The 57,671-nt window shown below is 34.2% G+C and carries 56 protein-coding genes and 1 tRNA gene (1 of these 57 running past the window's edge); 14 read left to right on the top strand and 43 right to left on the bottom strand.

The window, feature by feature from the left end; genetic code table 11:
* The 30 genes from ACFS3A_RS26295 to ACFS3A_RS26150 form a co-directional block, all read right to left on the bottom strand.
* Positions 1-465 carry the start of a 1-acyl-sn-glycerol-3-phosphate acyltransferase gene (locus ACFS3A_RS26295; protein ID WP_379828643.1) on the bottom strand. 3,210 nt of this gene lie to the left of the window's left edge, so 465 of the gene's 3,675 nt are visible here — the first part of the coding sequence; its start codon is at positions 463-465; its stop codon lies off the left edge, out of view.
* 168 nt (positions 466-633) lie between these two features.
* A complete protein-coding gene (locus ACFS3A_RS26290) occupies positions 634-1,809 on the bottom strand; it encodes a DUF2062 domain-containing protein (protein WP_379828641.1) in 1,176 nt (391 codons plus the stop codon).
* 16 nt (positions 1,810-1,825) lie between these two features.
* The gene (locus tag ACFS3A_RS26285; protein WP_379828639.1) at positions 1,826-2,311 is read right to left on the bottom strand and encodes a hypothetical protein; all 486 of its coding nucleotides are present in this window, start codon (positions 2,309-2,311) and stop codon (positions 1,826-1,828) included.
* Positions 2,312-2,313: 2 nt separating this feature from the next.
* The gene (locus ACFS3A_RS26280) at positions 2,314-2,685 is read right to left on the bottom strand and encodes a 3-hydroxyacyl-ACP dehydratase (protein ID WP_379828637.1); all 372 of its coding nucleotides are present in this window, start codon (positions 2,683-2,685) and stop codon (positions 2,314-2,316) included.
* A 6-nt stretch (positions 2,686-2,691) separates the two neighbouring features.
* Positions 2,692-3,303, bottom strand: coding sequence for an outer membrane beta-barrel protein (locus ACFS3A_RS26275; protein ID WP_379828635.1), 612 nt, complete (start codon positions 3,301-3,303; stop codon positions 2,692-2,694).
* A 5-nt stretch (positions 3,304-3,308) separates the two neighbouring features.
* A complete protein-coding gene (locus ACFS3A_RS26270) occupies positions 3,309-3,899 on the bottom strand; it encodes a porin family protein (RefSeq protein ID WP_379828633.1) in 591 nt (196 codons plus the stop codon).
* A gap of 37 nt (positions 3,900-3,936) precedes the next feature.
* Positions 3,937-4,572, bottom strand: coding sequence for a hypothetical protein (locus ACFS3A_RS26265; RefSeq protein ID WP_379828631.1), 636 nt, complete (start codon positions 4,570-4,572; stop codon positions 3,937-3,939).
* On the bottom strand, positions 4,538-5,164 hold the full coding sequence (locus tag ACFS3A_RS26260; protein ID WP_379828629.1) for an outer membrane lipoprotein carrier protein LolA: 627 nt from the start codon (positions 5,162-5,164) through the stop codon (positions 4,538-4,540). The genes ACFS3A_RS26265 and ACFS3A_RS26260 overlap by 35 nt, the downstream gene beginning before the upstream one ends.
* A 120-nt stretch (positions 5,165-5,284) precedes the next feature.
* A complete protein-coding gene (locus tag ACFS3A_RS26255; protein ID WP_379828628.1) occupies positions 5,285-5,989 on the bottom strand; it encodes a polysaccharide deacetylase family protein in 705 nt (234 codons plus the stop codon).
* Positions 5,990-6,057: 68 nt separating this feature from the next.
* Positions 6,058-7,122 carry a beta-ketoacyl synthase N-terminal-like domain-containing protein gene (locus ACFS3A_RS26250; RefSeq protein WP_379828626.1) on the bottom strand — a complete coding sequence of 355 codons (1,065 nt, stop codon included), beginning with the start codon at positions 7,120-7,122 and terminating at the stop codon, positions 6,058-6,060.
* Complete coding sequence (locus ACFS3A_RS26245) at positions 7,122-8,321, bottom strand: beta-ketoacyl-[acyl-carrier-protein] synthase family protein (RefSeq protein ID WP_379828624.1); 1,200 nt, start codon at positions 8,319-8,321, stop codon at positions 7,122-7,124. The genes ACFS3A_RS26250 and ACFS3A_RS26245 overlap by 1 nt, the downstream gene beginning before the upstream one ends.
* Positions 8,322-8,460: 139 nt before the next feature.
* A complete protein-coding gene (locus ACFS3A_RS26240; protein ID WP_068841663.1) occupies positions 8,461-8,718 on the bottom strand; it encodes a phosphopantetheine-binding protein in 258 nt (85 codons plus the stop codon).
* Positions 8,719-8,720: 2 nt separating this feature from the next.
* Positions 8,721-9,338, bottom strand: a complete 618-nt coding sequence (locus ACFS3A_RS26235; protein WP_379828622.1) for a 3-oxoacyl-ACP synthase — start codon at positions 9,336-9,338, stop codon at positions 8,721-8,723.
* A 20-nt stretch (positions 9,339-9,358) separates the two neighbouring features.
* Positions 9,359-10,042, bottom strand: coding sequence for a hypothetical protein (locus ACFS3A_RS26230; protein ID WP_379828621.1), 684 nt, complete (start codon positions 10,040-10,042; stop codon positions 9,359-9,361).
* A gap of 1 nt (position 10,043) precedes the next feature.
* Entirely contained in the window at positions 10,044-11,183 is a 1,140-nt protein-coding gene (locus ACFS3A_RS26225; RefSeq protein WP_379828619.1) for a beta-ketoacyl-[acyl-carrier-protein] synthase family protein, read from the bottom strand.
* A gap of 158 nt (positions 11,184-11,341) precedes the next feature.
* On the bottom strand, positions 11,342-11,791 hold the full coding sequence (locus tag ACFS3A_RS26220) for an acyl-CoA thioesterase (RefSeq protein ID WP_379828617.1): 450 nt from the start codon (positions 11,789-11,791) through the stop codon (positions 11,342-11,344).
* A complete protein-coding gene (locus tag ACFS3A_RS26215; RefSeq protein ID WP_379828615.1) occupies positions 11,766-13,046 on the bottom strand; it encodes an ABC transporter permease in 1,281 nt (426 codons plus the stop codon). The genes ACFS3A_RS26220 and ACFS3A_RS26215 overlap by 26 nt, the downstream gene beginning before the upstream one ends.
* Positions 13,036-13,788 carry an ABC transporter ATP-binding protein gene (locus ACFS3A_RS26210; protein WP_379828614.1) on the bottom strand — a complete coding sequence of 251 codons (753 nt, stop codon included), beginning with the start codon at positions 13,786-13,788 and terminating at the stop codon, positions 13,036-13,038. Before ACFS3A_RS26210 ends, ACFS3A_RS26215 begins: the two co-directional genes overlap by 11 nt.
* A gap of 6 nt (positions 13,789-13,794) precedes the next feature.
* Entirely contained in the window at positions 13,795-14,793 is a 999-nt protein-coding gene (locus tag ACFS3A_RS26205) for a BtrH N-terminal domain-containing protein (protein WP_379828612.1), read from the bottom strand.
* Complete coding sequence (locus ACFS3A_RS26200) at positions 14,794-15,198, bottom strand: hypothetical protein (protein ID WP_379828611.1); 405 nt, start codon at positions 15,196-15,198, stop codon at positions 14,794-14,796. It lies immediately after the preceding gene.
* A gap of 297 nt (positions 15,199-15,495) precedes the next feature.
* Positions 15,496-15,966 carry an ABC transporter permease gene (locus ACFS3A_RS26195; protein ID WP_379828609.1) on the bottom strand — a complete coding sequence of 157 codons (471 nt, stop codon included), beginning with the start codon at positions 15,964-15,966 and terminating at the stop codon, positions 15,496-15,498.
* 3 nt (positions 15,967-15,969) lie between these two features.
* Positions 15,970-16,401, bottom strand: a complete 432-nt coding sequence (locus ACFS3A_RS26190; RefSeq protein WP_379828607.1) for a hypothetical protein — start codon at positions 16,399-16,401, stop codon at positions 15,970-15,972.
* Positions 16,401-17,534, bottom strand: coding sequence for a beta-ketoacyl-ACP synthase III (locus ACFS3A_RS26185; protein ID WP_379828605.1), 1,134 nt, complete (start codon positions 17,532-17,534; stop codon positions 16,401-16,403). Before ACFS3A_RS26185 ends, ACFS3A_RS26190 begins: the two co-directional genes overlap by 1 nt.
* Before the next feature lie 17 nt (positions 17,535-17,551).
* Positions 17,552-18,454 (bottom strand): dialkylrecorsinol condensing enzyme DarA, encoded by a 903-nt coding sequence (locus ACFS3A_RS26180; RefSeq protein WP_379828604.1) that lies wholly within the window; start codon positions 18,452-18,454, stop codon positions 17,552-17,554.
* 201 nt (positions 18,455-18,655) lie between these two features.
* Complete coding sequence (locus ACFS3A_RS26175; protein ID WP_379828602.1) at positions 18,656-19,537, bottom strand: LpxL/LpxP family acyltransferase; 882 nt, start codon at positions 19,535-19,537, stop codon at positions 18,656-18,658.
* The gene (locus tag ACFS3A_RS26170) at positions 19,538-19,792 is read right to left on the bottom strand and encodes an acyl carrier protein (protein ID WP_095952768.1); all 255 of its coding nucleotides are present in this window, start codon (positions 19,790-19,792) and stop codon (positions 19,538-19,540) included.
* A complete protein-coding gene (locus tag ACFS3A_RS26165) occupies positions 19,785-21,020 on the bottom strand; it encodes a beta-ketoacyl-[acyl-carrier-protein] synthase family protein (protein WP_379828600.1) in 1,236 nt (411 codons plus the stop codon). The genes ACFS3A_RS26170 and ACFS3A_RS26165 overlap by 8 nt, the downstream gene beginning before the upstream one ends.
* A gap of 174 nt (positions 21,021-21,194) precedes the next feature.
* Positions 21,195-21,926: a 3-oxoacyl-ACP reductase FabG gene (gene fabG / locus ACFS3A_RS26160; RefSeq protein ID WP_379828598.1), complete on the bottom strand. Its 732-nt coding sequence runs from the start codon at positions 21,924-21,926 to the stop codon at positions 21,195-21,197.
* 9 nt (positions 21,927-21,935) lie between these two features.
* Positions 21,936-23,162 (bottom strand): WG repeat-containing protein, encoded by a 1,227-nt coding sequence (locus ACFS3A_RS26155; RefSeq protein WP_379828596.1) that lies wholly within the window; start codon positions 23,160-23,162, stop codon positions 21,936-21,938.
* 68 nt (positions 23,163-23,230) lie between these two features.
* Positions 23,231-24,751: an HAL/PAL/TAL family ammonia-lyase gene (locus ACFS3A_RS26150; RefSeq protein WP_379828594.1), complete on the bottom strand. Its 1,521-nt coding sequence runs from the start codon at positions 24,749-24,751 to the stop codon at positions 23,231-23,233.
* Between the two features lie 101 nt (positions 24,752-24,852).
* Here ACFS3A_RS26150 and ACFS3A_RS26145 point away from each other — a divergent pair, with 101 nt between their 5' ends.
* Entirely contained in the window at positions 24,853-26,103 is a 1,251-nt protein-coding gene (locus ACFS3A_RS26145) for an NAD(P)/FAD-dependent oxidoreductase (protein ID WP_379828592.1), read from the top strand.
* A 129-nt stretch (positions 26,104-26,232) separates the two neighbouring features.
* A complete protein-coding gene (locus ACFS3A_RS26140) occupies positions 26,233-26,631 on the top strand; it encodes a helix-turn-helix domain-containing protein (RefSeq protein WP_379828590.1) in 399 nt (132 codons plus the stop codon).
* Between the two features lie 58 nt (positions 26,632-26,689).
* On the opposite strand, the gene ACFS3A_RS26135 is transcribed toward ACFS3A_RS26140, so the two are convergent.
* The 5 genes from ACFS3A_RS26135 to ACFS3A_RS26115 form a co-directional block, all read right to left on the bottom strand.
* Positions 26,690-27,292: a hypothetical protein gene (locus ACFS3A_RS26135; RefSeq protein ID WP_379828589.1), complete on the bottom strand. Its 603-nt coding sequence runs from the start codon at positions 27,290-27,292 to the stop codon at positions 26,690-26,692.
* 164 nt (positions 27,293-27,456) lie between these two features.
* On the bottom strand, positions 27,457-27,792 hold the full coding sequence (locus tag ACFS3A_RS26130; protein ID WP_095930655.1) for an L-rhamnose mutarotase: 336 nt from the start codon (positions 27,790-27,792) through the stop codon (positions 27,457-27,459).
* Positions 27,793-27,801: 9 nt separating this feature from the next.
* Complete coding sequence (locus ACFS3A_RS26125) at positions 27,802-28,656, bottom strand: fumarylacetoacetate hydrolase family protein (RefSeq protein ID WP_379828587.1); 855 nt, start codon at positions 28,654-28,656, stop codon at positions 27,802-27,804.
* Between the two features lie 145 nt (positions 28,657-28,801).
* The gene (locus ACFS3A_RS26120) at positions 28,802-29,566 is read right to left on the bottom strand and encodes an SDR family NAD(P)-dependent oxidoreductase (protein ID WP_379828586.1); all 765 of its coding nucleotides are present in this window, start codon (positions 29,564-29,566) and stop codon (positions 28,802-28,804) included.
* A 38-nt stretch (positions 29,567-29,604) separates the two neighbouring features.
* Entirely contained in the window at positions 29,605-31,260 is a 1,656-nt protein-coding gene (locus ACFS3A_RS26115; protein ID WP_379828584.1) for a UxaA family hydrolase, read from the bottom strand.
* Between the two features lie 175 nt (positions 31,261-31,435).
* Here ACFS3A_RS26115 and ACFS3A_RS26110 point away from each other — a divergent pair, with 175 nt between their 5' ends.
* Positions 31,436-32,332, top strand: coding sequence for an AraC family transcriptional regulator (locus ACFS3A_RS26110; RefSeq protein ID WP_379828582.1), 897 nt, complete (start codon positions 31,436-31,438; stop codon positions 32,330-32,332).
* Positions 32,333-32,624: 292 nt separating this feature from the next.
* Here ACFS3A_RS26110 and ACFS3A_RS26105 read toward each other — a convergent pair whose 3' ends face one another.
* The 5 genes from ACFS3A_RS26105 to ACFS3A_RS26085 form a co-directional block, all read right to left on the bottom strand.
* Complete coding sequence (locus ACFS3A_RS26105) at positions 32,625-33,404, bottom strand: SDR family oxidoreductase (RefSeq protein ID WP_057115557.1); 780 nt, start codon at positions 33,402-33,404, stop codon at positions 32,625-32,627.
* A 206-nt stretch (positions 33,405-33,610) separates the two neighbouring features.
* Complete coding sequence (locus ACFS3A_RS26100; protein WP_379828580.1) at positions 33,611-35,296, bottom strand: sodium/sugar symporter; 1,686 nt, start codon at positions 35,294-35,296, stop codon at positions 33,611-33,613.
* 255 nt (positions 35,297-35,551) lie between these two features.
* Positions 35,552-36,610 carry a UDP-glucose--hexose-1-phosphate uridylyltransferase gene (locus ACFS3A_RS26095; protein WP_379828578.1) on the bottom strand — a complete coding sequence of 353 codons (1,059 nt, stop codon included), beginning with the start codon at positions 36,608-36,610 and terminating at the stop codon, positions 35,552-35,554.
* A 16-nt stretch (positions 36,611-36,626) separates the two neighbouring features.
* The gene (galK, locus tag ACFS3A_RS26090) at positions 36,627-37,787 is read right to left on the bottom strand and encodes a galactokinase (RefSeq protein ID WP_379828577.1); all 1,161 of its coding nucleotides are present in this window, start codon (positions 37,785-37,787) and stop codon (positions 36,627-36,629) included.
* 34 nt (positions 37,788-37,821) lie between these two features.
* A complete protein-coding gene (locus ACFS3A_RS26085; protein ID WP_379828575.1) occupies positions 37,822-38,874 on the bottom strand; it encodes an aldose epimerase family protein in 1,053 nt (350 codons plus the stop codon).
* A gap of 102 nt (positions 38,875-38,976) precedes the next feature.
* Here ACFS3A_RS26085 and ACFS3A_RS26080 point away from each other — a divergent pair, with 102 nt between their 5' ends.
* Complete coding sequence (locus ACFS3A_RS26080; RefSeq protein ID WP_379828573.1) at positions 38,977-39,975, top strand: GntR family transcriptional regulator; 999 nt, start codon at positions 38,977-38,979, stop codon at positions 39,973-39,975.
* Positions 39,976-40,065: 90 nt separating this feature from the next.
* On the opposite strand, the gene ACFS3A_RS26075 is transcribed toward ACFS3A_RS26080, so the two are convergent.
* Positions 40,066-40,755, bottom strand: coding sequence for an NUDIX hydrolase (locus tag ACFS3A_RS26075; protein ID WP_289664149.1), 690 nt, complete (start codon positions 40,753-40,755; stop codon positions 40,066-40,068).
* Between the two features lie 537 nt (positions 40,756-41,292).
* Between ACFS3A_RS26075 and ACFS3A_RS26070 the strand changes: the two genes are divergently transcribed.
* From ACFS3A_RS26070 to ACFS3A_RS26035, 8 genes are all read left to right on the top strand, one after another.
* On the top strand, positions 41,293-42,837 hold the full coding sequence (locus ACFS3A_RS26070) for an alpha-N-arabinofuranosidase (protein WP_379828571.1): 1,545 nt from the start codon (positions 41,293-41,295) through the stop codon (positions 42,835-42,837).
* Between the two features lie 9 nt (positions 42,838-42,846).
* Entirely contained in the window at positions 42,847-44,838 is a 1,992-nt protein-coding gene (locus ACFS3A_RS26065) for a glycoside hydrolase family 127 protein (RefSeq protein ID WP_379828569.1), read from the top strand.
* 389 nt (positions 44,839-45,227) lie between these two features.
* Complete coding sequence (locus ACFS3A_RS26060; protein WP_379828567.1) at positions 45,228-46,919, top strand: ribulokinase; 1,692 nt, start codon at positions 45,228-45,230, stop codon at positions 46,917-46,919.
* Positions 46,903-47,604 (top strand): L-ribulose-5-phosphate 4-epimerase, encoded by a 702-nt coding sequence (locus ACFS3A_RS26055; protein ID WP_012023205.1) that lies wholly within the window; start codon positions 46,903-46,905, stop codon positions 47,602-47,604. Before ACFS3A_RS26060 ends, ACFS3A_RS26055 begins: the two co-directional genes overlap by 17 nt.
* Positions 47,605-47,751: 147 nt before the next feature.
* Positions 47,752-49,260 carry an L-arabinose isomerase gene (gene araA, locus ACFS3A_RS26050; protein ID WP_379828565.1) on the top strand — a complete coding sequence of 503 codons (1,509 nt, stop codon included), beginning with the start codon at positions 47,752-47,754 and terminating at the stop codon, positions 49,258-49,260.
* Positions 49,261-49,401: 141 nt separating this feature from the next.
* On the top strand, positions 49,402-50,586 hold the full coding sequence (locus ACFS3A_RS26045) for an aldose epimerase family protein (protein ID WP_379828563.1): 1,185 nt from the start codon (positions 49,402-49,404) through the stop codon (positions 50,584-50,586).
* Positions 50,587-50,814: 228 nt separating this feature from the next.
* Complete coding sequence (locus tag ACFS3A_RS26040; RefSeq protein ID WP_379828561.1) at positions 50,815-54,096, top strand: T9SS type B sorting domain-containing protein; 3,282 nt, start codon at positions 50,815-50,817, stop codon at positions 54,094-54,096.
* Between the two features lie 33 nt (positions 54,097-54,129).
* Entirely contained in the window at positions 54,130-54,594 is a 465-nt protein-coding gene (locus tag ACFS3A_RS26035) for an OsmC family protein (protein WP_379828559.1), read from the top strand.
* 262 nt (positions 54,595-54,856) lie between these two features.
* Here ACFS3A_RS26035 and ACFS3A_RS26030 read toward each other — a convergent pair whose 3' ends face one another.
* Together ACFS3A_RS26030 and ACFS3A_RS26025 are read right to left on the bottom strand one after the other, a co-directional pair.
* A complete protein-coding gene (locus ACFS3A_RS26030; RefSeq protein WP_379828557.1) occupies positions 54,857-55,276 on the bottom strand; it encodes an XRE family transcriptional regulator in 420 nt (139 codons plus the stop codon).
* 170 nt (positions 55,277-55,446) lie between these two features.
* Positions 55,447-55,526: transfer RNA gene (locus ACFS3A_RS26025), tRNA-Leu, on the bottom strand.
* Positions 55,527-55,812: 286 nt separating this feature from the next.
* Between ACFS3A_RS26025 and ACFS3A_RS26020 the strand changes: the two genes are divergently transcribed.
* Together ACFS3A_RS26020 and ACFS3A_RS26015 are read left to right on the top strand one after the other, a co-directional pair.
* A complete protein-coding gene (locus tag ACFS3A_RS26020; protein ID WP_008465976.1) occupies positions 55,813-56,754 on the top strand; it encodes a ribose-phosphate pyrophosphokinase in 942 nt (313 codons plus the stop codon).
* Positions 56,755-56,873: 119 nt separating this feature from the next.
* On the top strand, positions 56,874-57,485 hold the full coding sequence (locus ACFS3A_RS26015; protein WP_142449973.1) for a 50S ribosomal protein L25/general stress protein Ctc: 612 nt from the start codon (positions 56,874-56,876) through the stop codon (positions 57,483-57,485).
* The last annotated feature ends 186 nt before the right edge of the window (positions 57,486-57,671 follow it).

Raw genomic sequence — 57,671 nt, 5'->3', positions numbered from 1 at the left:
GTAGTTTCCCTGAATGGTTGCTGCAATGCTGTCTTTCTGCAGTTTTTGTTCGATAGTTTTATAATCTGTATCATCCAGAAAAAGAGAGAGATTGTTGTAAACAAAATCAATAGTTTCCTGAATATTTTCTTCGTCAATTTTTCCCTGAATTCCTGTTATGTAAGGTTTACAGGATTTAGAAACGCTGTCTGAAAAAGCGGTTGCCATTTCTTTTAAATCTTCGGCAGTACCATTTTTGTCGAGTTTAAAAATTACGGTGGTTTTATCGGCAAAGTTTAATTGTTTGAGCACTTTTGCCGTGACATCGGTTTTGTCGTTTGTGGGGATAAGTTTAGTAATGTCTTCCTCAAACTTTAATCTTGAAGCAAAAAATCCAAAAACAAGAAGCATCAGAACAGCCAATAGAACCGATAGAGATTTTCTTCGGTTTACAAATAAATGAATGGCGTAAAAGTATTGATGCATGTTTTAGGTTTTAAATTTTTTTGCCACAGATTAAAGTGATTCGCACAGATTTTTTTTCCCAAGAATTTCACGAATTTTCACGAATTAATTCGTGAAAATTCGTGAAATTCTTGGTTGATGACATTGAATGAAAATCATTTTAATCCTTTAATCTGTGGCAAACTTAACTTAAATATTCGTTTTATTCTTAGAACTAAAAGCGGTTAAAAGTAAATAACTTATAAGACCAACTGATAGTGCTGAAACGGTTGCTAAAATAAGACTTCCTACGATATATTGTGTAGCATTTTTTTGAATATCATCTAATGTTATAGAACTGTCCAAAACCAAAGGTGCATCTGTTGAAACAAAATAACTTCCCATTTTTAAAGAGCCATAAATGATAAACGGAATAAAAGGAGCAAAACTCACATTAGAAGTCAAATAAGCAATTACTTTATTCAATCGAAAAATGGCTGCAAAAGTAAAAAGAAGTATAGTTTGAAATCCCCAAAAAGGAGAAAGTCCGATAAAAATTCCGAGAGCAATTGCTGCCGATTTTTTAAAATTAGAATCAGAACTTTCTAAAATATCTTCGAGAAAGAATTTTTTAAATCCTTTTTTTTTTGCTCTTCTAAAGAAATCCCGAGGCTTTATGTATAATAAAGCATTGGTTACCAAAACGGTATTTAAAATACTGATTCTGGTAAAATCCTGAAACGGACGAAAATGCGAAACTCTTTCGGCAGGATCATACAAAACCTGAATTGGAATATTTTTTACAACAATTCCTTTCCACGCCGCGCGTACGATAACTTCAATTTCAAACTCAAATTTATTGGTATAAAAACGCTTTGGCAATAATCTTAAAGGATACAATCTAAATCCGGACTGTGTGTCGTCCAGCTTAATTCCAGTTTCAAACTTGAACCAAAAATTAGAAAACTTGTTTCCGAAACTACTTTTCTTTGGAACATTTTCCTGAGTCATATTGCGGCTTCCAATCAAAAGCGAATTAGGCTCATTTTGAATTTCTTCTAAAAAAACAGGAATATCCGAAGCAAAATGTTGTCCGTCAGAATCGATTGTGATGGCGTACTCGAAATTCAATTCAAGCGCTTTTCTAAAACCGTTTCTGAGCGCACGGCCTTTTCCCAAATTTTTAGGATGATGAATTTGCGTCAGTTGCGAATATCCTTTTAGGATTTCGCTTGTCGAATCGGTAGAACCGTCGTTGACAATAATAATATTTGAGGTGAAATCTAAAATAGAATCCAGTACTTTTTTCAGTGTTTTTGGGTTGTTGTAAGTGGGTACAATAACACAAAAGTTAGTCGAACTAAGTAATTCCTGCTGTGATTTCATGAGGGATTTTTTGAGCTTACTTCACGAATTGTTTCTCCTTGGCAGAAAAACTTTTAGACTGCATAACGAAATCTTTTAAATACTCTTTTAAAGAAGCATTTTGTTCTGCATAATGTGCTGTAATAAATTTTTTATCCTCTTTAATGTTTTTCTTATAACCCGTTATTCCAGGAACATTTTCCTGAATACTAAGACGAATCATTCTGATTTCGATGTTGTTTGGCTCGCTGTCAATAATTGATTCCAAAAGTTTTGCACCTTCTTTAAAACGATCAATTTTATCGCCTAATTTTTTCTCAAATTTAGAATCCAGTAAAATGGAAGCCGCTTTATAAGCCACTAAAATTTTATCATCGCTATTGGAAACACCCGAAAGTTTTTCTACAAAATTTTTAGCATTAGTTTCTGATTTTGTAACATCCGTATACATTTTACGAATAGAGGCTAAATCTGGCGTACCCGCAAAATTTACCCATAAAAGTAATGTCAGTAATAGTTTCATAATTATATTTTTTTGTACACATTACTCAGTTTAAGAGCAGTAGTGTCGTTAAAGTAAGTCGTGTTTTTCACTTTTACCAAACCGTCTTCAGTGGTTGTAACATCAAGCTCTAAACGTAATTCCGGAGTTACCTCAGGATTAATCAAAGCCATGAATTTTACATTTGCCAAAGACTGAATCATCAACGAACTATTAGTAATCGATTCTGTAAGTTCCTTGATAATCTGAATCATGCAAACACCAGGCATAATAGGATTTCCTGGGAAATGCCCTTTAAAAACCTCATGTTTCTCATTGACTAAAATTGTAATATTATATTTTGAATCGGAGATTTTTTCTTCCGATAGAACTTTGTAAAAATCTTTTAAAATCATATTTTTTTATTTTCCAAACGAGTAGGAAACTCCTAACTGAAAATTGATATTTGTGTTATAATCTCCAAATAAATAATAATTATTGGAGTTGTTTTGATAATAATCACTGCTCAAAACATCCAGTAAACCTTTTTTAAATCGGGCTTCAAATGTTAATCCTGAAGGCAAAGCATAAGCAACACCTAAAACCAAACCAAGATCATTTTGTGCTTTTCTAACCGCAAGATTATCATTCAATAAAACATCTAAAGTTGGTCCTGCCTGAAACTGAATTCCCATTGGCAAAGTGAACTTATTCATTACAGAAAGCGACAAATAGTTGATATCTAAATCTAAATATTCAACTTTATTTGTCTGGCTGACTTCATCATAATAATTTCGCGCTACATTATTAGAACCTTGTCTGCTGTAATTGATTTCCGGCTGTAATGCATAAAGTTTCGTAATCTTAATTTCAGCAAAACCACCAGCATAAAAATCTGTTTTATAATCGGCATGCATTTCAGAAATGGTCGAAAAACTAAATCCGCCTCTTAAACCGGGTTTAACACTAATCTGAGCTTGTATGCTTAATACTGCGAAAAAAACAATAATAAAAAGAACGTTTTTTTTATTCATGGTTTTTATTTTGTTTTAAATTTATAGCTGATTCCAATCTGGAAAACCTGATTTAAGATTGCATCATTAGTATAATATCCGTCGTTATCATAATAATCATAACCATAAATATCTACCAATCCTTGTTTAATTCTGGCTTCAAAAGTCAAACCGTTTGGTAGCGTATATCCAACTCCTCCAACTATTGCCAAATCAAAATCTTCCGGATTAGTATTGATGTAATTATCACCAACTTTAAAATCTAAAGACGGACCTGCTAGCAGGTGAAAACCGCCACCATTAAAATTAAACTTTGCAACGGCACCAAGTGTTATATAATTCAACTCATACTTTTCAGAATAATAACGGCCGTTTTCGAAATATCTCCCTTCATCTCCTTGTCTGGAATACGTTATTTCCGGCTGTAACGAAAAAAACTTATTGAATCTAATATCTACTAATCCACCAACATAGAAATCGGTTTTGGATTTATTGTCATCAATATTAGTTAATGTTGATACATTTAGACCTCCTCGAAGTCCTGGACTTACTCTTACCTGTGCTTCTGATTTAATTCCGATGAATAAAACAAATGCAATTACAATAAATTTTCTCATTTATAATTGATTTAAAGTTTATGGTTAGTTTAATTTTCTATTCCGATTTAAAGTAATTCAGCTCTATTTTTAGCTTAATATTCTGATGAATTATCTGAATCTTTTCAGCAAAAATATTGTTTTCTGAACTGAAAAGCAGTGTAAATTTTTCTTTTGTTTTAGAAGCGTGAACGATCTTCTCTAATTTTTGGTCCTTTTTGGAGATAAAAATGTAATTGTCTCGTTTTCCATCTTTTGATTTATAAATATCAGCTGATTCATTTTCAAATTGTTCCTGAATCATATATTCTTTTTTCAGCAATAATCGAAAATCTTCTTTCAAAGTATTAATCAATATTTTACGGTCTAATTCTGAAACAATCGAATTGACTTTAAAATCGCTTTCCGAAATTTCAAAATCCATTAATTTATTTCCGAATTCCGTTGTAAAAACAATTCGGTGTGTAGTGTCGTTTATTTTTTTGGCAATAAAAATTCCCGACAATTCATTTCCGTAAACGCTGATATTGGTTTTATAAACGTAATCGGTTTTTGAATCTGAGAAATATGGAACTTCATAAGAAGTTTTATCTAATTTTTTTGGCGTATAGTTTTTTGTAACCGAACCGCAAGAAACGAATACAAGCGCTAAAACGAAATTAATTAGTAAAAACTGAATCGTCGATTTTTGCATTGATTACTTTATTTTTAAGTACAATTCTGGTATAATCTTCAGATGATTCCAAAAGTTTTACCTGAACTACGGTTGCTTCTTCTTTATCAAAAGTCAGTTCAATTTGTTTGATGTATTTTTTCAGCGTCGCATCTTTCGGAATAAACTTCGCTAAGTTCTGACCTTTTAATTTAAAATACGAAATCGTAAATTCTTTGTCATCAAACATATTTCCGCTCACGCTTCCAATAATTAATTTATTGATTCTCGCAAAAATTTTACTGTTGCCAATATCAACGGCGCTTTTCTTTCCTTCGTCGTTAATCAGGATTTTTCCGTTTTTAAAAGTAATGCTGTAGTTGTATGGTTTTTTATATTGCCATTGCAAAAGTGCAGGTTCTTTAAAAACCATTTTTCCGGAAGTTTCAATATCTTTTGAAAGAAAATCCAAATGTTTGTACTGAACAAAATCGGTACTAAGTGTTTTGATTTTTTTGGCTACAACATTTACGTCTTCTTTAAATTGCGCAATTTCTACAGTAGTCATTTTTTGCTCCTGAGCAAACAAACTGCCTGAAATAAAAAGAATTAGTAGAGCTATTTTAGTTTTCATAATTTTTAAAATTGTGCTTTGTTTTTTCGCCACGAATTGCACCAATTTCCGCGAATTTTTAATTTAATAAAATCCGTTTTTATCTGCGTCTTCGCGATAGTGAATCTGTTTCATCCGCGTTCAATTTCCATAAGCATTAAGTTTCAGTAATTCTTCAACAGAAATCATTTCATAATTATTTTGCTGTAAAAATTGCAAAAACTGTTCCAAGACCAAAACAGAGTGTGTGCCTGTATCATGCAAAAGTACAATTCCGCCGGGAGAAACCCGTTTTATAATGCGATTGAAAATTAATTCCTGATTTTTGGTTCCACCGTCAAGCGAACGAATATTCCAGCCGATCACTTTATGATTTGTTTTTTCTAATGCTCTTCGAATCGAAGGCGTTGTAACTCCGTAAGGCGGACGAAAAAAGTTTATTTTTTTTGAAGTGAATTTTTCTAAAAGCGCATCCGTTTTCTCAATTTCCTTCCGTATTTGTTTTGTATTATAAAAATCAAAAAACTTCGAATGTGAGTAAGAATGATTTCCCACTAAGTGACCTTCTTCAATAACCTTTTTAGTAATCTCAGGATGCGTTTCGATATTTTTTCCAATGCAGAAAAAAGTAGCTTTAGCATTGTATTTTTTCAAAAGCTCTAAAACTTCCAAAGTGTAAATACTCGGACCGTCATCAAAAGTCAAGGCGATTTTTTTCTCTTTTTCTAATGGATTATTACAGAAAGCTTTTACGTGATAATTGGATGAAATTCTGGACGAACCAAAAGCATTTATTCCAATCCAAAGAAAAATAACAGCAAGATAAAATCCTATATTTATTGGCATAATAAAGTTTGCGAGAAACATTAAAAGCAATAAAAGAATAAAAAATATCGAGATGTTTTTATGCGTTATCATTTTGACAGTAACGTAAAACTATGATTTTTGCCGCTTAATTGATTGTACAATAAAATGGTTTTGTAAGCTGGTTTTGTAACCGAATTTACTTTTACAATTTCTGGAATTTCCTGTGTTTTTAAAATTTTAGAAGCCATCCAAAAAGCAAAAGCCGAAGCCGTATCATATTCGCCACTCAAATGTTTGTAATATAAAACAGGAGTTTTTGCGAAAGCATTTTCAGCCAGATTACTGTAATAATTTTCGAAAGAAGAATTTCCGTCAAAACCTAAAACCAAAGCATCGATATCTGAAATTTCTAAATGATTCGATTTCAAAAACGATTTTATTTCGGTTTCAACTTCATTTGCTTCCAGTTTATTTATAATGGCAACATCCAAAAGTTCTGCGTAAGTATTGTCTTTTCTTTCATTTTCTAAAACAAAAAAACTGGCACCTTCGCCGTAAACGGCACCGCTTGTTGAAGAATTTAGAACATCATAAGGAGCAGTATTGTCTGCTTTAATGCGTCCGTTTAATTTAAAAAGAGAAGTAGTATATTCTCCATTTTCATCAACACCGCCCACTAAAATCGAATTGGCTTCGTCTTCTTCAATCTGCATTTTAGCATCTAATAGCGCCGATTCAAAAGAAACCGCTCCGTTTACATAAGTAAAATTATACCCTTTACATTGCTGTAAAAGTGCGATCTGAGCGCCAACCGTATTATGAGTCGATTGAATAAAAGAAGTTGGCGTTAAAAATTCTTCCTTATTATCTAAAATACTTTTTAGGAATTTTTCAGAATCTTCGATGCATCCTAAACCTGTTCCGGTAATAATGGCATCAACTTTTTCGACATTGGCATCTTTCATTGCTAAAGCCGAAGCTACGATTCCGTTTTTTACACCTTTTGCCATTCTTCGGCTTGCAGCCGGCGAAATATATTCTTTGTATACCGGCGGAACAATTGCCAGCACATTTTCATCATGATTAACATTGGCCTCTTCCAAAAAAACAGTATCAAATGTTTTTTGAGTCGAAATACAGCCTACTCCATTTATATATGTTTTTTTTGTCATTAGCTTTTTGAAAATATAAGAGTGGAACAGTTTCCTCCAAATCCAAAAGAGTTGGATAAAACGTGTTCAATAGTTGTATTTTTTAATGAAGTTTGAGGCGTCAAATCGAATTCTTCCATTTGGGTTTCAAAATTCAAATTCGGATAAACCACATTATTTTGAATGGCCAAAACACTATAAACAGCTTCAATTGCTGCTGCGGCTGCTAAAGTGTGACCTGTAAATGGTTTTGTAGAACTAAAATCAGGCACTTTTTCATCTTGGTAAATGCGGCGTAAAGCTCTTCCTTCAGATAAATCGTTGTTTGGAGTTGCAGTTCCGTGAACGTTGATATAGTCAATTTGAGAAGGCTTTAAACCCGAAACCTCAAATGCTTTTTTCATTGCTAAAAAAGCACCGTCTCCATTTTCAGAAGAAGCCGTTTGGTGAAAAGCATCATTTGCATTTCCGTAACCCGAAACTCTTGCCAATACTTTTTTATTTTGTTTTTCAACAATTTCATCCGATTCTAAAACTAAAAAAGCAGCGGCTTCTCCAAGATTCAGTCCTTTTCTTTTATTGTCGAAAGGTTTGTTGTAATCGTCAGATAAAATCATCAACGTCTTAAATCCGTTGATGGTGAATTTTGACAAAGCATCGGCTCCGCCAACAATAACGCGGTCCAGTTTTCCGGTTTTGATTAATCTTGCACCTAACATAATCGAATTGGCAGCAGAGGAACAAGCGGTGCTTATGGTCGAAACCATTCCTTTTAAACCCAGTTCTTCAGCAATTTTATCCGCAACATCGCCGCCATCGTGGCAAGTAATATATTTAACCAGTTCCGGTTTTTCGAAATAATCGTAATAATGTTTCTCTGTCATGTCCATTCCGCCTACGCTTGTAGCCGAAATAAGTCCGGTTCTAAATTCGTTGATAGAAGTTATGCCAGCATTTTCAACAGCTTGTTTGGCTGCCAAAGTACCAATCATAGCGGTTCTCGAAAAATTATTATCGCTGTTTAATTTCAGTTCGCTGATTAATTCATCGTTGGTTTTTTTGATTTCACCCACTTTGATTACATCTGCATGAACTGTAGAAATATTGGAGATACGGGAAATACCGATTTTATTTTCGATCAACGAAAGATAATTTTCTTCAACCGAATTTCCGATTGCAGAGATAATTCCCATTCCCGTTATTGCAACACCCTTTGTCATTTTAGATTTATGATTTTAGATTGTAGATTCTAGAACTTTGTCAAAGTTTCAACCTTTGACAAAATTGACGGATTTTTAAACCATTTTAGATTTTAGATTTCGACCTGGAATCTAAAATCTAAAGTCTAAAATCTGAAATCTATTTAGTTCTGTTAGCGCTGATGTACGCTGCCATAGTTTCGATAGACTGGAAAATTGTTTTTCCTTCTTTCGGATCTACTAATTTAATTCCGTAATCTTTATCTAAAATCACGATCAATTCAAGTGCATCAATCGAGTCTAAACCTAAACCATCTCCAAACAAAGGATCGTTATCAGCAATGTCTTCAACTGCGATATCTTCAAGGTTTAGAGTTGTTATAATTTTGTTTTTCAATTCTTCTTTTAATGCTTCCATGCTTATTTATTGTATAATGTATTGATAGTTTCGTTTGTATATTCTGTGTTTTCTTCTGTACTAATTGTACATAAAAAAGCTTTATAATTGTCGTTAAAATATTCTACCCAGCCACATAAAACTAAATCTGCTTTATTTGTATTCAAAAGAATATCCGAATAATTAGACATAAATTCAGTGTTAAAGGCATCAAATATAAAGAAAGAATTTTCACTTTTCAGCTGATGACGGATACTTATTTCGCCCAGACAAATATTTGGCAGCGTATAAACAAAAACCGCCGGACTCGGAAAATAGTTTTCTTTGTCTGAAATTGATTCCTGATATTTTACATCGGTATCTAAACTCGACGATTTATTTGCCAAAACCAAAGCGATATTATTTTCCTCTTCCGTAGAAGTTATCGGACTTAAAAGCAATTCTGATCCTAAAAAAGCCAGTTTGCTCAAAGCATCCATTTTGAAAAACTTTGGATATTGCATTTCAAAATTACGATAGGCTTGTTTAGAGAAATCTGCAAAATCTGTCGGTTCAATTTTGAATACAGAAGTTCCGTTCAAAACAATTTCGTTGTTTTGGATGGTGATGTAGGATTTTATGTAGGTTTTGTTTTGAGTCATTTTTTAATAACGGATTCAAGTTATGAATCCCAAAGATGAATAATTTTATTTACTTTCCATTTCCCTGCCTTGTTTTCTATTAAAACAAGAAAACCTCTTCCGCATTTTCCACCACCACATGAAGCACCAACTGATAAAATTCCTGATTTTTTTGTTTTGTCAAATTGAATTCTAGATATAAAAATAGTTCCAACAGGTATCACAGAATTACTTATGTCGTTTAAGTTCCAATATTTTTCATTAGAATATTTGGAAGCCTTTTCAAAATGAAACTTTTTGTTGTTTTTAAAAGGCTTTAAGTCAAATGTATATTCTTCGGTTTCTTTTAAAGTATCGTATTTATAACTTGAAAGATTAATTTTTTTTTGAATCATTTCTGTTTCCAGAGAACTTATTTTTGTTATTGTATCATAAACACCAAGTAATATTCTGGCGTTATCGTTTTTGATGCTATCTCGATAATGCCAATATTCTTTTAATTTTTTATGATATCCAATAGTATCTTCTTTATTGGTTTCAAAATCTCTTTTTGGCATTGGTGGTGGAGAAACAATTCTCCTATCCATATAAATAGAATCTACAATTTCTACAAAGACATTCTTTAAAACATGTTTTTCAAAATCAGATTCAGACACTTCTTTCTTTTTACATCCAAAAGATGAAATAAGAACTAGAGTTACAAATATGAATTTTGATAGTTTCATGTTATTTCACTTTTTCAAAAACCACAGCCGTATTACAACCTCCAAACCCAGAAGCCGTTTTCAAAAAATACTCAATAGTCGCCTCTTCATTTTTCTCAATAACATTTACCTTTTCACTAACTCCAATTTCATCAAAACCTTTTGATTCAAAAAGTGTATTTCGATTCGCTGATTCAATCGCAATTACCGTTTCCAACAATCCCGAAGCGCCTAAGGTATGACCGTAAAAACCTTTCAAACTATTTACAGGAACATTTTGCAAGCCTAAACGATTTAAAGCAATCGCTTCCATTTCGTCATTAAACGGAGTTGCGGTTCCGTGTGCTGAAATATAATCTAATTTGTTGGCTTCGATTTGAGCTTCTTTTAAAGCATTCTGAATACTTCTGAACAAACCTTCACCTGTTCTTGATGGACCCGAAATATGATTCGCATCGTTTATGGAACTATCTCCAATCACTTTTATTTTAGCGTTTTTGGCTTCCGCCGAAACTAAAACCACTGCTGTCGCTTCGCCTAAACTTACCCCGGTTCTTTTTTTAGAATACGGTTTGCAAGGCAGTTCGCTCATCGCTTGGAAAGCATTAAATCCAGATAAAACAAATTCTGAAACTTCGTCGCCTGCCACTACAAAAATGTTGTGGTAAAGTTCAGACTGAATCATTCTTTTAGCAATGGAAACTGCTAAAATTCCGGAAACACAGGCATTTGAAACTACAATTGGCTGTGTTTTGAATCCAAAGAAATCGGCAACGTTTTTTGCTAAAACATCTAAATGTGCGTTGTTGAAACTTTCTTCAGAATCATTTGCTAAAGCCGTAACATTTCCTTTTGTGGTAGAAAGTATAAAAGCTGTTTTTGAATTTAATTCAATTCCTGAGTTTTTGATAATTGGCTCTAAAGCCAAAATCATCATTTTCTCTAAACGAGAATATTTGGTTTCAGTGCTGATTTTTGCAAAAGCACTGTTTATTTTTTCGTCATGAATAATCGAAGCATAAAATGAATTGGGCATTAAAGAAATGTCACTATGAAGCTGAATGCCAGAATCGCCGCGAAGAATCGCTTCAACATTTGATTCGACATCAAAACCCAGAGGTGTAATGCAATTTGTTTCTGTGATGTATATTTCTCTTAACATTTTATGATTCTCATTTTCTCCTGCAAGGTTTTCAAAACCTTGTAGGTATTTATTTTAAAAGCTTTGTCTGAAAAAATGGCTCGCAGATTTTACAGATTAAGCAGATTTACACAGATTCTATTATTTTTTAATTCGCGTTAATTTGTGCAATTCGTGTTTTATTTTAATAAGCCAACTTTTCGTTTCCACTCTTCATAAAAAGGCGGATTCGTCAGCATTAAATTTCCTGCTGCATCTAAAAAAACCTGAGTCGTTTCGCCAGTGCAGGCTACTTCTCCTTTGTCATCAATAATTTTAAAACGGTAAATCATTTTGGCAGCTGGAGTGTCGACAACAGTTGTTTCAATTGTGACCACATCGCCGTAACGTAAAGACAATTTATGTTCGCAGGTCGATTTTACAATTGGTGTGGTATAACCAGTTTTGGCAATATCCAGATAAGTTAATCCGTGTTCACGTCCAAAAGCTTCACGTCCATCTTCAAAATAGGTAATATAGTTTCCGTGCCAAACGATTCCAAGCGGATCAGTTTCGTTAAAACGAATTCTGATTTCGTGAGTAACGGTAAGGCTTGTAGCTTCTTTAAACTGCTCTTTTCTTTTTATCATAAAATAATGCGATGGCTGTAGTGAGAATGAAAAACAAAAATAATAAACTTATTTTTGGAATAATTTCCAGGAAAGAAACGTTGCGTAAAAGAACGTCATAAAAAGCATCCAATCCCCAGTTCATAGGAGATGATTTGGCAATAATCTGCATGATTTTTGGCATGGCAAAAACCGGAACCCAGATGCCGCCAATTGCTGCTAAAATGATCACACTTGTTGCACCAAACGGAGCCGATTGTTCCTGCGTGCTTGCAATTGTTCCCAATAAAATTCCGAACCCGATTGCAGCGAAACCTGAAAATAGCGCCACGACACTCATTAAGGCTAAATGCCCTTCGATATTTAAAGACGGCAGTCCGATGGATGGAAATAGAAATACTGCAACGGCAACCATCATATAAAACTGAATCATACAAATGACCGAATATGTGATCGTTTTACCAATAATCACGACTAAACTAGAAACGGGATTGGTTCTTAATCGAACGAAAGTTCCCTGTGATTTTTCTTTTACAATATTAATTGATAACGGAATTACAATAAAAAATATCGCAAAAAGTGTCCAAGCCGGAACATTATGCTGCACCGAATTAGGATGAACTTCTTTATTGTTAATTTTCGGAATGATCTCTTTAAAAGAAATAAAGCTTTTCTGTTCAAAATCGGTACTTCCTTCGCCTAATTGTTTTTCGAAAGTGGTGTAAATCGATTTGGTTTCGATTTGTGAAATCATTTTATCAATCGAACTCATGACTGCATTTTTGAAACTCATCTGCACCGCAGGATCAAAATACAGTTTTACTTCTTTTTCTTTTATTATTCGCTGCGGTTCGGTTGCAGTACTGTCAGTCATGCCTAAACTGCTGACAATTTTTTCGACGTTTTGATCTACTTTGGCTTGTAAATCAGAACTTAAATTTTGTGGAATTATAATTGCCAATTGAAATTTCCCTTTGAAAACATTTTCTCGGGCAACTTCTTCACTAATCGTTTTATTGTCAATCTGCGTTACAACGCTGAACAAATTGCTTTTTTCTAAATTCTCAAAAACAGTTTTTGAAACCGAACCTTTATCGTTATCCACCAATAAAATCGGAATTTTAGAATCGCTTACGGTTTTAAAAGTGCTGTCCTGAATTAACGTAACTGTAATGACCAAAACCAAAGGCATTATAAACAGAATAATCAGTCCGCCTAAATCGCGTTTAAGCAGTAAAAATTCTTTTACGATCGACATCCAAATTTTATATAGCATCTCTCAAGTCTTTACCAGTTAATGAAATAAAAACGTCTTCGAGATTTCGGGCATCTTCAACAGAATTGATTAAAGTTGAAGGCGTTCCTTTAGTATAAATCTGGCCTCTGTCAATGATCGCAATCGTGCTGCAGAAATCTTCGGCTTCAGCCAAATGATGTGAAGTATAAATAATAGAGGTGCCGTTTTGATTCAACACTTTTAGATAATCTATAATGGCATTTTTGGACTGCACATCAACACCAACGGTTGGTTCATCTAAGAATAAAACTTTAGGCTGATGCAGAATTCCGGCAATTAAATTGACACGACGTTTCATACCGCCAGAAAAAGTTCCTACCGGTTTATCGGCAAATTTTAAAAGCCCTAAAAGATCTAAAGTTTCGATTACTTTATCTTTTAAAACCGAGCCTTTTAAACCGTACATACTTCCAAAATAATGCAGATTTTCTCTTGCCGTAAGAGTAGGGTATAAGGCATATTCCTGAGGAACAACACCTATGATTTTTTTAATTTTTGAAGAATGATGTTGATAGTCTAAACCATCAATTGTAAAATGTCCCGAAGTAGGTTTTACCAATCCGCAGAGCATTGAAATTAAAGTTGTTTTTCCGGCGCCGTTTGGGCCGAGTAAACCAAAAATTTCTCCTTCATTGATATCTAACGAAACGTTGTTCAAAGAAAATTGGTCTGCTTCTTTGTACTTTTTCGAAAGGGATTCTATTTTAATTATGGATTGCAAAATATCTTAGCTGATGGCTTTTTTTAGTTTTTTAAAAAAGATTTCTTCTCTATTAGCAATGTCCAAAAGTTCATCGGCAATAGTGTTGTAAGCGTCTTCTTTGGCACTTCTGTTTTTATAAATTCGGGAAGCTTCAACGGCAAAATCTCGCCATGAATCGCCAATTTTTGTCATTTCTTTAGAAAGTTCCTTCAATTCTTCATTCCCTAAAATAACCGAAGCTTCCTGTAAAAATGCGGCATAAATAAAACGGAAACCACCGCCTCCGGTTCCAATTTCTTCCTGCATACGAACCATTTGCGCTAAATAATGATTGGCTTTTTTGGTTCCGTGTTTTATCGGCCATTTTCTAATTTGCTTAGAAACAAATTTGATGCCTCGAACGCCTACAATTGGCATTGGAGCCAGCATATCTCGGCAGGTATTTTTTATTCCTTTAATAATGGCGCTTTTTAAATCAACGTCTTTTGGAACCTGAATTGGATAATACATTTGGCCGCGCGGTGCAAAAGCTCCTTTGGCAAAACGAACTTTATCTAATTCTTCGTGGGTTAAAGTCGTAACGGTTTCCATTACAGGATCGCTCACTAAATAATCTTTTTCGGTTTTTCCGTAAACGACTAAATTGTGTGCATTGAAATGAAAACGATATTCGTCTGGGAAATAACTTAAATTGTAAACCCCAACTTGTAATCCAGTTGGAATATTATTTTTTAGATTTTCATCTAATGCTTTGTTGGCATTGGATACTGATGAAAATTTTTGTCTTTTTATTTTTAAATGTAAACGATTGGCAACTTTATTAAAAATCTGTCCAGGCAAAGTTCTGTAACTGATTGCCGGTGCATAATTGACTTTTATAAATGGCAGATATACAAAGAACAATCCTGAGCCAATACCAAAAACCATCGGTTCGCTGATGTTTAGTCCGCTATTTTTTAGCAGATTCGACGCTACTCCATTCTCGCAATGAGCAGACTGATGATGTGTGAAAGTTAATTCCATTTATTTGGTGATGCTGTTTTTTAATTCTTCAATTGAAATTTCAAAAGTGTCGGCATATTTCTTCAAAATTTTATCGTTTAATGTTGCAAAAACACTAGGTTTAAAATGTCTCTTTACACGCCATTTCCAGAAACCGACATAACTGGATAAAATAGTAAGATCCATTTTGTTGACTTCCATAAAATATACAATCGGGCTTACTTCACCATTCAAAACCTGTTGTCTGGCATCGGCAATGCGCTCGTTTATTTCGTCAATAGAATTTGATAATGCAATAGTTTTTGGTTCCCATCCTGTACTTAGAGTTGTGGTGTAATTGCCATTTTCATCTGTTGCATATAAAAGCTCTTTGACGTTGTTTTTCGTTAAGTTGCTTTGATCTTGTGGTACTTTATCTTTTTCCATGACGGTATTATTTTAAAAAATTACACTAATAATAGATATAAAACCAATATTGGAATTATTTCGATTATAATTATAATAGCAAGATTTATCAAACCTAATTTCTTGTTTTTTTTGACAAAAAAGTAAATCATTTCTAATAGAAGAAACAGACAATAAGTTTGGCTCAAAAAGAAAGCTACTTGATCTATCAAGTCTGCTTTTTCATATATAAAAAGACCAATCAATAGCAACATTAAAATTCCTATCCGAATTGCTAAATGATAAAGCATTTTTTTTTGGCCCATTTTTACTAATTGATTATTCTGGAACCGAAACTGTTTTTTGAATAAACAAGTTAATTTCGCATTCTAAGAGTACCTGGTCTTCGACAGAACTTTGACAGCTCATCGTACATAAAGTGTAATCATCGCCAGCGAATTTTGAAACTAAATTTGCTTTGGTAATTATAGTATCGCCAACTTTTGGAAGCGAATGAATTTTTACATTTTTTAAGGCACTTATAAATCCAATTACATTTACGTTCTCATTTTCTGTTCCGTCTTCGTCAAAAAAGTATTTTTTTCCAACAATAGATGAACAGGTTTGCGCCGTATTTTCAATTAAACCCGCTTCGATAAAAACATTATTTTGTACAAAAATATTGTCTTCTTTTATCAAAAAGATGGTTTCTACGAAGTTGGCATCAATATCCAAAATCAGATCGACCATAAGCATTGGCGCCCGGTGCGGTAAATAATTTTGTATGTCAACTCCGGTTTTCAAAATCATATATTATTTCGCTAAAACGGTTTTCATTTGTCCGTTTGCAATTTCTTCATTATTTAATTTCGTTACAATATTTACCAAAGTAATTCCGGCAAATTCTTGTAAAATAGTTACTTCTGACTGAATGTTGTCGTTTAATTGAGGCAATTTTTTAATTTCAATTTCTTTAATAGAACCGATATAACCTGTTGGAGCAGTTTCGTTTCTTAAAAAATATTGATAGCCCGTATGTAATGCTACAGATTGCGCCATGTGTTCAATTAAACCTGCTTCCAGAAAAATTTCATTGTTTACGAAAATATTATTTTGCTGAATTTTTAAACCGGAAACCAAAGAAGTTTCGGTATAAGAATACATAGCATCGACCATCACAAAAGGGAACTTTTGCGGTAGTAAATTTTCAACCATTTCTTTTTCTAAAGAAGCCATTGTTTCCATTAGCAAACTGTTAAATACGCATACGCGAAAGAAAATCTTCCACTTTCCGGAACCGATAAAAGAATATGATCTCCTTTTTTCAATTTTCCGGAATTCAATAATTCTTCCACTGCAAGGTAAATAGAGGCAGAACCTACATTACCCACTCTTGAAAGATTCATAAACCATTTTTCATCGCTCATTCCAATTCCTTTTTCATTTAATCCTTTCTTTAATCCTTCAACAAAGAAATTAGAAGAAACGTGAGGAATGAAATAAGTAATATCTTCAGATTTGATGTTGTTTTTATCCATTGCGTCTTTCATGCTTTCAGCACCTTTTGACAGGATAAATTCATCTAATAATTTTACATCTTGTTTAATGGAGAAAACAGATTCGTTTAACCATTGTTCCGGAGCATAATCGCTCCAGCCTTTGATTTCTCCGTTTTCTAATTTGTCACCTCCCGCATACATGCAAGTCTCTAATTCGTAAGCATACGAAAAAGCTTCCATCCATTCGATTTTAAGTGAGATTGGTCCTCTTGGTTTGTTTTCTAATAAAAAGGCACCGGCACCGTCAGAAAGCATCCATCTTAAGAAATCTTTTTTGAACGCAATAATTGGCTGTTCTTCTAAGTTTTTTAAGTTCTCCGCTTCGTGATTGTATTTTTGGGCATTCAGCCAAGTTGAAACTTTTTCAGATCCTGTGCAGATAGCATTGTTTGAATTTCCGGATCTTACAGAAAGAAAACCAAATTTTAGAGAGTTCATTCCGGCACAGCAAACTCCGGTAGAAGAATTTAATTCTACGGATTTGTTTTTTAACAAACCATGAACCATCGCAGCATGCGAAGGAAGGAAAATGTCAGGAGTTGAGGTTCCGCACGAAAGTACTTCTAAATCCTGTGGTGTGAAATTTTCGTCAAATAATGGAAGAATAGCATTTCTAGTTAATTCGGCATTACTGTGTGTACTTTTTCCTGTTTTGTCAACAGCGTAATATCGGCTTGTAATTTTATTATTGCGCAAAATAATACGTCTTGCTTTTGATGCAGTATCGTTGATAAGACCTAAATAGGCTTCCATTTCATCGTTAGAAACAGCTTCGTTGGGCAAATATTTTGCAGCTTTTGTAATATATACTTCAAACATAATTTAAATTTCGTCTTCTAAACTCCCTGATAATATTGAGTTTGCTTTTTTATAGATTTTAACTTAAGCGGATAGGTAATAAGGTGCAATATATACACTATTGGTGAAATTAACCATATCGCAAGGAATAAATAAACATTAAATACTTTAAGCAGCTGTTTTCGGTTTTTTTGATTTTTATAAATGATGTTTGACCACTTATTGAAAATCTTATTTGCCGTTTTATCAACAGTCACTAAATAGGAACTTATTTTTACAGCTCCCGCATTTACTAATTTTGGTTGTAACTCGTTTAAATTATTCTTGCTAAAAGAATCCAGCATAATTTCTCCAAACTGGCTTGATTCTTCAATATCTTTATCTGAAACTCCTGGTAAAGGAAAAATACCTAAATACTTTTTCTTTACTCCAGAAAACATCCATTCTACAATCGTTATTACGCTGATTAAATTTCCAACGCGATCAACCAAAGCTACGTTTCCAACCAAATCTGCATTTGCTTCTTTCAACAAGGTTTTGATTTTTTCCTGCGCCATAATCCACATGTTTCTTGAACCGCTTATGGTAACAACCGGTGTATTGTTCAGGATTTTTTTGGCATCTTCGCTTTTTAAAAACGAATTAATCGGAATTGAAGGCGATAAATACCAAACCTGATAATGGAAAAGAACCAAATCAAATTTTGTATTTAAAATTTCTTCAGGAACTGGTTTTAATGCGGTCGGAATCTGTAAAAAGGATTCTGGGAAAGCATCAAAAAAAGAATCCTTATTCCATGGAAAAGGAAAAGGTTTCTCCAGTTGGATTTCGTGAAAAGTTACATTTATATTCTCGTCATTCAAAAACGGTTTTGCAATTTGCTTTGCAATAGTTTCTAACTGTCCTGATTGAGAATAATAAATAACGAGAACATTTTTCATTATGGTTTATTTGCTTTGGTTGCGGACAAAAGTAAGTAAATTTATTTAAACGAATTTTCTTGTTTAATTGATCTAAAATCTCGCTCAGCTTTTAGAAATTGCATTCTTTTAAATTTTTGGAGATGCAATTGAAAAATGATTTAATAAAAGTCCTTTTTTGACTATATAATTAATGAAACCGTCATAATTCTGAGAAAAAAATTATGCCTTTAAATCGTTCCAAAAGTCAAAATAGTTAAACCATTGTAAAGGATATTGCTGCAGAATGCTTTCTACACTGGTTACATATTCTTTAAGAAGACCTTTTTCATCACGGTGTTTTACTGTTGCTTCTCTGGCATATAAATGATAATGAAGATTTGGTTCTTTCATTACATAAACAAAAACAACGGGCACTTTTAACCTTGAAGCAATTAAAAACGGTCCAGCGGGAAAGTTGGCTTCTTTTCCTAAAAGATTTTCAGACAGAGATTTGGTTCCTTCAAAATAACGATCACCGGTAAAACAAACCAACTCATTATTGGCCAAAGCAGCATTAATCTCGAAAATATGAGATAGATCTTCTTTGATAATGATAAATTTTACGGTTGGTTTTTGTGTAACGCTTTCCAGGTAATTCTTGATGGCCGAATGTTCTAAATCTGTCGTAACCAGATTGATCTGAAAGTTAAGGTCGATATCTCCTAAAAAGTGTTCGGCAATTTCAAAATTACCCACATGGGCGCTAATTAAAACACCGCCTTTTTTTTCGGCTAGAAGTTTTTTGAGTGTTTCGATTCCATCAAATTCGTAAGTGAATTTATTTCGCATTCCGGCAGAAATCGAAATCTTATCAATAATGGTTTGCCCAAAAGTGTAGTAACTTTTGAAAACCATTTTTTTAGATTTGAACCAGGAGTATTGAAGCCTCTCTTTAAAATAATAAAAGATAGCCCTATTACTTTTTCTTAAAAATAGAAAATAGTAAGAAGCGACAAAATAAAGTAAGCCATAAGCTGCTTTAACACCCGCTTTTTTAATTAAAAAAACGAATATTCTATACCCTAAAACAGTTCCTTTGGACTTGCCATCCCATTGACTCATTTAAGCTGATTTGGCTTTTATTTTTGTTTCGATAAGATCGTAAAAGCTTTGAAAATCAGAAATTCCAACAAAATCTGCTTCAACTAGTTTTACACCAAAGTTTGCTTCAATTGAAACAACCAAGTCTACATAATCCAGACTATCTAACCCAAGTGTATCTTTTAAATTAGCATTTGGTTCAATGTCGTCATTATCAACTTCAAATTCATCAACTAAAAAACCATTTATTCTTGCTATAATCTCTTCTTTATTCATCGTTCAATTTAAACTTTTTAACCACCAACGCAGAGTTGGTTCCTCCGAAACCGAAAGAATTGGACAAAAATATGTCAAATTTTTTGTTTAACGTAACTTTAACTAAATTTAATTTTAAAGCGTCTTCGTCTGGATTTTCGAGATTGATGTTTGGCGCAATGAAATCGTTCTGCATCATTAAGATAGAATAAATTATTTCGCTGGCTCCTGCCATCCAGCATTCATGGCCAGTCATCGATTTAGTAGAACTCACATAAGGATTTTTTTCTCCAAAGACTTCAAAAATAGCTTTGGCTTCGTTTGCGTCACCAACAGGAGTTGAGGTTGCGTGCGCATTTATGTATTCAATATCTGAAGCGTTTAGTTTAGCATCATCTAATGCTCGTTTCATTGCTGTTGCTGGACCTTCAACGTTTGGTGTAGAAATATGTCCGCCGTTTGATGAAAATCCGTAACCGCCGATTTCTGCAATAATGTTGGCGCCACGTGCAATAGCAGATTCATAACTTTCCAAAATTAAAGTTGCGCCACCACCACTTGGAATTAATCCGTCACGGCCAGCATCAAAAGGTCTTGACGCTTTTTCAGGATCACTTTCTCTGTTCGAAAAAACACCTAATCCATCAAAACTGCTCATGGCATATTTATTAATTTCCTGAGCACCGCCTGTAATTACGATATCCTGAAAACCACTTTTAATTAAAAAATAAGCTAATCCGATAGAATGTGAACCACTTGCACAAGCTGCACTTACCGTTAAATTGATCCCTCTAAGTTTAAAAATAGTTGAAAGATTCATCGTTACCGTAGAATTCATCGACTTGAAAATCGCACCAGAACCAATTAAAGCCGTATCTTTTTTCTCGCGGACAATGTCTGTAGCGTCAATAATAGCTTTAGAAACGCTGTCATTTCCATACATAATACCGACTTCACGCTCATCAAAAAAAGCATCGTCGATATTCGCATTTTTCAATGCTTCGATAGTTGCCATATAAGCGTACTCGGTTTCTTCACCGATACTCATACGCTGTCTTCGTGTCAATAGATTTTTAAGATCAGCTTTCGGAACCATTCCTGTTAAGGCTGATTGAAAACCAAATTCTTTACGTTCAGAATCAAACTGAATACCAGATTTTCCTTCGTATAACGAATCTTTTACTTCGTCTAAAGAAGTTCCGATACAAGAATAAATTCCCATTCCAGTAATTACAACTCTTCTATTCATCGTCTTTCAAAAGTAATTTTTTATCCTTAAAGTGTAATTTTTTAATCTTGCAGCAAAGGCACCAAGGCACTAAGTTTTTTTAAGTCTTTTTGCTTAAACTTTGCAACTCTGTTTCTTTGCGAGCAATTTTCTATGTTTAAAAATCTTAAAATAATCTCGCAAACATAGTATTCTTTAAGAATATATTCCGCCGTTAATATTGATAATTTCTCCTGTAATATAACTTGCTTTTTTAGAAATCAAAAAGCTTACCAAATCTGCTACTTCTTCGGCTTCGCCAAAACGATTTACAGGAATAAGTTTCAGTAATTCTTTTTCATCCAGTTCACTCGTCATATCGGTTCTAATAAAACCTGGAGCTACAGCATTTACAGTAATATTTCGTTTTGCCACTTCTTGTGCCAATGCTTTTGTAGCAGCAACAATAGCGCCTTTTGCAGCTGAATAATTAGTTTGTCCTGCAGTTCCTTTTACTCCAGAAACAGAAACAATATTTACAATTCGGCCGTATTTGTTACGAAGCATTTTTTGAATAAAAAATTGCGTTACATTAAAAAAACCGTTTGCACTTGTATTCATTACACTGTTCCAGTCCTGCGGTGTCATCCACATAAAAAGACCATCTTTTGTGATTCCGGCATTGTTTACAATTGCTTCAACCAATTTGTCAGGATTGGCTTCCTGCCATTGTGTAAGAACGTTTTGTACTTGTTCAAAATTGGCAACATCAAAACCTAAAATTTCTCCTGTTGCACCTAATTTTTGTATTTCTTGTAATGTTTCTTCGGCAGCTGTTTGATTCGAATGGTAATTAATCAGAATATGATAATCGGATTCTACGGCTAGTTTTTTACAAATAGCACTTCCGATTCCTCTTGAACCGCCTGTTACTAATACACACTTCATAAGTGAAATTTATTTCTTTTTCTTAGCTGCTGGCTTCGGTGTCGATTTGGCAGCTGGTTTGGTTGTTTTTGTTTCTTGTTTTGGGGCTTCGGAAGGAGCTGCAACTGGATGTGGTTTTTCAGATTTTGAAAATAATTCAGCATTTTCAAACCATTGGTTAGCCAAAACTGTTCCGTCAGGTTTTAGAAATCCCCATTTTCCTTCGTTTTTAACTCGGGCAACGCCATCAATAAATCCTTTATCCTGCTGTACAAACATGGCGATAATAGCATTTGTTGTAATTCCGTATTGCGTTGGAATTACCAGTTTTCCAGATTCGTTGATGAAACCCCAATTGCTTTCTTTTACCGGAGCTAATCCGTTAGTACTGAAAACTTCTGCATCGCTGTAAGTTGGTTCAATTACAAATTTTCCTTCCGGATTAATAAATCCCCATTTTTTTCCAACTAAAACGGGAGCCAGGTTTTTAGAGAAAGCTTTTCCTTTATCATATATAGGAAGAATTGCCCAGTTTCCTTTTAAATCGATGTATCCAATTTTTCCATTTTTCTTAGCGAATGTCAAATCCTGAGTTTCAAAATCCCAAATTTTTTCAGCTCCATCAACTGGAATGAATTTTCCGCCACTTACCAATCCGAAAGTTTTATCTTTTCTGGCCCAGGTTGTTCCTTTAAAATAATTTCCGATTTCGGCATAAGCAGGTTCAACCAGCTCTTTTCCTTCGGTATTAATGATTCCCCAGTTTTTATTCAATTCTACTCTGGCATAACCATTTTCAAAAGGCTTGATCTGATCATATTTCGGTTCCAGAACAACAGTCATTTTATTGTTGATCAAACCGACTTTATTGTTTTGTCTGATGAAGGCAACACCGTTATTAAAATCAAAAACTTTTTCAGAAGCAGGAGCTTTTTGAATTTCTCCTTTAGTATTAATATAAACCCATTCCTTATCTTTTTGCACGACCGCAATTCCGTTGTTAAAATCTTTCGCGTCTTTGAAGTCGGCTGGAATTACCCAAGTTCCTTTTGTGTCAATAAAACCCCATTTTCCGCCATTTTCTACAGCAGCTAATCCTTCAGAGAAACTTCTGGCCGATTTATATTGCGGTTCGATTTTAAAAGATCCGTCTTTAGCAAGATATCCAATTTTGGAGCTCTTTTTAACTAATGCCAGTTCCTGACTATTAACAAATTGAATACTTACCAGCAACAAAAAAATAAGTGTCTTTTTCATGATTTTAAAATTCAATGTTTAACGATTAAAAAACTAAAACTCTTTGGGGCAAATTTGTATATCAATTTTTAACTGTTGATCAAATAATCTTTAACTTTTTGAACAAAAGGATACATTACCTGATCTTCTTTAAATGTTGGAATTATATTTCTCACATCGTCATACCATTTTCTGGTAACAGATGAAATTTTATCTTTTTGACCTAAATAATCAATTGCCTGAACGATTGTAATTAATTCGATGGCTAAAACTTCGAATGAATTCTCGATTACTTTTGATGTAATTACGGCCGCATTGGTTCCCATACTTACAATGTCCTGATTGTCATTGTTGTTTGGAATACTGTGTACGTACATTGGGTTAGACAACATTTGGCTTTCAGCAGTTGTCGAAGTTGCAACGAACTGAACGCCCTGCATTCCGAAGTTAAATCCTAATGTTCCCAGGTTTACAAACGGAGGAAGTAGTTCATTAATTTTAGAATTCAATAAATAATTCAATTGGCGTTCTGCCAGCATCGTTAATTTGGTAATAACGATTTTCAGTTTATCCATTTCAAGCGAAATATAATCTCCGTGGAAATTTCCTCCGTGGTAAACGTGCTGATTTTTTACATCGATAATCGGGTTGTCGTTTGCCGAGTTAAATTCGTCTTCCAAAATAGAAGCTACATTATTTATAGTCTCTAAAACGGGGCCTAAAATTTGAGGAACACATCTTAACGAATAATATTCCTGAACTTTTTCTTTGAAGATTTCTTCTGTATTTTCTCCAGAATATAAATGATCTTCTCTTTTACGGATTAAAGTACTGTCAGAAAGGTTTTGTCTCATTCTTTCAGCTACTTCCTGTTGTCCTTTATGACGTTTTGTTTGATTTAATTCTGCAGAAAAATGATCGTCGTAAGCCTGAACCAATTCGTTGATTGCACAAGAAGCTTTTAATGACCAATCCAATAATTTTTGAGCATAATGTACATTTACAACTCCAATTCCTGTCATTACAGAAGTTCCGTTGATCAATGCCAAACCTTCTCTAATTTCTACCTGAATTGGTTTTAAACCTTCGATTTCAAAAACTTCGGCCGTTGCTCGTCTTTCTCCTTTATAAAAAACTTCACCTTCGCCAATTAAAACTAAAGCTAAGTGAGATAATTGTACTAAGTCACCGCTGGCACCAACACCACCGTGTTCGAAAATTAAAGGCGTAATATCTCTATTGATTAGTTCTGCCATTAAATGAATAACAGAAGGATGAACTCCTGAATTTCCTAAAGAAAGTGTATTTAAACGAGCTAAAATTGCTGCTTTTGCACACTCTGCATTTAAAGGTTTTCCTGTTCCTGAAGAGTGGCTTCTAATTAAATTATATTGTAATTGAATTTGATCAGACTCTTTAATTCTATATTGAGCCATTGGACCAAAGCCAGTATTTACTCCGTAGATTACTTTGTTTCCTGAGAATTCTTTCAAGAAATTAAAACTTTCGTTTACTCGATTTAAAACCACATCGCTTATGGCAACTTTGTTTTTTCCAAAGATTATGGTTTCAAATTCTGCTAAACTTAAATATTCATTTATTGTATTCATCAAATCAATTTTGGTTGCGCTAATTTAATTTTATTTATCAAAATAAATGTAGTTATTTTGATGATGGCAAATGTAGGTTAATTAATGATAATAATTCTAATATGACAAAGGAGTTTGTTGATGTTTTAGTGATTGGTGCAGGACCATCCGGATGTGTTTCGGCATCGTATCTTTTTAAAAACAATGTTAAGGTTAAAGTGGTAGAAAAGCAAAAGTTTCCGAGACTTGTTGTTGGCGAAAGCCTTATTCCTCGGGTAATGGATCATTTTGCTGAGGCAGAATTGTTTGATGCGCTTGATGCCATGAACTTCGAGAAAAAATTAGGAGCTCGTTTTATCAGAGGTGAAGAAATTTGTGTTTTTGATTTCAGTAAAAAATTTGGAGAAGGCTGGGATTGGACCTGGCAGGTTCCTCGTGCTGATTTCGACAATACGATGGCGCAGGAAATTGTACGTAAAGGAATCGATTTGGAATTTGAAACGGAAGTTTTAGAGGTTTCTTTTGAAGGAAAAAAATCAAAAACTATTGTAAAAGACAAAGAAGGAAATCTAAAAGAAATTCACGCCAACTTTATTATCGACTCTAGTGGTTACGGACGTGTTTTGCCAAGACTTTTGGATTTGGATACGCCTTCAAAATTAGATCCGCATTCTTCGATATTTACACATGTTGTAGATATCAATAGACCAGAAGGTGAAGAAGGAACTCAGATTTCTTTTGATATTCTGGAAACAGAAGTTTGGCTTTGGGTAATTCCGTTTTCTAATGGAAATACAAGTTTGGGAGTTGTGGGTCCGACAGATTTCATCAATTCTCTTTCTGAAAATAAAGACAATGCCGAGGCTTTGAAAAATGCCATTCAGAAATCGGATTATTATATTAAAAGATTTGCTGGAACAGAATTTTTATTTGAGCCGGTTAAATTAGAAAACTATTCAAGAGCTGTAAAAAGAATGTATGGCGATGGTTTTGCTTTAACAGGAAACAGTTCAGAATTCTTAGATCCGGTTTTCTCTTCGGGAGTAGCTTTTGCAACGGAATCTGGAATGCTGGCAGCAAAATTATATTTGAAAGAATCACAAGGAATTCCTGTTGACTGGGAAGTTGAGTTTACGCAATATATGAAACGCGGAATTGCCGTTTTTACCACTTATGTACAAGAATGGTACACAGGAAATTTACAAACGTTGTTTTTCCACCAGCCTGAAAATCCAGAAGTAAAAGAAAAAATATGTGCTGTTTTAGCTGGTTATGTTTGGAACGAAGAAAATTCGTTTGTCAAGAAACACGATCACGTAATTGCAAATATGGCATATTTACTAAATATGCAAAAAGAACAAAGCCCTGAATAATCAGGGCTTTTTTTCTGTCTGAAAAATTGTATTTTTGTTCGTTCAGACAAAAGGAATGTTTTGTATTTTACAGCATTATCTGGTATGATACATTTTCTATTTTTTATTCTTAATTATTATCTTTGAGCTATGAGTACAGTAATAAAACCAAATCATATAGGGCGAAAAATAAGCCGTATTCGTGAACTAAAAGACATGAAACAAGAAGCCCTTGCACAAGCTTTAGGAACAAATCAACAGGCGATATCGGCTATGGAGAATAGCGAAAATATTGATGAAGAAAAATTAATTCAAGTTGCAAAAGCACTTGGTGTAAGTGTTGAAGCAATTAAGAATTTTTCGGAAGAAGCGATATTCAATATTATTGGAAATACAATCAATAATAATGATAATGCATCTATGAATTCAAATATTCAGTATCAGCCAACATTTAATCCGCTTGATAAAGTTGTTGAATTGTATGAAAGGTTGGTACAATCTGAAAAAGATAAAGTAGAATATTTGGAAAAATTATTGAAAGGAAAATAACAGTTTAGTTATTGAAATATATAAAAAAACAAAGCCCTGAATAATCAGGGCTTTTTCTTTATTTAGTTTTTTTAGCAATCAACTTAGACATTGTTTTTGCAGTTTTAGCAAATCCTTCTCCAATTCTGGTTTCGTTGCTAAAGTTGCTTCCCCATTGATCTCCAGGAGCTTCTTCACTGGTAATTTCCAACAACACATTTGATTTATTTGCCGTTTCAACAAATTTTAAATTGGTTGTTACTTTTGCAGGCTGTTTCATAATTCCTGCATCCCAACCTGGATAAATCCATACTGCTTTTACAATTAAAGTATAAGGAGTATTTAAACCTTCCTGAAAGTTTAAATCTTTTTTCTCTTTCGTTAAAACGATATTGGCAATTTCTAAAAATTTAGGAGTCCAGATTTGATCTTTAGCTACAATCCATTTTTTCTCCCAAAGATTTCCGTTTCCTTTTGCTTTTTTATCCAAATCGGCTTTGTGTTCTTCAACATATTGCGCTTCAGGTTTATTTTCTTTCATCATAGTAAAATTACTATAATCAAATACGGTGTTGATTTCTTTTTGGTCTTTTAAAAAGTCAAAATTTCCTTTAACAACATTCATGTCCTGAGCAAACATTGCTCCCGAAATAAAGAAGCAAGCGATAATTAATTTTTTCATTTTTTGGTTAATTGAGGTTAATTTTTATGTGGCTAAAAGTAAGCAAAAGGAAGAATAAATAATTTATTTCATGTTAAAATAATATTGCCATTTTGTTTTAAAACCAAAAAGAGGATTCCAAAATTGAAATCCTCTTTTTTATCATTTGAAATAAGATTAGAATATTACAATCCGAAAATCTTATCCATTAAAATCCATTTTTGTCCCGGTTTTGCCCACGGTAAAGCTTGCTGGAATTTCCACATTAAAGTTTCCCATTCCTGAACTTTTTCGTTTGCAGCGTCGGCTTTGTCTTTCTTTTCGAAAGTAAAATCGGCATCAGCTTCGATGATCATGAACAATCGATTTCCAGTGCAGTAAATATCAAGAACCTCAATCCCAGAATCTTGAATGCTTTTTTTAATTTCCGGCCATACATTTTCATGCAGTTCTTTATATTCTGCAATTAAATTGGCATCATCTTTAAGATCTAAAGCCAGATAGAATTTTTGTGTTGCCATAATCTAAATTTATCCTTGGTAAGCTACAGCAGTTTGTTTGCTTGTACCTAAACCTTCAATTCCTAATTCGATTACGTCGCCCGCTTTAATGTAAATCGGATCTGGTTTGATTCCCAATCCAACTCCCGGAGGTGTTCCTGTACTGATTACATCGCCAGGAAGCAATGTCATAAACTGACTTAAATAATGTACTAAAAATGGGATTTTGAAAATCAAGTTTGATGTATTACTGTTTTGGAACGTTTTTCCGTTTACAGTAAGCCACATTTTTAAGTTGTTAACATCTCCAACTTCATCTGGAGTTGCCATAATTGGTCCAAGAGGAGCGAAAGTATCAGAACCTTTTCCTTTTGCCCATTGTCCACCACGCTCGATTTGGAATGCTCTTTCGCTGTAATCATTTAAAAGACAATATCCAGCAATATAATTGGGTGCATCTTCTTCAGAAACGTAGCTTGCTTTTTTGCCTACAACAAATGCTAATTCCACTTCCCAGTCTGTTTTTTCACTGTTTTTCGGAATAATCAAATTGTCATTTGGTCCGCATAAAGAGGTTGTAGATTTAAAGAAAATAATTGGTTCTTCCGGAATTGCAGCACCCGTTTCTTCACAGTGATCTACATAATTTAATCCGATGCAGATAATTTTTGAAGGACGCGCAACTGGCGAACCTAAACGAACTGAATCGCTTACTTCTGTTAAAGATGGGTTATTTTTTAAAGCTTCTTCTAATTTTGCTAAACCGTCATTTTCAAAAAAAGCTTCGTTGTAATCGGTTACGATAGACGAAACATCATATCTTTTATCATTTAGTAAAACTCCTGGTTTTTCCTTTCCTTCTTCTCCGAATCTAATAAGTTTCATATTTTAATTTTTTTAGTAATGTGTATTTTTTTAGCCACGAATTCACGAATTAAAATGATTTTAAAAATCTGTGAAATCTGTATTAAATAAAAATAGCCACGAATTATGACTGAAAAAATTCGTGAATTCGTGGCTATTCTTTTTTTTAGTTATTCAATTTAATAAAACCTCCATCAATTGGGTAATCTGAACCTGTGATGAAAGACGATTCGTCACTGCATAAGAATAATGCTAAAGTGGCGATTTCTTCTGGTTTTCCCATACGGCCGATTGGCTGTGACTGAGATAGTTTTTCGAAGATTTCTTCTTCTTTTCCAGGATAATTTTTAGCAATAAATCCGTCTACGAAAGGTGTATGAACCCTTGCAGGAGAAATAGAATTACATCTGATTTTATCATTCAAATAATCTTTAGCAACCGATAAAGTCATTGCCATAACCGCTCCTTTTGCTGTAGAATAAGCAAAACGATCTGGAATTCCAACCCAGCACGCAATTGAAGCCAAGTTCAAAATCACACCTCCGCCAGAATTTCTTAGCGCCGGAATTGAAGCGTGAAGACAGTTGTAAACGCCTTTTACGTTTACATTCATAATACGGTCAAAATCAGATTCTGAAGTCGTGTCTACTTTTCCAACGTGCGCAATTCCAGCGTTGTTTACTAGAATATTAATATTTCCGATTTTTTGGAAAGTTGAATTTACTTGTTCGTGGTTCGAAACGTCGCAAGCGTGAGTAAAAACACTTCCTCCAGCTGATTTTATTTCTTCAACCGTTTCTTTTGCGCTTTCTTCAGTCAATTCTAAAATGTGAACTTCAGCTCCTTGTTTCGCAAATAAAACCGAAATCGCTCTTCCAATTCCGCTTCCGCCGCCAGTGATAATTGCTTTTTTATTTTGTAATGAAAACATTTGATATAAATTTTTATGAGTTGTTTTTTAATAGTTTTTTACAAAGATACGCCGCGTTTCCACGGAATAAAATCGTCTTGGTTTAATTGTACTGCTTTCGGAATAATTTCGCCGCTTGCCGCTTTGATGCAGTATTCTAAAATTTCCTCGCCCATTTCTTCAATAGATTTTTCTCCGCTGATAATTGGCCCGCAGTCAATATCGATAATATCCTTCATTCTGGTTGCCAAAACAGAGTTTGTTGCTACTTTAATTACTGGACAAACTGGGTTTCCTGTCGGAGTTCCCAATCCAGTTGTAAATAAAATTAAAGTTGCTCCAGAAGCTGCTTTTCCAGTTGTCGCTTCTACATCATTTCCTGGCGTACAAACCAAACTTAAACCTGGTTTAGTAACCAATTCGGTATAATCTAAAACATCAACAACAGGAGAAGTGCCTCCTTTTTTGGCTGCTCCCGCACTTTTGATGGCGTCAGTAATTAAACCATCTTTGATATTTCCCGGAGAAGGATTCATATGGAAACCAGAACCCACTTTATGCGCCAGTTCATCATAAGATTCCATTAAATTGATGAATTTTTTAGCGTTATCTTCGGTAATACATCTGTCAATTAAATTTTGTTCTGCACCACATAATTCTGGGAATTCGGCCAAAAGAATTTTTCCGCCTAAAGCTACAACTAAATCAGAAGTGTAACCCACAGCAGGATTTGCAGAAACACCGCTGAAACCATCACTTCCTCCACATTTTACCCCAATACATAAATCGCTTAAAGGAGCATCAGTTCTTTCGTATTTGTTGATTTCGATTAAACCTTCAAACGTTTTTTTGATGGCATTGGTAATTAAAACTTCTTCGCTTTCTGTCTGTTGCTGTTCAAAAATAAATAACGGTTTGTCGAACTCTGGATTTTGTCTTTTTACATCATTTACAAAATCCTGAACTTGTAAATGCTGGCATCCTAAACTTAAAAGTGTGATTCCGCCCACGTTTGGATGATTGGCATAAGAAGCCAATAAAGCGCTCAAAGTCGAAGCATCCTGACGTGTTCCGCCACAACCGCCTTGGTGATTTAAGAATTTAATTCCGTCGACATTTTCAAAAACACGTTTGTTTTTTGGCGTCGGATTTAATTCAATATTAATATCGTTAATATCATTTCCTTTCAAATAACCTTCCAATAATTCGTGCGTAAATTGATTGTATTTGTCCGTTACAGCATAACCCAATTGTTTGTGTAAGGCTTCTTTGATGACATCTAAATTTCTGTTTTCACAAAAAACAGTCGGAATGAAAAGCCAGTAATTTGCTGTTCCAACGCGTCCGTCTTTTCTTTTGTAACCTTTAAAAGTTCTGTTTTCGAATTTTGAAACATCCGGTGCATTCCATTCGTAAGAAGCGTTTCTGTATGCATAAGGATCTGCGGCATGTTTTAGGTTTTCGGTCGTCATTAAACTTCCTTTTGCTACATCGTTTTGCACTTTTCCAACCAAAACACCGTACATATTTACTTCTTCTCCCTGCTTCATATCCTGCATGTAGAATTTATGTTTGGCCTTGATGAGGTCTTGTAAAACGTAAGTTTCATTTTCAAAATGAATGGTTTCGCCTTTTTGAAGATCGGTTAAGGCAACCAATACATTATCATCTGGATGTAGTTTTACAACCAGTTTTTTTGTGTTATTCTCAGACATTGTGTTGTTTGTTTTTTTTTTCTTTTTTTTGATGTCAATGCTTTCGTTTTATAACAATTTAATCCTTTGATTTTGTATAGAATTCGGGCAGTTAACGAAAAATAAAATTAGGGTTTTTACACATTCGTTAGTAGTCTAATATTATCCGTGTCTAATCTTTAATTATCTTTGCAGTATGAAATTGGAACAAACCAAAATAGCGTCATATCTCAATACAAAAGTTTCGGTGCTCAATCGTATAGAACCATTTTTTCAAGCGCCTTTTCATTCACATCCGGAATTGGAATTGGTGTATGTAAAAGAGAGTTTTGGCAAGCGAATTATCGGAAATTCGGTAATGCCATTTGAACCTGGAGATATGGTTTTTTTGGGTTCTGATATTCCGCATGTTTGGCTGAATGATGAGAAATATTATCAGGGAATTGAGGATTTAAAAGCCAATTCGATTGTCGTATATTTTCATAAAGATATTTTCGGACCGACTTTTTATGAATTAAAAGAAACCCAAAAAATCAACGAGCTTTTTTTTCAGGCAGGAAAAGGAATTTCGATTATTGGAAAAACCAATAAACAGATTGCTAAAAAACTGGAGAAATTAACTTCAAAAAAAGACTTTGAAGTTATTGTGGGACTTTTTGAGATTTTGTCTATTCTTTCTGAAAGTCAGGATATAATTTATATCAATGATGAAATTTATTCTTTGATGCAAAAGGATTCGAAAGTAGATCGTCTTTCGGAGGTTTTTCAATATGTCAATAAAAATTACAAAAAGAATATTTCATTAGAAGAAATTGCCGCTGTTGCGAATATGACGCGTACTTCTTTCTGTAGAATGTTCAGGGTAAAAACGAAAAAGAATTTTGTGGATTATCTGCACGAAATCCGAATTTCAAATGCCTGCAAATTGCTGCTCGAAACCGATAAAAGCATGTCTGAGATCGCTTATGAATGCGGTTATAAAACGGCTTCAAATTTTAATAAGCTCTTCAAAAAAGTTAAGGGAATTACACCTTCGGATTTTAAAAATAATGCGAAAGTTAGTTTTGCCACTCCCGATAGCTATCGGGAATAAGGATTAAAAAGGATTTTTATAGAAATTTGCCTGATCTGCTAAATCTGCGTGAGAAATAAATAAGTTGCCACGAATCGCACGAATTAACCCGAATTAATTTTCTAAATATGATTGGTGTAATTCGGGATAAAAAATAGAGATAAAGATTTCTCAATCAATTTTCCGCAATATTGTCATTCTGAGGGACGAAGAATCACACAAGTTATTCTACAAAGATTAGCGACTTTGCATGTGGAGCTTCTCGTGTGATTCTTCGTTCCTCAGAATGACAAATAGAACGGATGTTTTTTTTTTAAATAGAACGATCTAAATGAGTGTAACCTCCATCAACATAAATAATCTGTCCAGTAGTATGACTTGACTTTTCAGACAATAAGAAAACCACCATATTTGCGATTTCTTCTGCTGTTGTCATTCTGTTTTCTAGTGGAATATTTTTGGTAATTGCCGCTAGTTTTTCTTCTTTATTTTCAAAAGTATTGATCCACGTTTCGTAAAGAGGTGTATAACATTCTGCTACAATTACAGCGTTTACACGAATACTGTATTTCAGCAATTCAACAGCCCATTCTCTGGTTAAAGCATTTCTTCCACCGTTTGAAGCAGCATAAGCTGAGGTTCCACCTTGACCTGTTTCGGCAGTTTTTGAACCGATGTTTACAATGGCTCCTTTTGATTCTTTTAGATACGGAAGAGCGTGCTGTGCCATTAAATAATAATGAACTAAATTTTTGTGAAGAGAAGCAGCGAAATCTTCATAATTTCCGTTCTCTAATCCAACACCGTCATTAACGCCGGCATTGTTTACCAATCCGTCGATTCTTCCGAATTTTGCGATTACGGCTTCAACAGCTTTTTTGCAGTCTTCAGGTTTTGTCAAATCGGCGGCAACTTGATGCGCTTCTTTTCCAATGGCTTTTAATTCTTCTACGGCTTTGATGTTGTCATTTTCGTTACGTCCAACGATAAACGGAATTGCATTTTCTTCGGCTAAAACCTTAACGATTCCTAAACCGATTCCTTTTGCACCTCCCGTAACGATAATGATTTTTTGGGTTAATGATAACTGCATGATTTTTATTTATTATAGTTTGTTGTGATTTTTTTGCCACGAATCACACAAATTAGCTCGAATTTTTGTTAAAAAAAATAATTCGTGGAAATTAGTGTAATTCGTGGCTTTTTATTTCTGTTGTTAGAACTTTTTTAAAAAATTTACAGCTGTTGTTCATGACAAACAACAGCTGTAAAAATAGAGAGAATAGAACTGATAATTTATTACCAGAACTTAACATAAAGAGCCACGATAATCAGTAATGTAATTACGATTAAAACCGTAGTCTGTGGCTGTACTTTGAACATTCCAGGTTCTGTCTCGAATGCTTTTGGGTTTACTTTTGGACCAGCGAAACTTATTAAGATCATCGCAATCATTGTGAATAAGAATGATAATCCCATACAAATGTGGAACGGAATTTCGAAAGCTCCTTTCCCGTTAGGATAAGCGGTGTATAAAAATGTATCGGGACCAAATAAAGCCGGAGCATATTCGTTGAATAAAACAGATAATAAGAATCCTAAGATTACCCCAACGATCGCCGCTGTTCCTGTAGTTCTTTTCCAGAACATACCTAAGAAGAACATAGCAAAAACTCCAGGGCTGATAAATCCAGTGTATTTTTGGATGTAGGTAAATCCACCAACACCACCAATTCCTAAAACGTCATTCCAAGTAAATAAAACAGCTAAAAGCATTGCAGCAAAAACGGCAAGTCTACCAATATTTACCTGCTGTTTTTCGCCAGCTTCTTTTTGAATGTATTTTTTATGAATATCTAATGTATAGATTGTAGAGATACTGTTTACTTTTCCAGCTAAAGACGCTACGATTGCAGCAGTAAGAGCCGCAACAGAAAGTCCTTTTAATCCAGTTGGCAAGAATGTTAATACAGCAGAATAAGCTCCGTCTTTTCCTCCAACTAATTGAGGTAAATGTCCGTTTGTATATAAAACGTAAGCAGCAATACCAGGAAGCATTACGATAAGTGGCATTAATAATTTTAACATACCAGCAAATAAAATACCTGTACGAGCTGTTTGTAAATCTGCTCCAAGTGCTCTTTGTGTAATGTATTGGTTACATCCCCAGTAGTTTAAGTTAATGATCCAGATACCGGCAGCGTAAGACAACAATCCCGGGAAAGTTAAATATTTATCGATTTCAAGCTGCGAAGATGCTGCAGTTGGTTTTGGAATAATCATTTTGAAATGCTCAGGAGCTTCTCTCATTAAAACTTTGAAACCAGCGATTGCATTTTCGCCTACTCCAAAATACTGTCCAACTGTAGTCAAAGCAATATAAGAAGTTACTAAACCTCCAATGATTAATACAGCAACCTGAATAACATCTGTATAAGCCACAACTTTCATTCCTCCAAGAGAAATAAATAAAGCAAAAACAGCTAATCCGATCATAATAGCATGAAGATATTCTCCTCCGGCAAGACCGTTAATTGCAACTGCTCCTAAGTATAAGATAGAAGTCAAGTTTACAAAAACGTATAAAAACAACCAGAAAACTGCCATAATCAAAGCAGTAGATTCGTTGTAACGAGTTTTTAAGAACTGAGGCATCGTGTAAATCTTGTTTTTAAGATATACAGGAATAAACCATACAGCGACAATAATAAGGGCGATAGCAGCCAGCCATTCGTAAGCAGCAACAGCGATTCCTAAGAAGAAACCTTCACCACTCATTCCGATGAATTGTTCTGCAGAGATATTAGAAGCAATAAGAGAAGCTCCAATTGCCCACCATGTTAAATTTCCTTCAGCCAAAAAATAAGCTTTAGCATCTTGTTCGTCTTGTTTACGTTTGCGGTAAACCGTGTAACCGTAGACAGAGACTACGATAAAATAAATAATAAAAACCGCATAATCTGCGACAGCGAGGTTTTGGTTCATTGTTAGTAGTATTTTAAATAATTATTATAGGGTAAAGTTTGTTTATTTGGTTTTTACAATCAGTTTTGTGTTGTGTAATCTTGTTAAAATTGCAAGATGTGTTTTATTTCTGTTATTTTTTTGCGAAAATAAAAGCAGAAGCCAAATGTAAAATAAAAATTTAGAAATCAACCATCAGCAAATGTGTTTTTTACATTTATAAAAGGTGTTTTGTGTTAAATTTTTGTGTTTTTAACTTCAATAAAACGATAATTCTTACACTTTTACAAGGCTTTTATAATGTACTTCTGATTGTTGTCTCAAAATTTCAGCACTTTTCTCAGGCGTAATATCACGCTGTGATTCTCCTAACATTTCGTATCCGACCATGAATTTTTTTACGGTTGCCGATCTTAACAATGGCGGGTAAAAATGCATGTGGAAATGCCATTCCGGATGAAGTAATCCATCGGTTGGTGCCTGATGAATTCCTGAAGAATATGGGAAAGAAGTATTAAATAAATTGTCATACTTCGTTGTTAACTGCTTCAAAATTTTAGCGAAAGCAGTACTTTCTTCAGCTGTAAAATCGGTAATTTTACTGATGGCTCTTTTGCTCAAAATCATGGTTTCATAAGGCCAAATTGCCCAAAAAGGAACCAATGCAACAAAATGATCATTTTCGATTACAATACGATCACCAACTTTCAATTCGGCTTGAACGTAATCTTCTAAAAGTGTTCTTTTGTTTTTATCGTAGTACGATTTTAAACTATTATGCGTTTTTTCGACCTGAGTAGGAAGCGAAGACTGAGCCCAGATTTGCCCGTGCGGATGCGGGTTGCTGCATCCCATTACACTTCCTTTGTTTTCAAAAATCTGAACGTGGTTGATGAATTTAATATTTCCTAAATCCGTATATTCTTTCTGCCAGGTTTTGATGATATTTTCGATATCGGCAATTTCCATTTCTGGTAAAGTCAAATCGTGTCTTGGCGAAAAACAAACCACTCTTGAAATTCCCTGTTCTGGTTTTGCCTTAAAGAAAGTATGTTTGATATCGTCTTCAAAAATAATTTCTTCCTGTTTCATGGCGGCAAAATCATTTTCAAAAACAAAACTGCTTTCGTATGCTGGATTATTTACTCCGTTGGCACGAACATTTCCTGGACACAAATAACAAGTTGGGTCGTATTTAGGAAGCTCTTCTGTCGAAATCGTTTCGTTTTGTCCCTGCCAAGGGCGTTTTGCACGATGAGGTGAAACCAATACCCATTCGTTGATTAATGGGTTGAAGCGTCTGTGCGGATCTTCATTAATGTCAAAATTTTTCATTGTAGTGTGTTGTAGTTTAAAGTAATGTTGTTCCGTTTGAGATTTTTACATCATAGAATTTTAATTCAATTCCAAATGTATCTAAATAAAGTTTCGAAAACTTACTTTTAACCTCATTTTCATATCCTTTTTTAACTAAATTGATGGTGCAGCCGCCGAAACCGCCTCCCATAAGTCGAGAACCAATAATAGCATGGTCTTCTTTTGCAGTATCTACTAAGAAATCTAATTCTTCGCAGCTTACTTCATATTCTTGCGATAATCCATAATGAGTCTCAAAAAGTAATTCTCCTAAAAGCTCAATATTTCCCTGATCCAAGGCTTCGCAGGCTTTGATTACACGGTTAATTTCTTTAACAACAAAATGAACTCTGCTGAAAACTTTTTCAGTCATTTTATCTTTAAGGCTCAAAACCTGTTCTTCCGTAGCATCTCTAAAACTTTTTACTTCTGGAAAATGACTTTTTATGATGGCTAATCCTTCTTCGCATTCAATTCTTCTGGTATTGTATTCTGATGTGAACAGCGAATGTTTTACATTAGAATCCAATAAAATCAAAGAGTAGTCTTTAAAGTCGGCATTGTGATATTCAAAATCTAAAGTGTTGCAGTCTAATTTAATTACTTTATTTTCTAAACCATGAACGCTTGAAAACTGATCCATAATCCCACAGTTGATCCCAACCCAGTGTTCTGCTTTTTGTCCTAATAAAGAAATATCTACTTTCTCAATCTTTAAATCAAAAAGAGATTTGATTCCGAAAATCATTCCGCATTCCAAAGCCGCAGAAGAAGATAATCCGGAACCAACCGGAATATTACTGCTGAAAACACAGTTGAAACCTTCAAAAGAAAATCCGTTATTCTGCAGTTGTTTGATTACGCCTCGAATATAATTTGTCCAAACCACATCACTCAATTTTACTTCCTGAGTTAAGTCGATTTCAAATTCTTCGTTTAAATCGATAGCGATTACTTTTGAGGTATTGGTGTTATTTTTTTCAAAAGCAAAACAAATTACTTTGTCAATTGCCGCTGGTAAAACATAACCGTCATTGTAGTCAACATGTTCTCCGATAATATTGATTCTTCCCGGAGAAAGTACCGTTTTTTGTGGAGAAGATCCGAAAGATTTCTCAAAAAAAGCAACGGTATTCTGTATTAAAATATCATTCATTCTAGTTGTTGTAATTGTAATATTGGGTAAATAGTTAGTTTAAGGTTTCAAATTTGTAAACTGTTTTTTGAGTATATTGTTCTCCTTTTTTCAAAACAGCATTTGGAAAATGTGCCTGATTTGGCGCATCCGGGAAATTTTGTGTTTCAAAACAAATACCGCTCTGCGCATTGTAATCAACATTTTCTTTTCCGTTTAATTTTCCGAAACAATTTCCGCCTACATATATATGTACGCTTGGCTGATCGGTGTATACATTCATGCGAAGTTTGTTTTTTAAGCTGATTAACTGCGCTACGATTTCCGTTTCAGAATTGACTACAAAAGAATTGTCAATAGGAAACGGACAATTTTTAGGCGCTCTAAAATCAAAATCATGATCGGTTAAATAAGTAAAATCTCCTGTTGGAATATTATCTGAATTCGTTTCCAGCATTTTTGTCGATTTGATAAACATCTGCTGTTCCAAAACATTTCCATCATGTCCGTCAAGATTAAAATAACTGTGATGTGTTAAATTAATAACGGTGTCTTCTGTTGACGTTGCTTTATATTCTAATTTTAATTCGTTTTCTTCTGTCAAAGTGTACGTCAGGTAAACCGTCATTTCGCCAGGAAAATTTTCATCTAAATGCTCACTCAAAAGGCCAAAAGTAATCGACGGATTTTCTCCGGTTTTTGCATCGGTCACACTCCAGGCTTTTCTTCCAAATCCCATTGTTCCTCCGTGAAGCGTATTTCCATTATTGTTTCCATCAAGCTGAAATTTCTTTTCATTCAGGCTAAAAGTAGCTTTATGAATACGACCGGCGTAACGTCCCACTGTAGTTCCAAAATAAGGAGCACTAGGTAAATTATATGATTCTAAGTACGATTCCAGATTATCAAACCCTAATACAACATCGGTTAATTTTCCGTTTACGGGAATCTGGATTGAAGTTACGGTTGCACCATAATTGATGATTTGAACTTTCATTCCATTTTTATTCACTAAATCAAAAGAATAAATTTCTTCTTTATTAGGCATTAAACCGAATAATTTGCAATTATGAGTGTCTTTTAAATGAGATATGTGTTTTATTTCCATATAATTTTTACCAATAATGAAATCCAAAAATAGAAACATTCTCTATATTTGCATACCAGTACCTACCAGTTTTTAATATTAATAGTCAAAATGACTTTATTTATGAACATCATTTCTATCCAAAATAATATTGGTCTTCCAAAATATAAGCAGATAATTCTTTCAATAGAAAAAGCCATTGAAGAAGGGAATTTGGTCAAAGGAGATCGTCTTCCGTCGGTAAATAAAGTTTGTTTAGCGTTTTCTTTATCACGTGATACAGTGCTTCTGGCATATGACGAATTGAAGAAAAGAGGAATTATTTATGCCATTCCGGGAAAGGGATATTACGTTAAAAGCGTTGAAATCACTATAACTCAGAAGATTTTTCTGCTTTTTGATGAATTAAATATTTTTAAAGAAGATATTTATAATTCGTTTCTCAAAAATATTGGAAAGAATGTTCAGGTCGATATTTTCTTTCATCATTTCAATGTTCAGGTTTTTAAAAAACTGATCAATGACAGTAACGGAAATTACACCAAATATATTTTGATGCCGACGAACTTAAACGATGTAGTCGATTCAATAAAAACCCTACCAGTGAATGATGTAATAATTTTGGATCAGACCAATCCGGATTTAAAAATGTTTCCTGCAATTTATCAGAATCACCAAAAAGATATTTATGAAGGTTTGATGAAAGGCAAATCAAGATTATCAAAATACAGAAAACTGATTTTGATTTTCCCGGGATTTAGAGAACCGCCCGGAATGAAAATTGGTTTTGAATCTTTCTGTGATGATTATGGTTTTGATTACGAAATTATTTCCGATTTCAGCAATCAGTCTATTGCTTTAGGAGATTTGTATATTATTCCTCACGACCGAGATCTTCTTTTAGTCATCGAAAATGCGATGGCAAGAAAATTAAAACTGGGAGAAGATTTTGGGATTATTTCTTATAATGAAACACCATTAAAGAAAATTGCCGCAAACGGAATTACCACAATTTCAACCAATTTTGAAATGATGGGAAAAATTCTAGCCGATATGGTCTTGAAAGGAACAAAAGAACAGATCGAAAATAAATCTGCCCTTATATTGAGGAATTCTTTATAATTTTTTCCCGCAGATTTAGCAGATCAGGAAGATTTTTTTGATAATTGATCAGCTAAATCTCCTAAATCTGCGAGAGAATAAATAAAGTTCTTATAAATTGAGAGCAAAGTTATTTTGCAGTTTTTCTTCATATTTCTCTTTATTAAAGGTATACAAGTAAGAACCTTTTCGAGAAGACTGCATATCTTTTTCGTCTAATTTATTTAAAATATCAAGAGAATTAATTTTGCTGATGAAATTTCGCTTGTCCAATTCTTTGCTCAAAATCGCTTCATATAATTCCAAAAGCTGACGCATTGTGAATTTTTCAGGAAGCAATTCAAAACCAATTGGTTTTACAGATGTTTTATAGCGAAGTCTCTTAATAGCATTTTGAACCATTTCGTTGTGGTCAAAAATTAAGTTTGGCGCATCATTAATTGGGAACCATTCTGCATGATAATTTTGAATCAATTCGGCATTGTGATTTTCAATATTAATTAAAGCAAAATAAGAAACCGAAATGGTTCTTTCCACAGGATCACGGTCGATTTCACTGTAAGCATATAATTGCTCCATATAAATATCATTCAGACCTGTATAGGTATTTAAGATTCTGGTTGCGGCACTATCTAAAACTTCGTCGCGTTTTAAGAAACCTCCAATCAAGGACCATTTACCTTTTTCGGGCTCAAAATCTCTTTGGATCAAAAGGATTTTCAAACCTTCATTATCAAATCCAAAAATGATGCAGTCTACTGCCAGTAACACTTTATCGGCAGAACTATAGCTGTTTAACATATATAATTAATTTGGATTGTAAATATATGAACTTCTTAAAACGTTTCATAATTTATTAATGTTGTTTTTACACTTATGTTAAAAATGTTGCAAAAAGAAGTTTTGTTGTTGATTTCAGTTAATGAAAAAAGAACGTTTTTTTTTCGAATTCTTCCTCGTTTTCTATCGAAATTATAAGCCAAAGGTAGAAACATTTTTAAAAGAGAATTGATTTGAGGATTATTATTTCATGCTCAGAATTCAAATAAATTTTAGCTGTTGTTACAAAACCTAGAGAAATCAAGGTTTTTGTAAGTTTTCAAGTTTTTTAACTTTTTGTAAATCTTGTAACAGCCCTTTGTTTCTGCCCGTTTTTTGAAGTTCAATTGATAAATCTGCTTTTTGCAACCAGTTGTTTTGGGAATTTAATTTTTTTACCTGACTTTTTTTTATTTAAATTTACAAATGTCAAACAGACACTTATTAATCTAAAAAACCGAAATCCTTTAAAAATATGAAACCACCATATTTTTTTAGGTTCCAAAAAACCAAAAAACTATGAAAAAACCATTTCTCCTGCTGTTTGCGGTTTTGTGTCTGCAAACAGTAAGTGCGCAAAAGGAACCCGTAACCATTACAATAAAAAATGATGTATCTGCGCCAACCATTAATAAAAATATTTATGGTCATTTTGCGGAACATTTAGGACACTGTATTTACGGTGGATTTTTTGTTGGAGATACTTCAAAAATTCCAAATACAAACGGAGTTCGCAACGATATTATTCAAGCCTTAAAAGATTTAAAGATTCCGAATTTAAGATGGCCGGGCGGTTGTTTCGCAGATACTTATCATTGGAAAGATGGAATAGGTCCAAAAGAGCAGCGTCCGACAATTGTAAACCAATGGTGGGGAGGTGTTACAGAAGACAATAGTTTTGGAACACATGATTTTTTAAATATGTGTGAACTATTGGGAGCAGAACCTTATTTGTCAGGAAACGTTGGGAGCGGAACGGTTCAGGAATTAGCAGACTGGGTTCAGTATACCAATTTCGGAGGTAAAAGTCCGATGAGTGATTTGCGTAGAAAAAATGGAAGAACAGAGCCTTGGAAAGTAAAATATTGGGGAATTGGAAATGAAGCGTGGGGTTGCGGCGGTAATATGACAGCTGATTATTATGCCAATGAATACCGCAAATTTGCGACTTTCATGTCGGATTGGAGCAATACAGGAGGCATTACAAGAATTGCTTCGGGATCTAATAGTTCAGATTACAATTGGACAGAAGTTTTAATGAAAAATATTCCAAGAAATATGCTGGGCGGATTAGGCGTTCATCATTATGCTGTAATCAATTGGGACAAAAAAGGTTCTGATGTTGATTTCAGCGAAAAGCAATATTTCGAAACTATGCAGTCTGCTTTAAAAATGGAAGAGCTGGTAACCAAACACGCGGCCATTATGGACAAATATGATCCAGAGAAAAAAGTGGCGATGATTGTAGACGAATGGGGAGGCTGGTACGAAGTTCAAAAAGGAACAAATCCAGGTTTTTTATATCAGCAGAATACCATGCGTGATGCAGTTTTGGCTGGAGCAACATTAAATATTTTCAATAATCACGCAGATCGAGTTCGTATGGCTAATTTGGCGCAGTGCGTTAATGTGCTTCAGGCTGTAATTTTAACCGATAAAGCCAAAATGATTACAACGCCAACCTATCATGTAATGAAAATGTACAGCGTTCATCAGGATGCCAAATTACTGCCAGTCGATTTTAAATCGCCGTTATATACTGTTGACGGAAAAAGTATTTCAGCGGTTTCGGCTTCTGTATCAAAAGACCCAAAAGGTGCAATTCATATTTCTTTGGTGAATGTTGATGCCGTAAATAAGAACAAAATTGAAATTGATGTAAAAGATCTTGGTGTAAAAAACTTTACGGGAAGTATCATTACAGCTTCAAAACTTCAGGATTATAATTCGTTCGAAAATCCGAATAAAATTGTTCCAGTTGCTTTTAAAGGTTTTGAAAACAAAAAAGGAAAATTGGAAATCACACTGCCTCCGTACTCTGTATTGGTTTTAGAAGGAAAATAATTCAGTATTATGAAAAAATACCATTTTTATTTATCAAGTATTTGTTTGTCGCTTCTGATTTTAGTTTCGTGTAAAGAGACCAAAAATAAGATTGTACAAAGTGATAAAACTTCTGTATTGCAAGGTGGCTATCAAATAGAGCCTGTGAACATTCAAAATGTAAAACTGACTGATTCATTTTGGCTTCCTATTATAAAAAGAGTGCAGGAAATCACAATTGAATATGCTATTAAAAAATGTGATGAAGAAGGTCGTTTTGAGAATTTTTTAATTGCAGGAAAACAAAAAACAGGAAAAGTGAGAGGCGATATGCCTTTTGATGATACCGATGTTTATAAGATTATTGAAGGAGCATCGAATACTTTAATCAGTGCGCCAAATCCGAAATTAGAAAGAGTTCTAGATTCGATGATTGCTATTGTAAAAATTGGCCAGGAACCAGATGGCTATATCACAACCTGGAGAACTATAAATCCAGCAAAACCGCCAGCAACCTGGGTTCCTGTAATCGAAGGAAAACGTTGGGAATCGTTGCAGATTAGCCACGAATTATATAATCCGGGGCATTTAATTGAAGCGGCAATTGTGCATTATGAAGCAACAGGAAAAACGAATTTTCTTGAAATCGCCATCAAAGCAGCTGATATGCTGGTTCGAACTTTTGGAGATAATCCGGGACAGGTAAAAGGTGTTCCGGGACATCAGATTGTGGAAACAGGATTATTGAAGTTGTATCAAATTACAGGAAAAGAAGATTATCTGAAACTGGCAAAATATTATCTGGATAATCGAGGAAATCCGAAGAATCATAAATTGTATGGAGAATATGCGCAAGATCATATACCGGTAGTCGAGCAAAAAGAAGCCGTCGGACATGCTGTAAGAGCGGTTTATATGTATGCAGGAATGACAGATATTGCAGCTTTAACAAAAGATAAAGCGTATGAAAATGCTGTGAACAATCTGTGGGAAAACATGGTAAACAAAAAAATCTATATCACAGGTGGAATAGGTTCAAGGCATGACGGTGAAGCTTTTGGAGAAAATTACGAATTGCCAAACTTAACAGCTTACAATGAAACTTGTGCGGCAATTGGTGATGTATATTGGAATCACAGATTGCATAATTTGTACGGAGCATCTAAGTATTTTGATGTTATCGAAAGAACGATGTACAACGGATTAATATCGGGAATTTCGCTTGACGGAAAACAATTTTTCTATCCAAATGCTTTAGAAGCAGACGGTGTTTACAAATCAAATCGTGGTTCTTGTACAAGACAAAGCTGGTTTGACTGTTCTTGCTGTCCAACCAATTTGATTCGTTTTATTCCGTCTATTCCGGGATTGATTTATTCTAAAACAAATGATGTTTTGTATGTCAACTTATATGCTTCAAACAATGCTTCTTTCCAGTTAGGAAAAACAGATTTACAGATTTCACAGCAGACTTCTTATCCATGGAACGGAAAAATCGCTATTTGGGTTAATCCTAAAAAAGAAAGTCAGTTTACCATTAAGCTGCGCGTTCCGGGCTGGTCAAGAAATGAAGTTTTGCCAGGAGATTTATACAGTTATAAAAAGGCTTCGGCTCAAAAAGCAACCATTAATTTGAACGGAGAAACTTTAGCAATTCAGCCGGAAAATGGGTATTTCAGCATTACGAGAAAATGGAAAAAAGGAGATAAAATCAATTTAAATCTTCCGATGGAAGTTCAGGAAGTACAAACCAGTTCTAAAGTAGAAACGAATAAAAACAAAGTTTCTCTGGAATACGGTCCAATTGTTTATGCTGTTGAAGAAGTTGATAACAAAAATAAGTTCGATAAGATTGATGTAAGCGCTTCGGATACTTTCAAAGTAAAAAAAGAAGCTAATTTATTGCAGGGAGTCAATGTGATTGAAAATCCAAAATTCACGGCAATTCCATATTATTCCTGGTCAAACCGAGGAGTTGGAAAAATGAAAGTTTGGTTGGATTATAAAGAGGAGAGAAAATAGAAAAAAGAGAATAGAAAATAGAGTTTAGAAAAAAGAAATTTCGACTCTTTCTTTTAAAAATTCTTGTCGCTTGTGGGGAAACAAAAAAACGAAAATCATTTTAATCTGTGTAATCTGGAGCAAAAATTAAAAATCAGAGCGATTTGAAAGTAAATAAAATGGAAAAAATGCAGAAGATTTTAAAGTCTGTATATTTTCAATTTGAAGATTAAGTTGAAATAATTTCAGTATAATAAATGTATTATTAACATTTGTTTTTTGAATGAAAGCTAAAATGCTGTTTTAATGCATTTATAGCAAAAATGAATTATGAAATTTAAGTTAAGTGTTTTTTGTACACTTATAAAATAATTATCTCTATATTTGTCAATATTTAAAAAAGAAATAGAATGAAAAATTATGTAATAGGATTGGACTACGGAACAGATTCTGTTCGCGCGGTGCTGATTGACGCTGAAAATGGACAAGAGTTGGCATCCAATGTTTCTCATTACAAAAGATGGAAAAACAAGCAATATTGTGACGCCTCTATAAATCAGTTTCGCCAGCATCCTTTGGATCATATCGAAGGTTTGGAAATTACAATTCAAAATGTAGTTAAAGAAAGTAAAGTTGATCCTTCATTAGTAAAAGGAATTTGTATTGATACTACCGGATCTTCTCCAGTTCCAGTTACAAAAGACGGAACGCCATTAGCATTGACAAAAGGTTTTGAAGAAAACCCAAATGCGATGATGGTTTTATGGAAAGACCATACTTCAATAAATGAAGCAAACGAAATCAATGAACTGGCAGTAAGCTGGGGCGGAGAAGACGTAACAAAATACGTTGGAGGAATTTATTCTTCGGAATGGTTTTGGGCAAAAATCCTTCACATTGCAAGAGAAGACGAAGCGGTTCGAAATGCAGCACACACTTGGATGGAGCACTGCGATTTAATGACGTATTTGTTAATTGAAGATAAAGATTTAAAAACGTTTAAAAGAAGCCGTTGCGCAGCAGGACACAAAGCAATGTGGCACACAGACTGGAACGGATTACCGCCAGTTGAATTCTTAGAAAAATTGCATCCGTATTTAGCACAGCTTCGCGGTAATTTATATGATGAAACCTATACATCAGATTTAATTGCCGGAAAATTAAGTCAGGAATGGGCAGATCGTTTAGGACTTTCAACAGAAACAGTTGTAGCTGTCGGAACTTTCGATGCGCATTCTGGAGCAGTTGGAGCTAAAATTGAAGAAAACACTTTGGTTCGCGTTATGGGAACTTCAACTTGTGATATACTAGTTGGTTCTTATGATGAAGTGGGAACAAAAACCGTTCGTGGTATCTGTGGACAAGTTGATGGTTCTGTAATTCCGGGCTTTATTGGTTTAGAAGCAGGACAATCTGCTTTTGGCGATTTATTGGCTTGGTACAAAGAACTTTTAATGTGGCCGACAGAGCATTTATTACAAACTTCTTCTGTTTTAAATGATGCTCAAAAAGAACAGTTAAGAGAAGAATTCAGCGACAAATTAATTGTGGAATTAACGAAAGAAGCAGAGAAAATTCCAGTTTCAGAAAGTCTTCCAATTGCTTTGGACTGGATTAATGGAAGAAGAACTCCAGATGCAAACCAAGAATTAAAAAGTGCTATTTCTAATCTTTCTTTAGGAACAAAAGCGCCACATATTTTCAAAGCTTTAGTAAACGCAATTTGTTTTGGAGCGAAGAAAATTGTAGACCGATTTGAAGAAGAAGGTGTAAAAATCGACAGCGTAATCGGAATTGGTGGAGTTGCCCGTAAATCTCCTTTCATTATGCAGACTTTGGCTAATGTTTTAAACAAGCCAATTAAAATTGCAGCTTCTGACCAAACTCCGGCTTTAGGTGCAGCAATTTACGCAGCTGTTGCAGCCGGAATTTATCCTAATGTAATAGAAGCAAGCCAGAAAATAGGAAGTGATTTTGACGGAGAATATTTCCCTCAGACAGACAAAGTTGAAGCGTATCACAAACTGCTTTTAGGGTACGAAAAATTAAGTGCTTTTGCAGATCCAAACTTAAAAATATCGCAACATGAGCTCTCTTTATAAAGATTTAAAACAAGAATGTTACGAAGCCAATATGCAGTTAAATGCATTGAATTTGGTGGTATACACTTTTGGAAACGTAAGCGCTGTGGATAGAAAAAATGGTGTTTTTGCCATTAAACCAAGCGGTGTTCCTTACGAAGATTTAAAACCGGAAGATATCGTAATTGTCGATTTTGATAATAACGTAATTGAAGGAACAATGCGTCCGTCGTCTGATACCAAAACGCATGCTTATTTATACAAACATTGGCCAAATATTGGAGGCGTTGCGCATACACACGCAACCTATTCAGTTGCTTGGGCGCAATCTCAATTGGATATTCCAATTTTCGGAACTACACATGCGGATCATTTAACGGCTGATATTCCGTGCGCACCTCCAATGGCAGATTCTCTTATTGAAGGAAACTATGAACACAATACCGGAATTCAGATTTTGGATTGTTTCAAAGAAAAAAATCTTTCTTACGAAGAAGTAGAAATGATTTTGATTGGAAATCACGGTCCGTTTGCGTGGGGGAAAAATGCTGCAAAAGCGGTTTACAACAGTAAAGTTTTAGAAGTTGTAGCAGAAATGGCGTATCTGACTTTGCAAATCAACCCAAATGCACCAAGATTAAAAGATTCATTAATAAAAAAACATTACAACCGCAAACACGGAAAAGATTCGTATTACGGACAGTAAAATTTTGTTTCAGGTTTTCTTTGTTTCAAGTTTCAAGTTGTTGGAACGTGAAACCTGAAACAAACAACAACAAAGCAATAAAATAACAAATCGAGTTTTCAGATTCCAACAACTTGAAACCTGAAACTTGAAACAAAATAAACAAAAATGATAGATATATCTCAAAAAGAAGTATGGTTTGTAGTAGGAAGCCAGGAATTATATGGTGAAGAAACGCTTAGAAAAGTAGCAGAACATTCACAGATTATTGCAAAAGGATTAGACGCTTCGTCTTCAATTCCGGTAAAAGTAGTTTACAAAGATGTGGTAAAGTCTCCATCTCAAATATTAGATGTTTGTTTGGCTGCGAATTCAGAGAAAAACTGTATCGGAATTATTGCCTGGATGCATACTTTCTCTCCGGCAAAAATGTGGATTGGTGGATTAAATATTCTTAAAAAACCATTATGTCACTTGCATACACAATACAATGCTGAAATTCCGTGGGGATCTATCGATATGGATTTCATGAACTTAAACCAGTCAGCTCACGGAGATCGTGAATTTGGTTTCATCATGTCTAGATTACGTAAAAAACGTAAAGTTGTGGTTGGACATTGGGAAGATCAAAGAGTTCAAAAACAATTAGGAATCTGGTCAAGAGTTGTCTTAGGATGGGATGAACTTCAAAACTTAAAAGTAGCTCGTATTGGAGACAATATGCGTGAAGTTGCCGTTACGGAAGGTGACAAAGTTGAAGCTCAGATTCGTTTTGGAATGTCTGTAAACGGATACGATTCTTCAGATGTTACAAAACATATTGAAAAAGTAACTGAAAAAGAATTAAACGATTTATTAGCAGTTTACGAGCAATCATACAATTTAACGGATTCTTTAAAAGAAGGCGGGGCACAAAGAAGTTCTTTGGTTGAAGCAGCAAAAATCGAATTAGGATTAAGAGCTTTCCTTGAAGAAGGAGGATTTGGCGCTTTCACAGATACATTTGAAAACCTTGGTGTTTGGAAACAATTACCAGGAATCGCAACACAAAGATTAATGGCCGATGGTTATGGTTTTGGTGGAGAAGGAGACTGGAAAACGGCTGCAATGGTTAGAGCTTTAAAAGTGATGAACATTGGTCTGGAAGGTGGAACTTCTTTCATGGAAGATTATACGTATCATTTCACACCACAAAAATCATACGTTTTAGGATCTCACATGTTGGAAATTTGCCCATCTATTGCTGATGGAAAACCTTCTTGTGAAGTACATCCATTAGGAATTGGAGGTAAAGAAGATCCTGCTCGTTTGGTATTTAATTCACCAGCCGGAGATGCAATCAATGTTTCTTTGGTTGATATGGGAACTCGTTTCCGTTTAATTGTAAACGAAGTGGAAGCAGTTAAGCCAATGGCAGAATTACCAAAACTTCCAGTTGCACGTGTTCTTTGGGATTGCAAACCAAATTTAGAGGTTGCAGCTACTGCCTGGATTTTAGCTGGTGGAGCACACCACACCGTTTACAGCCAGTCAATTACAACTGAATATATGGAAGATTTCGCGGACATCGCCGGAATTGAATTATTGGTTATTGATGAAAAAACAACGATAAGAGATTTTAAAGATAAAATTAATGCCAACGAAGCATATTTTCATTTATTTCAACACGGCCTGTAAGGCGGTAAAATGTAATTTGTAAGATGTAAAATGTGAAAAAACTTAAAAAGGTAATTTTTACATTTTTAAAATGATTAAATTTCATGTCTAAACATTTTACATCTAACGTTTAACTTTTTACAAACCAAAAAAATATCATTTATGAATGTATTAAAACGCTCTCTTTTTATACTAAGCATGCTCGGTCTTGCTATAGTTTCAGTTCAATGTAAAGGCGATAAAAAAGCAGATACAGAAAAAGCTGTTACTGAAGGAAAAGATTTAGTTACGATTGAAAAATCAGAATACGGAACTACTGCTAGAGGCGAAAAGGTAGAAAGTTACAAACTGAAAAACCAAAATGGGATGGAAGTAGACATCATCACTTTTGGCGGAAGAATTACAGATTTGAAAGTGCCAAACAAAGAAGGCGTTTCTGAAAATGTGGTTATCGGATTTAATTCTTTGGCACAATACGAAAAAGAAAATCCTTTCTTCGGCGCTTTGATCGGAAGATATGGAAACCGTATTGCTAAAGGTAAATTTTCTTTAGACGGAAAAGAATATCAGTTGGCGATTAATAATGCGCCGAATGCTTTACATGGTGGCCCACAAGGGTTTTTTAATGTAGTTTGGAAAGCAGATGAGGTTAAGTCTGGCGAAAATGCTTCTTTAAAATTATCTTATGTAAGTAAAGATATGGAAGAAGGGTATCCAGGAACTTTAAAAGTTTTTGTGACTTATACTTTAACAAATGACAATCAGTTAGATGTTTTGTATGAAGCAACAACGGACAAAAAAACAGTTGTGAATTTAACGCAGCATTCGTATTTCAATTTATCTGGAGATTTTACGAAAACAATCTTAGATCACGAATTGACTTTAAATGCAGATAAATTAGTTCCGGTTGATGCGACTTTAATTCCGACAGGAAAATTAGAAGATGTTGCCGGTACACCTTTCGATTTCAGGACTCCAAAATTAATTGGAAAAGATATCAATGCTAAAAACGAGCAGTTAGAAAGAGGAAAAGGTTACGATCACTGTTGGGTATTGAACAATCCTGAAAAAGGAAAAACAATTATTGCAAAAGTATACCACGCAGCAAGCGGAAGAGTTTTGGAAATGACAACAGACGAACCGGGAATTCAGTTCTATTCAGGAAATTTTCTTGACGGAACTTTGCCAATGCCAAACGGAGGAACTTTTGCACACAGAACAGGACTTTGTTTAGAAACAGAACATTATCCGGATTCTCCAAACCAGAAAAACTTCCCAACAACGGTTTTAAACCCGGGAGAAAATTATAAAACTAAAACTACTTTTAAGTTTTCAGTACAAAAGTAATTTTTAGAATTTGTTAATTAGTTTAGTTCTTTAAAAAAACCTCGAAAGTTATACACTTTCGAGGTTTTCTTTTATTTTATAGATGTTTTTTGTTTTTAAACTGATTTATAACTCAATTTTGGTTTTACTTCTTATATTTGACGACCCCTTTTGAATTCTGAATAATTGCTGCCTACTAGTTGAAGGAGTAAAACATGATAAACTCAACTGAAAAACGCATAGATCAAAATGTCAGTAACTCAAAAAAATAGATTTAAAAAAGCCTTTTTGTGCCTGATTTTTCTGTTTTTTCAAAAAGTAAATGCTCAAATAACGCTAACCAATAATATCGGAGAGACACTTGTTAAGACCGATATGCTTTCGTGTGAGCAAGATGAAAGCTGGTCGCGTGTTTTTAATCTGGCCGATTTTGGTATAGCTCCAAATGAGCAGTTTGTTATTAAATCGGCACAACTCGGAATTAGTAAATCAGATACAGGATCCAATTTATATCTTTGGGTTTACAGTATAGATTCAAAATTTCCTAATTACGATTATTCTCTTTATCCCGAAACAGCCCTTGGATATCGTGGACTTGGACGGACGCCACTCGTTTCCGGTGCACCTCAAATTTTAAAAGTTGATTTTGATGAGCCTATTATTGTGCCTGCAGGAGTAAGTCAAATTTTAGTATCAGTACAAAAAATAGAAGACTTCTATAATCCTGATTCGGCAGAATTGCTTGTTGCGGGTACAGAACAAGATAAAGGAGAATCCTGGTATGTAGGTTGCGGAACTCCGTCTGATATAAAATCTACAAAAGAGCTTTCTGTTCCTGTTCCCAATGCCAACTTTTTTGTCACGGTAACCGGAGATGTTATCGATTCCAAAATTTCGGGTCCAATTACCAGATTAACACATAATATATGTGACGATGTAATAGAAACTGATATGTATTCCTGTTGGTCTGCTGCTATATATTGGGCAAGAGATTTTACCTTAAAAGACTTTGGGATATCAAAAAATGAAGAATACGTAATTACATCGGGGCAGGTTGGAGTGAATAAAGTAGGCTGGGGCTCAGAAGTAACCTTTAATATTTACAAAATAGACGAAAATTTTCCTGTTTCTTTCTCTACAGCAGATTTAATTGGGAGTAGTCAGACGCAGGCTCTTGATTATAATAGTAGTAGAAATTCTCAGGTTGTGCAGGTAGATTTTAAAACCCCTATAGTAGTTCCTGCAGGCGTAGAAAGGATTTTGGTAGAAGTTTACAAAGGAGTTGAATACGGTGAAGGTTTGGCATTTATAGCAGGTTCGGCTCAGGATAATGGTACTTCATGGCAGCGGGGATGTAGTATTCTGCCAGGAAGTGAACATCAGAGTGAATACGTCTCTACAGCGGTTTACGGGGTGCCTGATGCTAATTTTTATATCAATGTAACAGGAAATGTAAAAAATATTTCGAATCATTTTGAAATGAATTTTTCCAATATTTGTGCCGAATTTTTAAAAGAATTCAGTGTAGATGATCCGTCAAAAGTGGCTTGTATAGATTGGAATTTTGGAGATCCTGCTTCTGGAGCAAACAATGTATCTACAGAATTGTCTCCTTTTCATGATTTTTCTGCTGATGGGAAATATACTGTTACTGCTAAAGTTACCGGCAAAGACGGAAAAGTAGAAATATTATGTGAAACAATGGATGTAAAAGAACCACCGAAAGCTTACGGAATTAATGATATTTATGCCTGTGAAAGTATTTATGGTACCGGTATTTCAAAATCTTTTGACGTTTCCATGATTATGCAGCAGGTTTTAGGAGGGCAAACTAATAAAACGGTGACCTTTATAGATGGCAAGGGTAATAAATATACTTCATTGCCAAATCCTTTTACTAATACCATTAAAGACAGGGAAACAATAACGGTAAGAGTAAGTCATAAAGACAATCTTTGCTGTTATTCTGAAACGACATTTGATTTAATTGTCAATCCGATGCCAAATTTATCTGTTGTTGCAGATTTAAATGTTTGTGATAATGATGCAGATGGTTTTGCGCAATTTAATTTAAAAGGGTTAGAGACTTCTGTGATAGGAGCTGCAACAAATTTGAAAATTGAATTTTATCATCAAAACGGACAGAAAATAGAAGTTCCGTTAAATGCAGTTCCTAATTTAATCGCCAAAGAAGAAACTATAAAAATAAAAGCAATTAATACAACTACAAATTGTTGCAGCGAAGCAACATTTAAGTTAATTGTAAACCCGCTGCCAGTTGCTAATCCTTTAAAGACCATTATGGGGTGCGATGATAATAGTGATGGTATTTCGGAATATTTTGATACTTCAAATGTAGAAGCTGTTGTTTTAGGGAATCAGCAAGGAATGAAGGTTTCTTATTTTGATTCCAACGGCAGTCAATTACAGGGACCTTTACCAAACCCTTACACAAATAAGATAAAAAATGAGGAAATAATAACAGTTAGAGTGGCAAATAATTTCACGAATTGTTATGCAGAAACAGCACTGGTTTTAAAAACCGCTTCAAAGCCAAGTATAAATAAACCATCAAACAAATATACCTGCGATGAAGGAAATGGTTTTGGAACTTTTGATTTGTCCCATATAGAAAATGAAATTATAGGAAATCAATCGGGGCTCAAAATAATGTATTTTGATGCCAGCGGAAACCCTTTGCCGAGTCCATTACCGGCATTATTTCAAAATACTCAGGCAAAAATACAAACCATAAAAGTGAGAGTGGAAAACGAAACAAATAGTCTTTGTAATTCTGAAACAAGCTTTGATTTAGTAGTAAACGATTTGCCAACAGTGCAGATTAACAAAACCTATTTTCTATGTGATTTGGAAGCTTCTTTACCTGTAAGTGTTGCCAATAATTTAGATAGTTATACGTGGAAATTTCAAGATTTGGATGTTGTTTCAAATACAAACGAAGCGAATCTGACAGATGCCGGAAAGTATACTCTGGTTGTTGGAAAAATTCAAAACAGTATCTATTGCGAAAATAAATTTGAATTTGAGCTAATAAGATCTGTTCTCCCAACCATCAAACAAATAAAATATCAGCAATTATCAGACAATAATTTTATTGAAATCATTCCGACAACAAATGGAAATCTGGAATATTCGATTGATGGAATAAATTATCAGGACAGCAATTATTTTTCTAACGTTCAGGATGGAACCTATATGGCATACATAAGAGACAAAGAAGGCTGTGGTCAGGATTCACAAGAAGTTACAGTAATTGATTATCCAAAATTTTTCACTCCAAATAATGATGGATTTAATGATCTTTGGCAAATCAAAAGTAGTAGTAAATTCCCAAACTATAAAGTATCAATATTTGATAGATATGGAAAATTGATAGCCGAATTATCTGCAAATGATTTAGGCTGGGATGGCTCTTTCAACGGAATCAAAATGCCGGCTGATGATTATTGGTTTAAAGCAAACTTTAGTGACAAGATTGATTTTTCGGGTCATTTTTCATTAAAAAGATAAAATACAAACTTTAATAAATTGAAATAAAAGAAGATGGGATTCAAACATCTATTTAAAGCAGAATTAAACTGGACTTCAAAAAAAGAAGATCCGGCTGTAAAAATCTACAGTAAAAGCCATCAAATTAAAATTGAAGGCAAACCGATTTTAGATGTTTCGGCGGCAAAAGCTTTTAAAGGAGATTCCACTTTGTACAATCCGGAAGATTTATTGTTAAGCAGTTTAGTTTCCTGCCACATGATGTCCTATTTATATGTCTGCTCTCAAAACGGAATAGAAGTTTTGGAATATTCAGATAAAGCCGAAGCAACCTTAGAAGTAAATCCAGACGGAAGCGGGCGTTTTGTTGAGGTAAGATTACATCCTAAAGTTAAAATCTCAAATCCCGATAAAATTAAATTGGCTTTAGAATTGCATCAAAAAGCAAATCAATTGTGTTTTATTGCGAATTCTTGTAATTTCCCTGTTTTTCATGAGGGGATTTGTGAGGTTGATTAATGAATAATAATTGGTTTATAAAAACAGAAAATAGAACAAATAGTAATAAAGAAGATGAATCTTTACTAAATGATTTTCAAAAGAAAGCTATTGATGAGGCTTTTTGGACGATATTGAAAATGGAATAGTATATTTTCACGAAGATGTTATGAAAGAAACTAAAAAACGTTTTTCTCATTTGTTTGTAAAGTAAAAAGAAAAAGAAGCTGAATTAGTTTTGAGGTAATTTTGTAACTTAATGAATGAGATTTATTACTAAATGTTATTTATTGATTAGTTTTTCAAGCTTTTGCATCATTTCGTCTTTCTCATTCAGCATGCGTTCGTATAATAAGATTTTCTCATCATATAATTGAACAATTTTATCAAGAGGATTGAAGGAGGGTTGATATGTAAATCCAGAAGCAACAGCATTATCTTTAAAATCTTGGAATGAATAAGTATTCGCAATAACATTTACAGCTTGTTCTTCATCAAAATTCTGAAATGCTTCAACAGGAATTCTCAATGAAACAGAGATTTGCTTCAACAAGTTTTCTTCAATTACATCTTTTTGCTCAAGTAAAGAGATTTTCTTTTGAGTCCAATCATCACCAAGATCAAAAGCCAAAGCCTCTTGTTTTATTCCAAGCATTTCTCTAAAACGTTTTACGTTTTTTCCCTGATGTATTTTTTGTTCCATAATGAGTATTAATTTTCGGAAGGCTCAAAAAGTAGAGCTGTTTGAATTAGAAAATCTGATTTTCAAAGATAAAAAATATCCTGTAAATATAGATATATCAAAATAATGAAGATTTTTAGAGATGTTAAAATAAAAGCCTCTGAAAATCAATAGATTTCAGAGGCTTTAAGTACCCGGAGCCGGAGTCGAACCGGCACGGTTTCCCACAGGTGTTTGAGACCAGCGCGTCTACCAATTCCGCCATCCGGGCTTAGCAGACGAAAAAATAATGATAAATCAATTATTTTAACGCAATAGAATGAAGTCGTAAATGATGTCATTCCTTTAACACGGTGCAAATGTAAAAAATAAAATTAAACATTCTAATAAAAATACTTAATTTTTTGCTTTCAGTGTCCAATAAATTTTATAAATTTGCACCTCGTTAAAACGAAGCACACACAACTAACTACATCCGAGACATTTATACAGTTTCACTTTGTCTGAAATGATAAAGATATATTATATAAATGTTACGGTTAAAACAACAAATTATAATGTCGCACCTAGAACCAGAAGCTAAAATTTTTGCTTGTTCACAAAGTGTTTATCTTGCAGAAAAAATTGCAAAAGACTACGGAATTCCGTTAGGAAAAGTAACGATGTCAACGTATAGTGATGGAGAATTTCAGCCATCTTACGAAGAATCAATCAGAGGTTTACGAGTATTTATCGTATGTTCAACTTTTCCAAGTGCAGATAATCTGATGGAATTGTTGTTAATGATTGATGCTGCAAAACGCGCATCGGCAAGACATATTACAGCTGTTATGCCTTATTTTGGTTGGGCAAGACAGGATAGAAAAGACAAACCAAGAGTTCCAATCGGAGCTAAGTTAGTAGCAAATCTATTAACAGCTGCAGGAGCAACAAGAATCATGACGATGGATTTGCACGCAGATCAAATTCAGGGATTCTTCGAAAAACCGGTAGATCATTTATTTGCATCTACAATCTTTTTACCATATGTAGAAAGTTTAAATTTAGAGAATCTGACAATTGCATCTCCGGATATGGGAGGTTCAAAAAGAGCATATGCTTATTCTAAGTTTTTAGAATCAGATGTAGTAATCTGTTACAAACAAAGAAAAGCAGCCAACGTTATCGACACTATGGAGCTTATTGGTGAAGTAAAAGGACGTAACGTAATCTTAGTAGACGACATGATTGATACAGGAGGAACTTTAGCGAAAGCAGCAGACCTTATGATCGAAAAAGGAGCGCTAAGTGTAAGAGCAATCTGTACGCACGCTATTTTATCAGGCGGAGCATACGAAAAAATTGAAAACTCAAAACTAACAGAATTAATCGTAACAGATTCTATTCCGTTAAAGAGAGAATCAAAGAAAATAAAAGTGGTAAGCTGTGCACCTTTATTTGCTGAGGTTATGCAAATGGTTCACCACAACAATTCCATCAGTGGAAAATTCATTATGTAAAAGCAATAAGCTATAGGCTTTAGGCCGTAAGCTTATCTACTTTGCATAAAAGCCTAAAGCCTATTGCTTAAAGCTTACAGCAAACAAGAATATTTATTTAATAACTATATTTTTTTACAATGAAATCGATTACAATTAAAGGATCAGAAAGAGAAAGCGTGGGCAAAGTGTCAACTAAAGCCTTACGTAATGCTGGAGCGGTTCCTTGCGTGTTATACGGAGGAAATCAGGCAGTACACTTCTCAGCAGACGCTGCAGCGTTCAAAAACTTGGTTTACACTCCAAACGCACACACAGTTGTGATTGAGCTTGGAAAAGGAAAATCATTCAATGCAATTTTGCAAGATATCCAGGTTCACCCAGTATCTGACAAAATTTTACACATCGACTTCTTCCAATTATTTGATGATAAAGAAATCACAATGGAAGTTCCTGTAAAAATCGTTGGTACATCTAAAGGTGTTCTTGCGGGAGGTGTTTTACGTTTAAACCAACGTAAATTAAAAGTAAAAGCTTTACCATCAAATCTTCCTGATTTTGTTGAAGCTGACATTACTCCACTTGAAATGGGTAACAAATTATACGTTACTAAAGTTGGAAAACCAGAGTACAAAATTATGCACCCGGACAACACTGTTGTTTGTCAGGTAAGAATCTCTCGTGCTGCGATGAAAGCTGCTCAAGAGGCTGCAAAAGCTGCAAAAGCTCCTGCAAAAGGAAAGAAAAAATAATTTTTTTCAAACTCTATACAAAAAGCCTCAATCTTACGATTGGGGCTTTTTTTTTGAGGATGTCTCGTCCTGAAATAAGTTGACATAAAATTGACTTATTTATGAATAATCCAGAATTTAAAAAAGAGCGACGTAGTCAGCGAGATTACAACTTAGGCTTTAAATTAGCCGTTATTTCGCAGGTAG

The organism is Flavobacterium notoginsengisoli, assembly GCF_042686225.1.
Taxonomy (GTDB): domain Bacteria; phylum Bacteroidota; class Bacteroidia; order Flavobacteriales; family Flavobacteriaceae; genus Flavobacterium; species Flavobacterium notoginsengisoli.
The sequence above is the reverse complement of the archived record's forward strand: the minus strand, read 5'-3'. Positions and strand labels throughout refer to the sequence as shown.

Bases quoted from the DNA above. Each gene is read 5' to 3' on its own strand.
- ACFS3A_RS26145 (WP_379828592.1), top strand. From the start codon at position 24,853: ATGACAAAGGAGTTTGTTGATGTTTTAGTGATTGGTGCAGGACCATCC.
- ACFS3A_RS26080 (WP_379828573.1), top strand. From the start codon at position 38,977: ATGAACATCATTTCTATCCAAAATAATATTGGTCTTCCAAAATATAAG.
- fabG (WP_379828598.1), bottom strand. From the start codon at position 21,926: ATGAAGTGTGTATTAGTAACAGGCGGTTCAAGAGGAATCGGAAGTGCT.
- ACFS3A_RS26280 (WP_379828637.1), bottom strand. From the start codon at position 2,685: ATGATTTTAAAAGATTTTTACAAAGTTCTATCGGAAGAAAAAATCTCC.
- ACFS3A_RS26200 (WP_379828611.1), bottom strand. From the start codon at position 15,198: ATGGAAAAAGATAAAGTACCACAAGATCAAAGCAACTTAACGAAAAAC.
- ACFS3A_RS26075 (WP_289664149.1), bottom strand. From the start codon at position 40,755: ATGTTAAACAGCTATAGTTCTGCCGATAAAGTGTTACTGGCAGTAGAC.
- ACFS3A_RS26055 (WP_012023205.1), top strand. From the start codon at position 46,903: ATGAGCTCTCTTTATAAAGATTTAAAACAAGAATGTTACGAAGCCAAT.
- ACFS3A_RS26245 (WP_379828624.1), bottom strand. From the start codon at position 8,321: ATGACAAAGGGTGTTGCAATAACGGGAATGGGAATTATCTCTGCAATC.
- ACFS3A_RS26100 (WP_379828580.1), bottom strand. From the start codon at position 35,296: ATGAACCAAAACCTCGCTGTCGCAGATTATGCGGTTTTTATTATTTAT.
- ACFS3A_RS26085 (WP_379828575.1), bottom strand. From the start codon at position 38,874: ATGGAAATAAAACACATATCTCATTTAAAAGACACTCATAATTGCAAA.
- ACFS3A_RS26215 (WP_379828615.1), bottom strand. From the start codon at position 13,046: ATGCTATATAAAATTTGGATGTCGATCGTAAAAGAATTTTTACTGCTT.
- ACFS3A_RS26250 (WP_379828626.1), bottom strand. From the start codon at position 7,122: ATGACAAAAAAAACATATATAAATGGAGTAGGCTGTATTTCGACTCAA.
- ACFS3A_RS26235 (WP_379828622.1), bottom strand. From the start codon at position 9,338: ATGACTCAAAACAAAACCTACATAAAATCCTACATCACCATCCAAAAC.
- ACFS3A_RS26165 (WP_379828600.1), bottom strand. From the start codon at position 21,020: ATGAATAGAAGAGTTGTAATTACTGGAATGGGAATTTATTCTTGTATC.
- ACFS3A_RS26265 (WP_379828631.1), bottom strand. From the start codon at position 4,572: ATGCAAAAATCGACGATTCAGTTTTTACTAATTAATTTCGTTTTAGCG.
- ACFS3A_RS26070 (WP_379828571.1), top strand. From the start codon at position 41,293: ATGAAAAAACCATTTCTCCTGCTGTTTGCGGTTTTGTGTCTGCAAACA.
- ACFS3A_RS26110 (WP_379828582.1), top strand. From the start codon at position 31,436: ATGAAATTGGAACAAACCAAAATAGCGTCATATCTCAATACAAAAGTT.
- ACFS3A_RS26015 (WP_142449973.1), top strand. From the start codon at position 56,874: ATGAAATCGATTACAATTAAAGGATCAGAAAGAGAAAGCGTGGGCAAA.
- ACFS3A_RS26190 (WP_379828607.1), bottom strand. From the start codon at position 16,401: ATGGAAACAATGGCTTCTTTAGAAAAAGAAATGGTTGAAAATTTACTA.
- ACFS3A_RS26115 (WP_379828584.1), bottom strand. From the start codon at position 31,260: ATGTCTGAGAATAACACAAAAAAACTGGTTGTAAAACTACATCCAGAT.
- ACFS3A_RS26185 (WP_379828605.1), bottom strand. From the start codon at position 17,534: ATGTTTGAAGTATATATTACAAAAGCTGCAAAATATTTGCCCAACGAA.
- ACFS3A_RS26205 (WP_379828612.1), bottom strand. From the start codon at position 14,793: ATGGAATTAACTTTCACACATCATCAGTCTGCTCATTGCGAGAATGGA.
- ACFS3A_RS26170 (WP_095952768.1), bottom strand. From the start codon at position 19,792: ATGAATAAAGAAGAGATTATAGCAAGAATAAATGGTTTTTTAGTTGAT.
- ACFS3A_RS26255 (WP_379828628.1), bottom strand. From the start codon at position 5,989: ATGCCAATAAATATAGGATTTTATCTTGCTGTTATTTTTCTTTGGATT.
- ACFS3A_RS26275 (WP_379828635.1), bottom strand. From the start codon at position 3,303: ATGAATAAAAAAAACGTTCTTTTTATTATTGTTTTTTTCGCAGTATTA.
- ACFS3A_RS26260 (WP_379828629.1), bottom strand. From the start codon at position 5,164: ATGAAAACTAAAATAGCTCTACTAATTCTTTTTATTTCAGGCAGTTTG.
- ACFS3A_RS26045 (WP_379828563.1), top strand. From the start codon at position 49,402: ATGAATGTATTAAAACGCTCTCTTTTTATACTAAGCATGCTCGGTCTT.
- ACFS3A_RS26270 (WP_379828633.1), bottom strand. From the start codon at position 3,899: ATGAGAAAATTTATTGTAATTGCATTTGTTTTATTCATCGGAATTAAA.
- ACFS3A_RS26230 (WP_379828621.1), bottom strand. From the start codon at position 10,042: ATGAAACTATCAAAATTCATATTTGTAACTCTAGTTCTTATTTCATCT.
- ACFS3A_RS26105 (WP_057115557.1), bottom strand. From the start codon at position 33,404: ATGCAGTTATCATTAACCCAAAAAATCATTATCGTTACGGGAGGTGCA.
- ACFS3A_RS26175 (WP_379828602.1), bottom strand. From the start codon at position 19,537: ATGAGTCAATGGGATGGCAAGTCCAAAGGAACTGTTTTAGGGTATAGA.
- ACFS3A_RS26065 (WP_379828569.1), top strand. From the start codon at position 42,847: ATGAAAAAATACCATTTTTATTTATCAAGTATTTGTTTGTCGCTTCTG.
- ACFS3A_RS26225 (WP_379828619.1), bottom strand. From the start codon at position 11,183: ATGTTAAGAGAAATATACATCACAGAAACAAATTGCATTACACCTCTG.
- ACFS3A_RS26060 (WP_379828567.1), top strand. From the start codon at position 45,228: ATGAAAAATTATGTAATAGGATTGGACTACGGAACAGATTCTGTTCGC.
- ACFS3A_RS26155 (WP_379828596.1), bottom strand. From the start codon at position 23,162: ATGAAAAAGACACTTATTTTTTTGTTGCTGGTAAGTATTCAATTTGTT.
- ACFS3A_RS26135 (WP_379828589.1), bottom strand. From the start codon at position 27,292: ATGAAAAAATTAATTATCGCTTGCTTCTTTATTTCGGGAGCAATGTTT.
- ACFS3A_RS26130 (WP_095930655.1), bottom strand. From the start codon at position 27,792: ATGGCAACACAAAAATTCTATCTGGCTTTAGATCTTAAAGATGATGCC.
- ACFS3A_RS26035 (WP_379828559.1), top strand. From the start codon at position 54,130: ATGGGATTCAAACATCTATTTAAAGCAGAATTAAACTGGACTTCAAAA.
- ACFS3A_RS26140 (WP_379828590.1), top strand. From the start codon at position 26,233: ATGAGTACAGTAATAAAACCAAATCATATAGGGCGAAAAATAAGCCGT.
- ACFS3A_RS26195 (WP_379828609.1), bottom strand. From the start codon at position 15,966: ATGATTTTGAAAACCGGAGTTGACATACAAAATTATTTACCGCACCGG.
- ACFS3A_RS26290 (WP_379828641.1), bottom strand. From the start codon at position 1,809: ATGAAATCACAGCAGGAATTACTTAGTTCGACTAACTTTTGTGTTATT.
- ACFS3A_RS26285 (WP_379828639.1), bottom strand. From the start codon at position 2,311: ATGAAACTATTACTGACATTACTTTTATGGGTAAATTTTGCGGGTACG.
- galK (WP_379828577.1), bottom strand. From the start codon at position 37,787: ATGAATGATATTTTAATACAGAATACCGTTGCTTTTTTTGAGAAATCT.
- ACFS3A_RS26180 (WP_379828604.1), bottom strand. From the start codon at position 18,454: ATGAAAAATGTTCTCGTTATTTATTATTCTCAATCAGGACAGTTAGAA.
- ACFS3A_RS26030 (WP_379828557.1), bottom strand. From the start codon at position 55,276: ATGGAACAAAAAATACATCAGGGAAAAAACGTAAAACGTTTTAGAGAA.
- ACFS3A_RS26020 (WP_008465976.1), top strand. From the start codon at position 55,813: ATGTCGCACCTAGAACCAGAAGCTAAAATTTTTGCTTGTTCACAAAGT.
- ACFS3A_RS26120 (WP_379828586.1), bottom strand. From the start codon at position 29,566: ATGTTTTCATTACAAAATAAAAAAGCAATTATCACTGGCGGCGGAAGC.
- ACFS3A_RS26095 (WP_379828578.1), bottom strand. From the start codon at position 36,610: ATGAAAAATTTTGACATTAATGAAGATCCGCACAGACGCTTCAACCCA.
- ACFS3A_RS26220 (WP_379828617.1), bottom strand. From the start codon at position 11,791: ATGATAAAAAGAAAAGAGCAGTTTAAAGAAGCTACAAGCCTTACCGTT.
- ACFS3A_RS26040 (WP_379828561.1), top strand. From the start codon at position 50,815: ATGTCAGTAACTCAAAAAAATAGATTTAAAAAAGCCTTTTTGTGCCTG.
- ACFS3A_RS26240 (WP_068841663.1), bottom strand. From the start codon at position 8,718: ATGGAAGCATTAAAAGAAGAATTGAAAAACAAAATTATAACAACTCTA.
- ACFS3A_RS26125 (WP_379828587.1), bottom strand. From the start codon at position 28,656: ATGAAACTTATTAGATTCGGAGAAGAAGGAAAGGAAAAACCAGGAGTT.
- araA (WP_379828565.1), top strand. From the start codon at position 47,752: ATGATAGATATATCTCAAAAAGAAGTATGGTTTGTAGTAGGAAGCCAG.
- ACFS3A_RS26150 (WP_379828594.1), bottom strand. From the start codon at position 24,751: ATGAATACAATAAATGAATATTTAAGTTTAGCAGAATTTGAAACCATA.